Below are 43,571 nucleotides of genomic sequence, written 5' to 3'. Positions count from 1 at the left end.
CATCAAGGGCGACGGCCGGGATGCCGACAACATCAAGCCCGACTCCTCGTTCTCCAGGGACGGGCATGCCGGCGAGACCTTTGACTACATGATCTGTAATCCGCCGTACGGGAAGTCATGGAAAAAAGAGGAAGACTTCATCAAGGCGGAAGCGGCCAGAGGAACAGCAGGGAGGTTTTACGCCGGTCTCCCGCGCATCAGCGACGGACAACTTCTCTTTCTGCAACATATGATCTCGAAGATGAATGCACCTGCTGATGGGGGGAGCAGGATCGCGATTGTCATGAACGGTTCTCCCCTCTTCACCGGGGACGCGGGATCTGGCGAGAGCGAGATCAGACGCTGGATCCTGGAGAACGACTGGCTGGAAGCGATCGTGGCTCTTCCCGATCAGCTCTTCTACAACACCGGGATCAACACCTATGTCTGGGTGCTGACCAACCGTAAGACAGAGGAGCGGTTGGGGAAGGTGCAGCTCATCGATGCCACCTCATGCTACCAGAAGATGCGAAAAAGCCTGGGGGACAAGCGCCATGAGATCACAGACGACCAGATCCTGGAGATCACGACGTGGTTCCAGGCCTTTGAGGAGAGGGAGCATGTGCGGATCTTTTCCACCACCGATTTCGGCTATCGGAAGATCACTGTTGAACGCCCTCTCCGCCTGAATTTCTGCATCTCGGCAGAGCGCATCGAACGTCTGCGGTCCGAAAACGCTTTTCAGAGTCTTGCGACCAGCAAAAAGAAGGGAGACGCCGGTGCTGCTGTGGTCGCTGAGGGGAAGCGTCTTCAGGATGGGATCCTCGGCACCCTCCACGAGATGGAGAGCGATCAGATCGTTTTGGACCGGCGGGTGTTCGAGAAGACGCTCATGGCCGGGTTCAAGCGTCATGGACTGAAGCTCAGCGCACCCCTGAAGAAGGCGGTTCTCTCGGCCCTCTCCGAGCGTGACGAAACGGCCGGGCCATGCCTTGATGCGAAGGGCCGGATCGAAGCCGACCCCGAACTCCGTGATACGGAAAATGTGCCGCTCGGCGAATCTGTCCGGGAGTACTTCGAGCGCGAGGTGAGGCCGCATGTGCCGGATGCCTGGATCAACGAGGAGGTCGTCGATGAAAAGGACGGTGGCGTCGGAAAAGTGGGTTATGAGATCAATTTCAACCGTTATTTCTATACCTACACGCCCCCGCGACCGCTGGAAGAGATAGAAAAGGATATCAAGGTACTGGAAGCGGATATCATTGATATGGTAAAGGAGATGATGGGATGAAGGTCCGGCCCTATATTCCCGACACTCTGCCCCTGGACTGCATCGAGTGGGAGGTCCATATTCCGCAGATCGCGTCGGCAAACCGCGCCCTTGCTCGCTATGATGGGACGCTCATCGCCATACCAGACCCCGAGATCCTGCTCTCCCCGCTCCTGACCCAGGAGGCCGTGCTCTCGTCCAAGATTGAGGGTACGCAGGCCTCACTCACCGATGTGCTCAGGTTCGAGGCGAACCCGAAGGAGCAGATCACCGATGCGATCCGCGCCGACATCCAGGAGATCATCAACTACCGGGAGGCCCTCAAGGTTGCGGTGGAGAGACTTGGGACACAGCCCCTGGATATCCAGATGATCTGCGACCTTCATCGGATCCTACTCACCAGCGTCCGCGGGAGGGACCGCGAGCCCGGATGCATCAGGACGATCCAGAACTTCATCGGCAGCGACTCATACATCGAGCACGCCGTCTTCGTTCCCCCTGCACCGGCTGACGTGCCCGGGGCGCTGGAGAACTGGGAGGGGTACCTGCACAGCGACGAGAAGGACATTCTGGTGCAGCTTGCCGTGCTCAAGGCGCAGTTCGAGTTGATCCACCCCTTCTGTGATGGGAACGGCCGTATCGGGCGCATGCTCGTCCCGCTGATCCTCTTTGGCAAGGGCCTGCTGTCAAGTCCGATGTTCTATATCAGCGCCTATCTGGAGCGGAACAGGCCGACCTATTATGACCATCTCCTCGGCATTTCCCGAGAAGGAGACTGGAATGGCTGGATCGCGTTCTTCCTTGGGGCAATTGAGGAGCAGGCAGAGGACAATGGCCACAAGGCGAAGGCGATCTTGAAACTCTATAATGAAATGAAGCAGACGGTGCCGGAGATCGCCAAGTCGCAGTATTCCGTCGCTGCCATCGATGCGATCTTCCGAACGCCGATCTTCACCTCCTCGGAGTTTTACCAGAACTCAACAATCCCCAGGAAGACTGCTGAGCGCATCCTCACGCAGTTAAGCGAGGCCGGAATTGTCGACGTGCTCGCCGAAAAAGAGGGGAGGAAACCCGCGATGTACATCTTCCCCCGCCTGATCGCCATCACCGAGGAGGGACGGTTGTGAGACATCCATGTCCCACAAAAAATTTTGTGCGACATGAAACGCGAAATATGTCGCACAAACGATCTTGTGCGACACCGATGAGGGACAACGAGGTGCGGGCATGAGCGAACCTGCCGTCACGATCGACTTCACGGTGGTGAAGGAGTGGAAGCGGTACCCGGCGTATAAGGATTCGGGAGTGGGGTGGCTAGGGGAGGTGCCGGAAGGGTGGGATGTAAAAAAATTATCGAATATATGCACTATCACCGTGAGCAATGCAGATAAAAAAACTGAAGATGGGGAGAATCCCATTTTGCTGTGTAATTACATCGATGTGTGGAAAAATGAGCGGGTTGATAATACTTTTGACTTCATGTGCGCTTCAGCGAAAACCTCTGAGATTTCAAAGTTCAAATTAAAGAAAGATGATGTTATCATTACAAAGGACTCCGAAACTCGTGAAGATATTGCAAGTCCAGCGATTGTTGTCGAAGATCTGACCAATGTAATCTGTGGCTATCATCTGGCAATATTAAGGCCTGATACGGTAACATTAGAGGGGCAATATTTATTTTGGGTTCTCTCATCCTCAAAGATACGTGATCAGTTTGTCTGTGCTGCGAATGGTGTGACACGCTTTGGGCTAACAATATCCGCCATAAAATCTGCTCTATCATATGTCCCTCCCATTCCTCAACAACGCGCCATTGCCGCCTTCCTCAACCGGGAGACCGCCCGCATCGATGCCCTCGTCGAGAAGAAGCGGCGCCTCATCGATCTCCTCAAAGAGAAGCGACAGGCGCTGATCACCCGTGCCGTCACGAAGGGCCTCGACCCCTCAGTGGAGATGAAAGATTCGGGGGTGGAGTGGCTCGGAGAGGTGCCTGTTGGTTGGAATGTCATAAAACATGGGCAACTGATAGATTCTATTGATCAGGGGTGGAGTCCACAGGCTGAAGACCGAATTGCAGAAATAGATGAATGGGCGGTTATAAAACTCAATGCTGTTTCGAAAGGGAAATTCCTTCCCTTAGAGCATAAGGTTCTCACGGGAGACTATAGCCCTGAGGACAGATGGACCATCAATATTGGTGATTTTTTAATTACTCGTTCGAATACTCCAGATCTCGTTGGGGATGTATGCCTTGTTGATCAGACAGGTAATAGGAAGTTGATTATTTCGGATCTCGTTTTTAAACTAAACTACAATCTAAGCACTGTGAATCCAGCGTATATTAAATACTGGATGTTAAGCCGAACCGGTCGCTACCAGATAAAAAGAGATGCCCGTGGATCGAGTAGATCGATGGTGAAGATATCACAAGGTATTGTGAAAGCATGGTATGTTGTACTGCCACCCCTTCTCGAACAACACGCTATCACCTCTTTCCTTGACCGTGAGACCAGCCGCATCGACACCATCATCGACACCATCAACCGACAGATCGAGAAACTTCAAGAATACCGCACCGCTCTCATCTCTGCCGCTGTCACCGGGAGGATCGACGTGCGTGAGGAGGTGGAAGTTACATGAAGCGGGATATGGATCTGATCCGTCAGATTCTCCTTAAGATTGAAGAGTATGATGGAGATTCAGAAATACACAACCTCCCGGTAGAGAACTGTTCCCATGAAGAGATAACATATCACGTCTATCTGCTCTTAGATGCAAAGCTGATTGAAGGCCACATATCGTATGGTATGGACACCGTGAAACCAGCGGGTTATGCGATCTACCGTATGACCTGGGCCGGTCACGACTTCCTCGACGCCTGCCGGGATGAGGGAAGATGGCAGAAAGCGAAGAAAATAATCGATAAAAATCTTAAAGGTGCCTCATTCAACATAATCAACATGCTTCTTGAGGAAATCATGAAATCTCAGGCTATTCCGGCATTAACGGCATTATTATAGGCACAAATCATCTTATTGTGTGAATGAGAACACTGTATCCTCTTTTTTTGTGGAAATATTTCTTTTTCAGCCCATCCCCTTTTCAGCCACGGCAAGGAGATACTCACGGAGGATCGCCGCGATGATCATACGGTCCTCCTCCCTGAACGTCGCCCCTCCATGCATCGCCTTGTTCCCCATGCTGCGGATCGTGTTCACATAGCCTAGCACACGGCGGTCGAGGAGATTGTGAGCCTTCATCATGCCGCACATCTCGTCGAAGGTCTCCCCATTGGTCGGGAGGTCGTGGGTGGTGCAGACCATCTTCGTCACTCCCTCAGCGATTGAACGGGCGACGGCGATTGCCGTGGCCGGCGTGGCGGTGGCGAGGTCACGGACCTGATCGAGTCCTGCATAGGAGGGATGGCGGCGCACCCGGTCTTCCAGATCGGCAAAGACCTGCGGCTCCGGCCTCCAGGGAAGCGCTTGTTTGAGTCTTGGCCTGACCTCCCGCGGCTCCGGGCGGGGGAGAGTATAGGCGATCTCAAGAGTGGCCCCATTCCCCTTTGGCGGAGCCTGCAGGATCTCGTCGCCCATCTCCATCAGCTGATACATCACCGAGCAGCAGACTGGCATCTGATGATGGCTCTTGCCTGGATATCCCCCCAGTGCTCTATGGAGGTCGCCCGATCGGATCGTCACCGACGACCCTCCGGCCTTGGTGCTTTTCTGGAAGATCTGCTCCATGGCATCCCTGAACCCATCGGCAGACAGCGGCATAGTTAAACCCTGGCACTCCATAAGCACAAATCGATCCGTTCTTCCGGTCTGGATGGTCAGAATCGGCATCCACCCTTCAGAAACAATAGATTCATCAGATCTCAAGAGATATCATCAACCATCGACACCCCAGCGTACCAATCAGAGGCGGAAATCCTATGACTGCAACCATATCTGAAGCTGACTTCGAGACCACCATCGTCACGACTCTCGCTGGCGCCCGGACCCGCACCCTCGACGAGGAGAACCCCTTCGTCGACCCGCGGGCGACCTACACCATCAGGACAAGCGCAGACTACGACCGCAACCTCTGCCTCATCCCCAAAGACCTCTGCGCCTTCATCTACGCAACGCAGGGAGAAGAGTGGGAGAAACTCAAAGCACAGCGTGGTGCCGACACACGGCATGCGTTTCTCAGACGGTTGAAGTCGGAGATCGAAAAACGCGGCACTATCGACGTCCTCAGAAAGGGAATAAAAGACCTCGGCTGCACCTTTCACCTCGCCTATTTCAAGCCGAACTCCGGCCTCAACGAGACACACAAACACCTTTACCGCTCAAACATCTTCTCGGTCGTCAGACAACTCCACTTTTCCACCAGAAGCGAGAAGTCTCTCGATCTCGCCATCTTCGTCAACGGCATCCCCATCTTCACCGCCGAACTCAAGGACCCCCTCACAGGCCAGACGGTGAACAATGCCATACAACAATACAGAAAAGACCGTGACCCAAAAGAGCCTCTCTTCAGGTACGGCCGCTGCCTCGCCCACTTTGCCGTCGATCCCCTCAGGGTCTCCATGACCACCCAGCTCGAAGGCGATGAAACAAGGTTTCTCCCCTTCAACCGCGGCGACCCCCTGGACCGGGATCACCCAGAGGAGAACCCGAAAAATCCCGACGGCTATGCCACAGCCTACCTCTGGGAAGAAGTCTGGAACCCAAAAAGCGTCCTCGACATCATCGAGCACTTCGTTCAGGAAGTGGATAAACACGACAAAGACGGCAAAAAAATCGGCAAGAAGATTATCTTCCCCCGCTACCACCAGCTCGACGCCGTCCGCCGCATCATCACCCATACACATGCCGCAGGAGCGGGGCAGGCCTACCTCGTCCAGCACAGCGCAGGCAGCGGCAAGAGCAACACCATCGCATGGCTCGCGTACTATCTCACTTCTCTTTATGACCACGAAGACCGCCGTCTCTTCGACTCGGTCATCGTCATCACCGACCGCAGAGTCCTCGACCAGCAGTTGCAGGAGAACATCAGACAGTTCGAGCAGGTGAAGGGCGTCGTCTCCACCATCTCAGGTCGTAAGGCAAAAAATCTCTCCGAAGCTTTCAGCGAAAACAAAGACATCATCGTTGTCACCGTCCAGACATTCCCCCATGCCGTCGAAGAGATCAGCAGACGCCCGGGCAACCGCTTCGCCGTCATAATCGACGAGGCTCACTCCTCCCAGAGCGGCCGGAGCGCCCGGAGTGTCAAGGAAGTCCTCTCGCCTGCCTCACTACAGGATGCCGAGACCGAAGACACAGAAGACGAGGACAGTGAAGACGCCATCAATACCACGGTTGAAGAATATATCAAAAAGACCCAGCGCCTTCCCAATGTCTCGTTCTTCGCCTTCACCGCCACACCAAAACAGAAGACCCTGGAACTCTTCGGGCGGAAAAACAGGTACGGAAACTTTGAGGCCTTTCATCTTTACACCATGCAACAGGCCATCGCCGAAGGCTTCATTCTCGACGTGCTGGAGAACTACACCACCTTCAAGGTCTATTTCGAACTCCTCAAACGGATCAAAGACGATCCGCAGTACCCCAAGCGGAAGGCCACCGCTCTTATCCGGTCCTATGTAGACCTCCACGAGCACGCCATCAACAAAAAGTGCGAGATCATCCTCGACCACTTCACGCATGAGACCATGCATCGGATCGGCGGTCAGGCCAAGGCAATGATCGTCACCAGATCCCGTCTTCATGCCGTACGGTACAAGCAGACCATCGACCGTTTTATCCGTGATCAGGGCCTCCCCTTCAAGGCACTCGTCGCATTCTCCGGTGAAGTCGTCGACCCCGACCTCAATGAAAAGTTTACCGAATCAGGTATGAACGGGTTCTCCGAGCGGCAGACCGCTGCCGAGTTTGAGAAGCAGGAAAATCGTATCCTGATCGTGGCGAACAAATACCAGACAGGCTTCGACCAACCTCTCCTTCATACCATGTACGTCGACAAAAAGCTCTCAGGTGTCGCAGCAGTCCAGACTCTCAGTCGGCTCGACCGCATTCACCCGCAGAAGACGGAGACGATGGTCCTCGACTTCGCAAACGGTGCAGATGAGATCGAGAAGGCGTTCGCCCCCTACTTCCAGAAGACCCTCCTGGACGAGCCGACAGACCCGAATAAACTCTACGATCTCCAGTATCGCCTCGATCATTACTCCATCTACACCCCCGAACAGGTGGAAGCCTTTGGAAACGAGTACTTCTCCAGAAAGGGTCGACAGGAAAAACTCCAGGCTATTATAAAAGAGGTCGTCGGGCAGTATATCTATCTGGAAAAAGAGGACCGTGACGATTTCAAAAAGACTCTCCGGCAGTTCGTCAACCTGTATGCCTTCCTCTCACAGATCATCACCTTCCAGGACGTCCCGCTGGAAAAATATTACCAGTTCGCGAGGTACCTCAAAAAAGCCCTTCCAAAGGACGACGACAGACTCCCGATCGATGTTATTGAAAACATCAACATGGAGTCCTATTCCATCCGTGAAACATCGAACGGGCAGATCATGATCAACGCCGACGGAACACTCCAGCAGCCTGACGACCGCCCCACACAGGCACTACCTGAAGAGTGCGCCCCCCTCTCCGAGATCATCGAATATATCAATGAAAACTTCGGGACTGATTTCACCGATGAGGACAAGATCGCATACTTCGCCGACGATATGGAAAAACGCCTGATCGGAAACACGGCGCTCCAACAGACATTCAATCCAGACATCAACTCCCGGGACAATATCAAAATCGCCTTCAACAACTTTTTCGATGATACCTTGGTTGAGATGCTCTCTACCAACAAGGAGATCTTCAAAAGGATCAACGACGACAATGCATTTGCCCTGCTCTTCAAGAACTACATGTTCAACCGGATCTATACCCAGTTGCTGAGCGGTACAGGTTGAAGATTCTGTTTGGACGGGGGTCCTGATCTGGGATTTCCCATCTCTCATTATGAGAAAAAAGAGAAGACCAGATCACATCATCTTCTTCCCTGCCCCGTCTCCCGGGGAGCAGGTGAAGACATCGGTGATCTTGAAGACGATCAGGGACTTCGCCGGATACTTCTCGGACTTCGCCTTCACCGTCGCCCGCATTTTCTCATAGTCAGGGCCCGAGGTGAGGATCTCGATGTCCCCCTTGATCTGAAGGCAGCCCTTCGTCTCCGGCCCCCAGAGGAATATCGCCGCCCTTGTGTTCTCCTGCAGGTTTGCCAGCGTCTTTTTCATGTAGTTGTCGGCGATCCAGACCGTCTCGTCGTCGACAAGCCAGACCGACTTCATCGGAACGACATTCGGTTCGCCGGCCTTCGAAGCGGTCGCAAGCGGATAGACCGGCGCCTTCAAAAAGGCCTCTTTCATCTCTGGTGTCAGTTGTACCATAGGGATCACACCCCTTTCGACCCCGGTGCAGATGAATCTGACGGATGTTCCGGAAAAAAGGAGGTTTTGAGATAGAGAAAAATTGCTTTACGCCGGTTCAGGGATTGACCAGGTGGATACGCTCCCCCGCGCCCGGTCCAGGAGTACAGGAGAAGACTTCGGTGATCTTCACGACGATCAGGCTCTTTGCAGGCGCCTGAGACATCTTGGACAGCACGATCTCCCGCATCTTCTGGAAGTCCTCGCCCTCGGTGAAGATCGTCACGTCGCCCTTCACCTGGAAGCAGCCCTTGATGTCGGGACCCCAGATATAGATGGCGACATGGGGGTTCTCCTTCAGGTTGGCCAGGGTTTTTTTCATGAAGTTGTCGGCGATCCAGATTGTCTCGTCGTCCATGAGCATGCAGAAACCGATCGGGACAACATTCGGGATGCCGTCTTTCGAGGCAGTCGCCACCGGGAAGACCCTGACCTTCGAGAAGGCCTCTTTCATTTCTTCTACCAGTTTGACCATAGTTGATCATATCCCTCTCTACATCAGCAGATATATACCTGCGTGTTACAAAAATATACTTCCGGATGCCAGATACAGAATTCTATAGCAAAGAAGATTCCGTAGGCACGGCGGACGATCCTGTGCGTGAGATCAGAGAAGAACTACGGGCGCTCAGGAAAGAGGTGCATGACCTCTCAGAAGGGCGCAACCGCCTCCAGAACGACGGCGTCCTTGCGGCGATGCAGCGAGAATTCGGGCGGGTCGCCATCGGCGCTCATCTGGAGAGCGCACGTGCAGGACTGGAAAAAAAACTGGAAAGGACCTGTCCTGAGCGAGAAAAGTGCATTGAAACCTTTTTTCACCAGATCATGGAGAGTGTCGGGACGATCACCGACGGAAGGGCCACGAGGGAGGAACTGGCCCGCTATCACCACCGTATCAGGGACCTCAAAAAGGCGGCCCCGCCGTCCTGTACTCCATGTTTCGAGGAGGCGACCAGAATACTCAATAAACAGGAGGAGATTGCAGGGTCGCTCGGGATCCTCAGGGAACAGGAGGATGAACCCTCCATCATATCGATCCCGGTGAAAGAGACGGTGAAAAAGGTGCTCGAACCCACGGCAAGCATCCCGCGCCTCGGCATCCTGATGGAACTCGCCGCGGACTCCCGTACCTTCTCGGGCCTCTCCGCGACCACCGGCCTGCGGGGAGGAAACCTTCTCTTCCACCTCGAAAAACTGGAAGGTGCAGGCCTGATCTCCCAGAGGTACGAACGGGGCGAGTACGAACTCACCGCCTCAGGATACCGTGTCCTGAGGGGCATCGCCCGGATCTCCGCATCCCTGCCGGGTTGCGGACAGAAAGGTGAACACACAGACAGAAAGATATAAACAATTCAGGAGGAGAGATAAGATCCATGTGCGCCCGTTTTCTGGACCGCTTTTTCAGACCAAAGCCGTATATCGTGGAAAGTATCCCGCCACCCTCGATCTCCCACGGCGCCGGGATGGTGGTCCCTGAATACAAGACCAGGCCGTACTTCATCGTCGCATCGGTCGAAATGGGGAACACAACGACGAAATGCATCCTCACCGGCACCGACCTCGACACCGGCATGACCTATGTCATCAACAAGACGGTGAAGATGAGCCGCGACGTCAGGCCGCCAAAACCCGGGGAGGATGTCTTCGGGGCAACCCTCGACGGCACAGAACTCACCCGCGAGTCTGTCACCGAACTGGTGCGTGACACCCTTATCGAGTGCCACAGGGAGGCGGGCCTCTCAATCAAGGACGACCTCGACTTTGTGGTGCGGAGCACCGGTGTCGTCGCCGCCATGGACTCTCCCGACCAGGTGGGCGAGTTCGTGATCGCTCTCGCCAATGGCTGCCTTGCCGCGGGAGTCCCCCCCAGGAAGATGACGCCCCCGATGTCGAAGGAGAACCTCTCGAAAAAACTGCAGCACTACAGTTTTGCCGACAAGGTTGTCTTTGTCGGGGCGGTCGCCGGCGTGATCCCCCCTGTCGGAAGCTCGGGGGTCGAGATGGTCGCCAACGAGATGGAGGGCGAACTCGCGATGGCCGGGATCAAGGAGGGCGCAAAGGGTACACCGATCGATTTCCGCAACCCCTGTCTCTCGATAGACTTCGGGACGACCCTCGATGGAAGGATCACCTCTGACGTCGACCCTGCGGCCGAGAACCCCTTTGCACATACCATCGGAAACTTCTGCGGCCTTGCAGGAGCGATCCCTGACGCTATCGTCAGGGGGACAGGCCAGGTCGAGGGGAGGACCGGCACGGCCCTCGACATGTTCGGTGACAAAAGTGTCATCGAGGGGCTGTCGCGGTTCGGGAGGAGCGCGGCAACCGTCGAGGACTATGTGGAACAGGCACACCGTCACATCGACATCAGGGTCGTCCCGCCCGACCGCAGCCGTTTCGGCCGGGTGCCGGTCAGCGCGAAGGTCGCCCATGACTCGGGAGTCGCCCTGATCGGGTGCGATGTCGGGGTGAACGGGAGCGAAACCGGAGCACTCAATACGATCGGTGCAGAGATCTATGAGAAGTACGGCAAAGGACTGCTCGTCGATGTGATCGACCACGTCTGCGCCAGAATGGCCCTCAGGCTCATCGATGTTGCGGTCGAACACACCATGGTCCCGGAAAACGCCTCCATCGGGTTCACCGGACGGGCGGCGATATCAGGGAGAAAACCGCAGTATATCCTTGACGGGATCACCGAGCGCGGTCTCTTTAAAGACCCGCAAAACCATGTGGTCTTTGTGGACGACGGGCTTGCACGCGGCGCCGCCCTGATGGGGCGGTGCATGAACTCCCTCGGCAAGCCGAAGAACCCCCTGGGCGGCGTGAGGGGCGGTCCGTGCATCATGGGCAGGCGTATCAAGATAGGAAAGTGAGGAATCCCATGGCAGAAGAAGAACTCTATGATCTGGTCATCCCGCCAGGTGTCCCGAGAAGCGTGATCCGGGATATCATCGGCAAGTACGACGTCGAACTGGTTGACAGCCCGCAAAGGCTCTCCTTTGCAAACATGGACGGCGACATGCGAAACCTCCTTGCCTTCCGCGGCAAGATGGACGTTCTCCAGAAAGCGGAAAAGGACATGGTAGCACAGGTCAAGGATTTCATCGGCTCCGACTAATTCTTTTTTTTTTGCAGGAAGAGCAGAAGGCGCCTGCTCGAAAACCTGCGTTTCAGGGGGGGTCAGAGGTCCGCTTGATCGGGAAAATCGGGACGGGGAGATATTCTCATGTTCAGATCAAAGTATCCTTCTGATTCATCGCCTTCCCCTGAACACAGGCCGGGGGACTACGCCGAAAATCAGAGATTTTCTTGTGCTCACTCCGTTCGTCCCCGCTCAGGATTGGGCTTCGAATGGGTAAGCCCTGCATTTTGAAGAGGAGGCTGCTCTCCACCCCTATCCTAATAGCGGGGGTCTGGGGGGCGGCAGCCCCCCAGTGGAGGATGCCGCTCAACCGCCTACCCTAAAAACAGTCGAGAAAATCTTTGACTTAAAAAAGATAAAACGCGGTCGCACCTGAGGTGCGACCCCGTTCACCGGATCAGTTTGACGAGAAGCGCCTTCTGGGCGTGGAGACGGTTCTCGGCCTGGTCCCAGACAATGCTCTGCGGCCCTTCCAGCACATCTTCGGCGATCTCCTCGCCGCGGTGGGCGGGCAGGCAGTGCATCACCACGGCGTCGGGTTCGGCACGCGCCACGACGCCGGAGGTGATCGTATAGCCCTGGAAGGCCCTGAGACGCTCTTCCCGTTCGGCCTCGTTGCCCATCGAGACCCATACGTCGGTGTAAAGGGCGTGTGCGTCCTCTGCCGCCTCTTCAGGCGTGGAGAAGAATGCAACCTTCGCACCCCGCACCCTGGCCTCCTCCAGGATCCCGGCGTCGGGGTTATATCCCGAAGGACATGCGATCCTCAGTTCCATACCCGTATAGGCCGCGGCAAGGAGCATCGAGTTGCAGACATTGTTCCCGTCCCCGATCCATGCAAGCCTCAGTCCGTCCAGGGAGGAGAAGCGCTCGCGCAAGGTCAGGAGGTCGGCAAGCACCTGGCAGGGGTGTGCGATATCGGAGAGGCCGTTGATGACCGGCACCGACGAATACTTCGCGAACTCTTCGAGGGTGCTGTGCTTGTAGGCCCGGATCATGATGGCCGAGACATACCTGGAGAGCACACGCGCCGTGTCCCTGAGCATTTCGCCCCGGCCGAGCTGGAGGTCGTGGGGGTTGAGGAAGAGGGCATGGCCCCCGAGGTCGTGCATCCCTGCCTCGAAAGAGACACGCGTCCGCGTCGAGGCCTTCTCGAAGATCATGGCAAGGCTCTTCCCGGCCAGAAGGGTATGAGGAGTTCCCTCTGCCCTGAGCGCCTTGAGCCTCTCGGCCTCGTCGAGGATCTCCTCTATCTCGGTGGCGTCCGCGTCAAGAAGCGTCAGAAAATCCTTCTTCATCGTATCCCCTTCATATGTGCAATCCTCCTGTCGAGGAGGGAGGTCTTGCCGATATCGTGTCTGTACCACACGCCGCCTTTCACCGCCGCCGCCGCCTTTTCGGCCTTTGCCTCGGCCTCTTCAAGGCTGTCGCCGAGCCCGACGAAGGCCATCGTCCGTGAAGTGAGGGTCGTCAGCTTCCCGTCCTTTTCGCCGACATTCGCATAGTACAGCAGGGCGTCGCCATAGTCCCCGACCTCGATCGGCGCTCCGGCGACCGGTGTGTCAGGATAACCCTGAGGCACGAGGTACTTGCAGACCGTCGCCTGCTTTGCGAAGTCCACATGAGCGGGCGAGAGCGTCCCGTCGATGATCCGGCAGAGGACCTCGGCAAAGTCGCTCCTGATGAGAGAGAGGACATTCATCGCCTCGGGGTCGCCGAAGCGCGAGTTGAACTCCACGACCTTCGGGCCGTCCCGCGTGTTCATGAACTGACCGTAGAGAATGCCGCGGTACGGCTGGCCCTCGGCGATCATCGCCGCAACGGCGTTCCGCATGATCTCAAGGGCGTCGCGGTAGTCTGACGGCGTCACAAAGGGCAGGAGATGATCCTCAAGGGAGTACGTCCCCATTCCCCCGGTATTCGGGCCGCTATCCCCTTCGTACGCCCTCTTGTGGTCCTGCACAAGGGGCATCGGCACCAGGTGGTTCCCGTCGACAAAGGCCTGGAGGGTGAACTCCTCGCCGATAAGCCGTTCCTCAAGGACGACGACGCCGTGGAGAGTGCGGGCATATTTCTTCGCACCCTCACGGTCCACCTGCTCGCCCATGACCTTGACCCCTTTTCCACCGGTCAGACCGATCGGTTTGACCACAAGGTCGCCGTCATAGGCGTCGATGTACTCGCAGGCCTCCCCGGGGTCCTGAAAGACGCGGTAGTGCGGACACCCGGCGATGCCGTGCTTCTCCATCATGTTACGGCAGAACGCCTTGTCCGTTTCAAGCCGTGCCGCCATCCGCGTCGGTCCGACGCAGGGGACACCCTGTTCCTGGAGGGTGTCGGCAATGCCGGCCTCGAGTGGTGCCTCGGGCCCGATGATGGCAAAGTCGACACCGCTCTTCTTTGCAAAATCCGCGACAGCCCCTACATTGGTCTCTTTTTCGAGGAGAACGCCCTCAGAGAGAGACGCAATGCCAGGGTTGTGCCGGGCCATTGCCGTATAGAGTTTTACACCACTGTTGCAGGATAGGGCCCGTGCAATCGCGTGCTCCCGGCCGCCACCGCCCACAACAAGAATCTTCATGTCCATCATTATATGCCTCTCCCCCATAAATGATTACAGGTTCATCATCTCTGAGGCCGTCGTCAACGGGACGAGGGGCACCCCCTCCCGTGCAAAAGTATCGGACGCCCCGCTCTCCCGGTCCACGACCGAGGCCACGGCAACGACCCGCGCCCCTGCATCCCTGAGCACCCTGACCCCGAAGAGCGCGGACCCCCCTGACGTGGTGACGTCCTCGACAAGGAGGACTGCCTTCCCCTTCACGTCGCCGATGACGAGGTCGCTCTTGCCGTGGTCCTTCTGCTCCTTCCTGATGATGGCGTACGGTTTTCCCGATACAAGCGAGGTGGCGACCGCAAGGGGCACCGCACCCACCGCAACGCCTGCGACGACATCGAACATGAACCCCTCTGCAAATGCCTCGCCTATCCGGCGGAGGAGAGCGGGGTCGGTGATCGCCGTCTTGATGTCGAGATAATACGAACTCCGCGCCCCGGACGCCAGGACAAAGTCCCCGATCTCAATGGCCCCGTGATCTTTGAGCAGTTCTGCAATTTCCTTTACCATGGTACTTTCTTCACTCCGATGAGATATCCGATGATGTTTGCAGCACGGTGGAGGAGGGGCGTGAGGATGAGAATCCAGACAAAGACCCCGAGAGTCACATTCTCCATGACCCAGCCGTACTGGAAGACAAGCAAGAGACCGAGAGATCCGGCAACGAGGTCATACTGATCGGCGATGAGCCATTGCTCTCCGCTCTCCTTTCCAAGCCGCCTTTTGATAAAACTCTTTACCATATCGCCAAGAAGCGCCCCGAAGGCAAGGAGGCACACCGTTATGAGCGTATGCTCGGGGAGAGAGGTGAGCCCGAAGGTGTCCCTCGCCGCAATCTGGACGATACCCACGGCGACACCGCATGCGACGCCGAGGATAAAACCCCGCCAGGTCTTGCCGTCGCCAAGGACCCTGCGGCCGTCGCTCCAGGTCTTCCCCATGTCCACGGGTGCACCGCCTCCGAGGGCGGCGGCGGCCGAGTTAGGCACATAGGCCGGCAGCATCACCCAGATCGCCACGATCAGACCGGATATAATCGAATCGATAATAATAATTATTCTCCCCACAATTTCTACTTAAGTTTAAATCTCAATTCGCTCTAAACATTGTGTCATCACTGTATAGCACAGGTAACCAATATATGAAACGCTATTGTAAAGATATGCCGGTGGATGAGATATGCTTCTGAAAAAAACCAAGAGTCTTTGCCCCGTTTGCAAAATGGTGCTTGACGCAGACATTTGCGAGGAGGACGGGAAGGTCTGGATCTCCCGTACCTGCCCGGAGCATGGAGAGGCGAAACACCTCTACTGGTCGGATGCAGAGATGTACAGGCGGTTCGATGCATTCGAGGAGATGGGAAACGGTGTCTCCAACCCCCAGAAAGAGACCGTACCCGACACCTGCCCGGCAAATTGCGGGATATGCTCAGGCCATAGGTCGACCACTCTTCTTGCCAATATCGACCTGACAAACCGGTGCAACCTCCACTGCGACTTCTGTTTCGCCAATGCTCAGGCATGCGGGTTTATCTATGAACCGTCCTTCGACGAGGTCGTCGAGATGATGAAGATGCTCAAGAGCGAAAAGCCGGTTCCCACGCCGGCCGTCCAGTTTTCTGGCGGCGAACCGACGATGCGCGACGACCTCTTCGATATCATCAGAAAGGCAAAGGAACTCGGGTTCTCACAGGTCCAGATCGCAACGAATGGGATCAAGATCGCAATGGATCCTGCATATGCACAGGGACTCAGGGACGCCGGCCTGAGCACAGTCTATCTGCACTTCGACGGCATCACCCTGGAAACGAACCCGATCCTTCAGGCAAGCCTGAATGCCGTGAAAAACTGCGCAAAGGTCGGCCTCGGCGTCGTGCTCGTCCCGACGATCATCAATGGGAGAAACGACCATGAGATCGGTGCAATCCTCAGGTTTGCCGCAGACCGCGTGCAGGTCGTGCGTGGCGTCAACTTCCAGCCGGTGGCCTTCACCGGTGCCGCAAGCGAGGACGACATCAAAAGAGAGCGGATCACCATCCCCGACCTTGCCGAGAAGATAGAGGAGCAGACCGGCGGCATCATCAAGAAGAGTTACCTCTACCCTGTCCCCTGCGTCGTCCCGATCTCTGACCTCGTCGAGACGTACACCGGAAAACCGCAGGTCAGGTTCACCACCCACCAGCACTGCGGCGCCGCGACCTATGTCTTCGTGACTGAGGAAGGACTTGTCCCGATCAACGAGATGGTCGACGTCGACGGGTTCTTCGAGGCCATCAGGACGATGACCGACAGGCTGAAGGACGGCGGGACCATCAACAAGTACCGGGCGCTCATCGAGGGCGTCAGGGACATGAGCGTCTCCGCATCGAACGGCGAACACGGCGGTGCGACACAGTTCTGGACGCTCCTCGGGAAAACGCTCGTTTCGCAGAATTTCGACGCCCTGCGGGACTTCCACTGGAACGCGCTTTTCATCGGCACGATGCACTTCATGGACAACTACAACTACGACATCAGCCGTGTCCAGCGCTGCTGCATCCACTATGCCACGCCAGACGGCAGACTGATCCCCTTCTGCACCTACAACTCGGGGCCGGTGTACAGGGAGGAGGTCTGGAAGAAGTTTGCCCGGCCCCTCCCGAAAGAGGAGTGAATCAGGGGAAGGGCAGGGCAATCCCGTCCCCCTTCTTCATCACCAGGGCCGCTATGGCAAGGTCCTGGACCGCAAGGCCGGTCGAGTCAAAGAGCGTAATCTCATCTCTTTTCTCCCTTTTTTTTCTCCCGCAGACAATGTCCCCGAGAGTGCCCGCAATCATCTCTGCGGTGAAGAGTCCGGAAGAGACCGGCACATTGATCTCGCCTGAATGAAAGGCCTGTGCAGGATCGTCCACGAAGACGCGTGAGCGGAGGAGGATAGCCGGGTCGAGTTCTTCCTTGCCGGGTGCGTCGGCACCGATGGCATTGATGTGCGTCCCCTCATGGACCCATTCAGACCTGATGATCGGCGTCCTGACCGGCGTCGTCGTGACGATGACGTCGGCGTCGCAGGCCTTTTCCAGGGAGACGGCGTCGCAGGCATGGCCCTCGCACCGGCGGCAGAAGGCCTCCGCATTCGCAGGGGTCCTGCTCCAGACCCTGACCTCCGTGATCTCCAGGACGTCGGCGATTGCGTTCACCTGGGCCGCGGCCTGTCTCCCGCTCCCGATGACGCCGAGAACGATCCGGCGTTTCGGGGAGAGGTAGCGTGCGGCAAGGGCACCGGCCGCACCTGTCCGCAGGTCGGTGAGGGCCGTGGCATTCAAGATTGCTTCAGGCATGCCTGTGGCGGGGTCGAGGATGACCGTGAGGGCCATCACTGTCGGCAACCCGATCTTCGGGTTTTCCGGGTGGACATTGACAATTTTGACGCCCGCCATACCGATGCCCGGCAGGTACGCGGGCATCGTCCTGAAATCCCCCTTTTCAAAGGTCACATAGATCTTCGGCGGCATCTGAACCCGCCCCTCCCCGTATTCCCTGAACGCCTCCTCGACGGCCAGGTTGACTTCGTGTGGTGAGGGGAGATCTGTTCCTGCAGGATAGTAGCGCATGGCCGGCACATCGATCCGCCGGGATAAAACCCTTGTGCGGCCCTCCACCTCCTGTGCCTGAATGGCGATGACAGACCGCAGGCGGAACGCTTATCACCTAAAGGGATATTTTAGGATCGGGGGATGTCCATATCATATATCCACTACGCCCGGGGCCTTGCCGGCGCCTATTCCACTTTCCTGGATCGCCTTGCCGAAGATCTGGAATCGAACGGCATCAGTGTGCTCTTCGAGAGGGAGAAGGCCCGTTCGCCAATGACCATCAGTTGTGGGGAGGAAAAGGGGCAGATCGCGGTGAGGCTCTCCGGCCCCGACCTCGAGGTTTCCTTCCAGGGCCAGGGGCTTACGACAGGAGAGGCGACACCGCTTGCCCTCCTCGTCGCCGAGAGGGTCACCGACATTGACGACGAGATGAGGGCGATGCTCGATGCCGGAGATGAAGGTCTGCCTGCCACGGCAGATATCGGCATGGAACTCCATGATATCTTCAGGGAACTCCTGGCTGTCAGGGAGGAGATCGACCTTCTCAAGATCAAGGGGGAAGATGTGGGGCGACCGGAAAGGCGGGTGGAAAGGGCTGAGAAGTTATACCAGGAAGCATCAGACGCCCTGAAAAAAGGAGAAACACTCACTGCCCGGACGAAGATCCAGGCCATGCAGCTGATAGTCGAGAAAGCCGAGGCAAGTCTGGGCGAGATCGGCGGAGAAAAAATATAGATATCTTCATCCCCTCCCCCGCAAGACTACTCTTACTGAGAGCGGCCGACATCGCCGCCCGACCGGGGATAGACCATGATTCGCATTGTACCCAAACCGACAGACACCCACGACGACAACTCGACTGCTGCGGTGCTCTCTGAACTCAAACGGGCGGGAACGGAATATGCCCTCCTTGACCTCGACGCCATCGATCCCCTCTCGGCGTCCATCGCCGGCGACCTCATCTGGGTATGCGGCATGAAGCAGGACATTCACCAGTTCGAGTGTCTGGATGTCCTCGCCCTTGAGAACCTCGTCGTCAACTCGCCCGACGCAATCGCGACCTGCGCAAGCAAGGTCAAGACGACGGCGCTCCTTCTCAAAAAAGGGATACCTTCTCCTGAAACGCTCTTTACCGCGTCCCGGGAACTTGCCGCCGACTTCCTTGCACGGCACGGGAAGGCGGTCTCCAAACCGGTCTACGGCTATGACGGCATCGACGTCCGTCTCGTCACCACGCCCGACGAGTTCGGCGAAGCCCCCTATTATCTCCAGGAATATGTGCAAAACGACCGGGACTTCAGGGTCTTCGTCATCGAAGGAAAGGCCGTCGGTGCCATCTGCCGGCAGTCGGCCCACCTCACCCACAATATTCACCAGGGAGGGACCGGGACGCCGATCGAGATCGATCACGAGATGCAGGAGGTCGCCGGCGGTGCGGCCGACGCCGTCGGTGCCGATTACTGCGGCGTCGATCTGCTCGTCGAGAATGGGAGTTACACGGTTCTTGAAGTGAACGGCACGCCGAACTGGCACTGTATGGCGGCCCCTATTCCAAAAATGCTTGCCCGTCACCTGATCGAAAAGGAACAGGCGCTGAGGTCATAGACCTACCCGGGGGGTTCGGGACATGCCCCCCTTTACTGCTCAATACTCTTTTCGAGTTCCCGCTCGGTCTTCTCGGAGAGTTCCTTCATTCTGGCGGAGATGCGGGACGAGGCATTATAGTCGATATCTTTCATTGCATTGGCGAGCTCCTGCCCGAGGACGAAGATCGCGTGTTTGTGTTCAAGTTTGCTCTTGTGGATCTGGGACGGATTGATCTTGAGCGCATAATACTGCGGGAACTTCAACTCGGCATTCATCATCTCGAAATAATCCTTGATCTCGACAAGGATCTGGTGCAGGGTAATCAGTTCTTCTTTATGCATGTCCAAACCCCGAAAGAGAAATAGGAAATTTTATTATAAATATATTTGCTCCCATCTATGCCTTCCGAATTTTCATGAGCCTGAGAGATAAAGGTCTCTTCACGATATCCCTGAACTCCGGAGCGGCAATGAACTCCAGTCCCTTCGCAAGGAAGACATCGATAAGTTTCTGATCGACCGGACGGTCGATGATCACGCCGGCCGTATCCGAATCGACCTCTTCAACGGCGCGTTCGACATCGCCGGCCTTCGCCTCGCTCACCAGTGTATAATCCGAGGTCAGGAAACGTGCCATGCCCCTCCCTTCGACCTCCAGGATCTGCTGTTCGAGGGTCATGACAGGCTGTGCCGTGGGTATGCTCTTAGCCGCCTCTTCGGGCTCTTTCACCTCGCTGACAATGACCGGCATCGTTTCCTGAAGAGGGATCGCCTCTGCAGGGGCCTCTTCCTTTGTATCGGTCAGCTGGTCCCTGATGTACTCTGTCGGGACCTTGTTTCTCAGGGACTTGATGACCTCTTTTCGTGTCAGTTCCTCGACGCTCTTGCCCCGCGGGCAGAAGGCGACATAGTCGACTTCGGCGACCTGGAGGAGTTCGCGCAGGATGAGGTCGCCGCCGCGGTCGCCGTCGAAGAAGGCCGTAGCCGTCTTGATCTCGCAGAGTTTCGTAATAACTGCCGGGACCTTCGTCCCCTCCACGGCAACGGCATTCTTGATCCCGTACCTGAGGAGGTTGATCACGTCGGCCCGACCCTCCACGACGATGATCGCGTCCGAGTCGAGCACATTCGGGCCTGCAGGCACCCGTTCCTCGCCGAGGACACTGATCTTCTCGATCCGCAGCGACTCCCTGACAGTGTCGAGCAGTTCGGTGGAGTCGATCGCCGACTCATCAAAGTGGGTGATCAGCAGTTCCTTTGCCCTTTCCACGATCTGCTTCCTCTTTGTCACGCGGATGTCCTCGATCCGCTCGACTGTGGCATGTGCGACGCAGGGGCCGACCCGGTCGATCGTCTCCAGGGACGCCGCAAGGATCGCCGTCTCCGCACGGTCGAGGGAGGAGGAGATGAGGATCTCTCCCCTGGTCTCGCCCTTCTTACTCATGATGTGGACATCAATCCTGCCGACCCGCCCGGTCCGCTGGAGATCGCGGAGGTCAAGGTCTTCGCCGAGCAACCCTTCAGTCTGGCCAAATATGGCACCGACTACGTCGGGTTTCTCGACCACCCCCTCTGCGTGGAGATTAATGTGAATGAGATACTTGGTCGTATCTGATGAATACATGATAAGCCTCCGGAATCTGTCATATGAGAAATACGATGACGGCCCATAGACAATGGTAGTAGATATATCCCGGAGTACTTATATATCCACCTTTGGGTATGCGCGCACCATTGTGGATGAATCCAGAGAATTATCCGGGAAGAAGAGAGGATAAACGCTGTATTGCCTGATCTCTTGATATGCCCCTCACCTCGACCCGCTTGATCGTTGAGGTGGCACCGGAAACAATACCGACTGCAGACTTCGGAACGCCGATCGTCTCCGCAACCAGAGCGACGATGGCACGGTTTGCCTTCCCTCCCACTGCCGGAGCGGCGACCTGACAGACAAGGGCATGCCTCCAGGGGTTGTAGCCTGCAGGAAAAGAGTCCTTCTTACTCCCGGCAGAGATGTCGAGAGTGAGCACGACACACTTGTCCGGGCCTGTTACTGCGTCGTCAAGAGAGGTCACGGGAATCACCGGTGTGGCCCGGTGCTAACGACCATGGATCATCAGTGGCATGTGCCGTTCTTCACCTGGTCTTAAACCCTCGCACCGGGCGCGCCTGTCGCACATCCGGGTTGTCCCGCAGCTCATATCCAGGCTCTGCCAATCGATCGCCCGGGGACCTATGGATGTGCATGTATCGGCCTCTATAGTTTGGCGGTCAGCGTATATAGCCCTTGCCCGGGATCCAGGACCCGGCGGTGCCGGTGGCGATCTCGCCCTCCCGCACGACACAGGCGCCTCCCATGACGACAATCTCCGGGAAGACTGCCTCCATGCCCTCGTACGGCGTCCAGGTACATTTCGTATGCAGGGCTGCGGGATCGATCTTCGTCGTCTTTGCAGGGTACAGGGCAAAATCAGCCCTCTCGCCCGGCACAAACCCGGCCGCAGGGATGCCGAGGATCTGTGCGGGGTTTATGGCGGTCTTCTCGATGACCGATGCAAGGGAGATCCGGCCCTCCCGCACCGCGGCCATGAGAAGGGGCACCATCGTCTCGACGCCCGGCATGCCGGAGGGGGCGGCGGCGAAGGACACGGCCTTTTCTCCGGCGGTGTGCGGGGCATGGTCGGATGCGACGACGTCGATCCTCTCCCACCTGCTCCAGAGACAGCGGCGCTCCTCTTCCGACCTGAGGGGCGGGTTCACCCGTGCATGGGTGTCTTCGGGTGCGAAGCGGTCAATGGAGAGGAAGAGGTGGTGCGGCGTCACCTCGACAGTGCCGACGGCGGCATCGACGGCGGCGGCCGTGCTCATATGGCAGAAGTGGATCCGCCCGCCGGGAGGGAGGAGGGAGGAGACCGTCCTGACGGCCCTGGCCTCGGTATCGGCGGGCCTGAGGCGGTCGTGGTCGGCAAGGGTCGCGGGAGTGCCCGGGAGGGGATCTTCGGCATGGACCGTGGCCAGGGCGCCAAGATCCCTGAGGGTGAGAAACGCATTTTTCAGGACATTTTCAGGGACGGCAGCGCCGTAACTGGACGGACCGGCAAAGATCTCGCCGAAGGCCATCGCCCCCTCCTGCCAGAGCCCTGCAAGGTCGGCGCCTGGGACGACACCGGCATTGATCGCGAAACGGCAGAGGGCATGATCGCGGGCCTCGCTGACACGGGCGCGGAAGGCCTCGCGTGTCGTGAGAGGGGGCACGGTGTTTGGCTGGTCGACGACGACCGTCACCCCGCCAGAGAGCGCGCTCGCGGTCCCGCTTGCCCAGTCTTCCTTCGCCCCCTGTGTGGCCCCGCCCCGCAGGTGGGTGTGCATATCCACCGCGGCCGGGACGCAGAGGAGGCCGGCCGCGTCGATCACGTCGTCGGCCCTCCCCACGGCGCCGACATGGACGACCCTTCCCTCGCCGAGGGTGAGGTCTGCCACCCTGCCGCCCGGCAGTGTGACGCCCTTCAGGACGACCGTCTCCTCCCCGATCATATCAGCAGACTCTCGGCACAGGATCGCCGACCGGCGGTTCGATGAAGCGCTCGCCGCCGATCGAGGTCTTCATGACAACGGAGGAACCCTCGGTGACGCGGCCGATGACCGCCGCATCTTTCCCATAGTGGTGCGACTTCAGGGCGGCAAGGACCGCGTCGACATCGCCGGGTGCGACGCCCATGACGACCTTCCCCTCGTTTGCGACTTCGAGGGGGTCGATCCCGAGCATGGCGGCGGCGCTCCTGACGCTCTTCCGGATCGGGAGGGCTTCTTCATCGATCTCGACGTGGACACCGCTCTTTCTCGCCATCTCGTTGATCGCATTGGCAAATCCGCCGCGGGTCGGGTCCTTCATCGCGTGGATATCGCCGGCGGCAAGGGCGCGCTCGACCATGCCCCAGAGGGGGGCGGCGTCGGAGAGGATCTGCTCGCCGAGGTCGAAACCCTCGCGGTGGGAGAGGATCGCAAGCCCGTGGTCGCCGATGGTGCCCGAGACGATGATCACGTCGCCCGGCCTGAGCCCATTGTCCCTGACGACGTGGTTTACGACGCCGATACCCGCGGTGTTGATGACGATACCGTCGAGGGCGCCCTTCTCCAGCACCTTGGTGTCGCCGGTCACGATCGATGCTCCGACCTCGCCGAGCGCTTCGTCCATGGAGGCGACGATCCGCTCCAGATCAGAAACCTCGAAGCCTTCCTCAATGACCATGCCGCAGGAAAGGGCGATCGGGCGACCGCCCATCATCGCAAGGTCGTTGATGGTGCCGGATACGGCAATCCTGCCGATATCCCCGCCAGGGAAAAATATCGGGTGGATGACATGGTTGTCGGTCGTAAACACGATCTGCTGGTCCCCGACCGGGAACACCGCCCCGTCGTCCAGGGACTCAAGGCCTATCCCGCCGGCATTGTTGTGGGTGAACTTCGTGAGCACCTTGAGAAGCTCGCCCATCACCTCGCCACCGGCGCCGTGCATCAGGTTGACTTTCATGAATCGTTCACTTCTATCTCTATTTTGGTGACTACAATCTCTTTTCCCTCGACAATGTGCGGGAGACCTCCGCACGTGGGGCAGACGAACTTCTCGTCGCCCTCATAGCCACAGTCACAGCGGGTGCGTACCTTCACGGTCCGGCACTCCATAGAGACGCCTGCAAAGACAGGGTCGTCCTCCGCTATGACCTCAAAGAGAAACTTCACCTGTTCGGGGTTGACCATCGCAAATTCGCCGACGTCGACCTTGACCGCCTTCACCTGCGTTGCATGGTTCTCGACGGCGGCGCGCTGGGCTGTGGCAAAGATGTCGTACGCAATGCTGTACTCGTGCATTACTCTTCCATCGCTGCGTAGACTTCTTTAAAGAGTTCTCTTGTCGACAGGCCCTCCTCGCGGCTGAGTTTCTGGATAGCAAAGCCGACATGGACGAGGACGAACTCGCCTACTTTGACATCGACGAGATCAAGCCTTACCTCCTGCCTGAGGTCGCCATAGTCGACGACACCGGTCTTGTCGTCCTTGATCTCGATTACTTCGGCAGGAACTGCAACACACATTCAGCATTCCCTCTGGTAAGGTGTAGGGTGCTGATCATAAAAACACCTTCTGAAGTGACATGGCCGGGATCAAAGGGAAAATTCCAGGTTGGACGGTGAAAAGAAGCCCCAGTAGGCAGAAATAGGGAGATGTCCCGGAATGAGGTTGATCAGTCCATGGCAGATCACAGATTTGCCTGAACCGGAAAATGCCCCGCACTTTCCACCGTCTTGACACGGTTGTCCCCGCTCAGGATAAGGGCAGGGAAAGATAGAGCAGAAAACCCTGAGGGGGAGATTGCCATCCACACCTATCCTGTACCGGGGGGCCGGGGGCGGTAGTCCCCCGGCACAGGACACCGATCAACCGCCTTCCCCCATACTGTTCGCCGGGGGACTACAGCGAAGGTCTTCGACCTTCTCGACTCCCTTCGGTCGTCACTCGAAAATCAAAGATTTTCTCGAACTCGCTATCGCTCGTTGCCCCCGGACCCCCGCTCAAGATTGGTCCGGGGAAGAGAGAACAGGAGGTTCTGTGGAGGAGATAGCCACTCCACCTATCCTAAGGGGGTTGCGAACGGCGTGAGCATGAGAAGACAGGTCTTCGCTGTGCGAGCGATAGCGAGTTATAGAAACCGGAGGTTTCGCTGAAGACCGAAGGATCTCGAGGTAGTCCCACGACCCGGACACTCCGAACAGAAATTTTCCAGGGTCCAAAAAAAATTATTTCCCGGAGAGGAAGCAGCGGTAGGCCTCGGGGATCTCTTCGGCAGACTCGGCAACCGCACGGTCGAGGTCGGCGAGGTTCTGGAGGATCTGGTCGAGGTGGGCCTTCTGCACCCGGAGAATGGTGGCCGCGTCCTCGGGTCTGACGTGTCCCGAGTCCAGCAGGGCGGCGACATTGCCTATTTCATGCGCGACGCCGCCGAGCGGCACCTTCATCCTCAGGGCGGCCTCGGCGACATAGGCGACAAGGGCACGTTCGGCCTTCCTCTGGGGGGTGAGGTCGTGGATAAGACAGGAGTAGCCGGACACAACACTGCGTTCATCACGGATGGGGGAGATGCCGACAGAGACCTCATGAGCCGTGCCATCCGGACGGAGAATCTCGGACTCAAAGCGCCGACCTGCCCTGCCGCCGCCGACGGCCTGTGCCGTCTCCTCCCATGTCTTGAAAAGAGGACCGGGGACAAAGTGCGAGACCGGCAGGCCGATGGCATCGTCGGGCGTGGTGCCGAGGAGGACGACGGCTGCACCGTTCAAGGAGGTGACCTGGCCCTCGGCAGAGGCGCCGATGATGGCGTCCTCGCTCGTCTCAAGGATCGATGCAAGCCTGGACCTCAACTCGTCGATCCTCTTGATGTCGGAGACGTCGGTGATGATATGGATGGCCCCTATGACGCCGTGCTCAGGGTGGAGGATCGGGTCGATCGAGACCCTGAACCACCGGCCAAACATCCAGAGGGTGTATCTCTCCCTCTTTCTCGAGGTCTTCGACCTGACAAAGGGACAGCCCGCGATGAATGTCGGGGTCTGGTGGATCACGGCATAACAGGGCTTCCCGACAACCTCTTCGGCATCGACGCCGAGAAGGTTGCCCGTGGCCCGGTTTGCCCGGAGAATGATACCCTCACGGTCCTGAATGAAGACAGGGTCTTCTATGGCGTCAAATATCCGTTGCCAGAGTATCCCTGGGTCAGAATAGCCAAGGGCCCCTGAAGCGGCGCCGACCCTCCCCTCATCAGTTTTCTCCATATGATCGTCTCTCCATAGATTATCTGGAAACCAGTATTAAACCTTTGGATTTCTGTTTGTTTTGATTTATTCTTAAAGAGATAATATATGCCATCATGCTGGAGATAACGAGAGAGATCCGGAATTGATCCGGAAAAACCCCGCGCCGGGCAGAGAGGACACCCGGGCCTACAGAAAAGCCGCACAATTGTGAGAGATGGAGGCAGAACCGGCACTCCGGTTCTGTCCCACATCGGGTCACTGAACGGGAATCTCAATGCCCCGTGCCTGAGGCTTTTTGTACGGAACGTCCACGATCAACAGGCCGTTGTGATAGGATGCCTTCGCTTTCTCATAATCGATCGGGCAGCAGGTGGCATAGGAGCCTGCATACCTGGTCCCCTCCTTCGATGCCTGGACAAAGAAACTGTCGTCGTGCATTCTGAGCGTGATGTCCTTCTTGTCGACGCCGGGCAATTCTATCTCGATATGGAGATTTTCGTGGTTTTCGTCCGGCATGGCATACACCGCCGGCGCGATCCTGATCTCGGTCATGATTCCTCCCTCTGCCGGAAAGGCAGCATGGAATATAAACCCTATCCTCTCCCGAAGAAGCGATGACGAGAGGATCTGTCCCTCCCTCTTGCCGGGGTTGCCGCGGGCATCAGCACCCGTTGCAGCAGCCGTGCCTCTGCAAAATCTGGTCCAGGGCCCAGGACGCCCACCACCTGACGCCGGCGTCATCGTCCTTCAGCACCTTTCCGAGTGCAACCTCGGCCTTGCAGTGCCCGATGGCGCCGAGAGTATAGGCCGCCCACATTCTGGTGGCGGCGTCCTCCGCAGAGAGCGCGGCGATGAGGCCGTCGATGGCCGGCGTCCCGATCGCGGAGAGCCCCCACGAAGCGGCCATCCGCAGGTTGCGGTCATCCTCGGCGAAGAGCCCGATGAAGGCCCCGACTGCCTCCTCCCCCATCAGCATGCCAATGGCAAGGGCGGCGTCCTCCCTGACCTTTTGTGATTGCCCCTGAAAGAGAAGGGTGGTGAGGCTGTCAAGGTCGTTGTCGACGGCACATTCGAGCACTTCAGGGGAGGGTGCAACATCGATCTCGACAGGAAGGGTGTCATCCGAGAACTCGGGTCCGGCGGAATTGTCCATGCATGTCTGTAGGCAGGGAGGGTATAAGAGAGGCGCGGGCCTGTCTTTCCGGCGGCGATGCACCACAGCGGGCATGCTGTTCACCTCGCTGGCCGGGGGTCTGCATCAGATGAGCACGATGACAGGGGTGCCCTGCCAGGCATCACCGGTCATGCCGTCCAGGTCCCCCATCAGGGGGGATTCCATGCGCGTATATCCGCGAGAGCCACGGCAGGGAGGAAAAATCCCCGTCCATGTGGAGAGAACAGCACAATATGTAAAGTGCCCTTAACACATAGATCGATCAGGCATCTATCATGAATATATTTCTCATCGTCTTCTGGCTCATCATGACAGCCTTCTGGGCCGTCCGTATCGAAGACAAAACACTGAAGTTCAACCACCCCGGCCTCATCGCTCTCGGCGCCATCTTTTCAGGGGTCGCCCTGTACATCCGGACGCCGGCACTGGTCCTGATGAATGTCCTCCTCTACCTCGCGGTCTCTCTTGCCGTGAGCGGGATCGCCGCCTCGTACATCCATGGCGCCGAAAAGATGCGCGTTGCCGGCGGGGCCATCCTGACCCTCGCCATCCTCGGCATCCCGATGCTCACCGCGGGGGCGCAGGTCATCGGCGCACAGGACCTCGCCGCCATACCGCAGGTCAAGACCGTGGACAATGTCACCGACCTCATCGATACCGACCACATCAGGCTGACCTCGGCCAAGACCGCCCTCTGGCGGGCAGACAAGGTCATCGGGAACCTGGGATACAAGGTGGGCGTCTTCACGCCTGACGTCCAGTTCCTCAGGGGCGAACTGGTCTGGCTGGTCCCCCTGGACTACACCACTCTGGACAAGGCCCTTATCTATGCCGGCGAAGGCACGGACGGATACGTGATCGTCTCGTCAGAAAACCCGAAAGCAGAACCCAGACGGGTCACAGGACTTCAGATGCACTACACCCCGCATGCGATCCTGGAGTACGACCTGACCCGCCATATCTGGGAGGACTATCCCACCTATGTCATCCATAAACCCGTCTTCCAGCTCGACGAGGAGGGCAGCCCGCGGTGGGTCACCCTCCTCTCCCGGCCCGCCCTGTACGGCATCATAGGCGAGACGCCCGAGGGCGTCGTCGTCACCGACCCGGTCACCGGCACCAACGAGTTCTTCGACCTCGGCACACAGCCCGCCTGGATCCAGCGGGTCTATGACGAGGACCTCACCGAGACCTATCTTGGCTGGTGGGGCACGTACTCGGACGGCTGGATCAACTCCTGGTGGGGGCAGCGCAACCTGAAGTACCCGACAGGCGAGGTGTACGTCGAGCACGGCGAGGCCGGGGCGACCCTCTCCTCGGGCGACCCCGACGTCTACCTGGTCCAGGGCACAGACGGCAACCAGTACTGGTTCACCGCCATCACGACGCCGGGCAAGGACTCATCGATGGTCGGCTATGTCCTCTGCGATGTCCAGGACGGCACCTTCACCTTCTACAACGCCCCCGGCTACTACAACGACTTCGGCGCTGCGGCCAATGTCCAGCAGCACCAGAAGGTGGCCATGGCCACGGGCCTCGAGGTCGTGCAGCCGATCATGTACGTCCTCGACGGCCAGGAAGTCTGGATCATCCCGGTCATCTCCCAGACCGGCGAGATGATGGAGATTGGACTGGTCGTGGCCCACGGCGGCGAGACCTTTGTCGGCACCAGCCTGGACGACGTCCTCACCCAGTGGCGTGGGGTCTCCGGCAAGACGCCTGGCCAGGATGATGGCGAGGTCACGATCCAGGAGATCGAGGAGATCAGGAAACTCCTTGACAGACTTGAAGCGCGGCTGAAGGCGCAGAACCAGACATAATCCTTTTTTTGGCTCTGTAGAATCAGGCATGAACCCCTGGCTCACGCATACGTGATGAAAATTTCTCGTTGCAGTTCTCCTGAGTGCGGAGGGATACTTGATTCCTCTCCTTGCAACAGGGCACCTGAAGGATACTGTTCAATTGCCGCCCCTCGGTGCGAGACGGCGGTGAAGATTCTGCGGTCGGGGCGGCACGCCTGATCATCACCCCTTCCCACATCTTCACGCCGGGGGCGCTGCCCCCGGATCCCCGGGACGAAGATAGGGGCGGGAAGGCAGAGAGCCTGATCGTTCTGAGGACGGTTTTGTTCTCCGTATATCGGGTATGAGAGAAATCTGTGTGTTCAAATTCTCATCCATAACTCCAGAATTGAACGTCTGGATCATTTTCATGGTAAACTCCCAGACTCAGGTTGATGTCTCCTCTTTGATCTCGTGGTGTGCGTGCTGATCCACTGCCTTCCCCCTACAGTTCGCCGGGGGACTACGCCCCCGGACCCCCGCTCAGGATTGGTCCTGGGAAGACTGGGCCGGAAAATTGAGAGGGGGATTGCCATCCCGTCTCTATCCTGATGGCATGGGGTCCGGGGGGCGGCAGCCCCCCGGAACCAGCACACAAGAACAGGATGTCTCCAGTTATCACTCCAGGAAGTACTCTCACGCGAGGGTTTACCATGAAAATGATCCAGAAAATCAGTTCTCCGGGTTTTCATGAGGTTTTGACTCTCAACGAGCACCCCATGATGGAGATGGAGAGGGCAAAACCACCTTCAGAAAGGTCCGCCCTATCGCAATCCAGGGGGCCCGGGGGCAGCGCCCCCGGCGCGAGCGTGCGAGAAGGCACGTCGACCAGACGAATCTCCTCAGAACAATTTTCATGCGGTATGCCTGAGGCGTGCTCCCGACTCATGCCTGATTCTACAGAGCCCTTTTTTTGGTATTGTTGACGTCTTCAGGACCGATCTCTATGCAGGGATCACCCCGAAGAAAGGGTGAGGGTTTCACAACCCCATTTCTCCGTATCAGTCGTACGCGCCGCGCCTGTCCCGGATACGCCAGAGCCTGCCGGATTCTGCCGCACGCTCCCCTGCTCGCTGACGCACCCTTATATCCTATACGATGATACGCGATCTGATCCAGAACAGGATCAAAGGCCCCTTCCCCTCAGGAACGGCCTCCTCAGAGTGACCGGAAACTATGTTTGCAATCCGTTTTTACCGAATCTACGACATCGGGAAAGAGATAGACCTCGCCTCCCTCGAAAGGGCTCTCTCGGAGAGCATGACCATCAGCAGGGCGCGGTTCGTCCGGGTGAAGCCACGGGCGATCATCATCAAGCATGCCCCCCTCCTGCTCAGGATCGATCCCGTGACCCTCGAACAGGACGGAAAGACCTACACCTTTCGCATCGACGCACGGGTGTACGATATCGGTGCGATCAGCATCTGCCTCATCCACGAAGAGTTTGAGGGCACCCCGCGGGAGCTGGAGGAGACCGCCCTCCGCTTCGCAGGCCAGAGAGGCCTGGATACTATCTTCACCGCCACCATCGCACGTCTCCTTGCGACCCTCAGGCCGGCGATCGGCGAGAGGACGGTCGACGAGGAGTTCTATGAGGACTACGCCATCTACATAACCCACGCCCTCGACGATTCCCTCGACCCGACACGGATACTGCTCGGGGATACGACAGCGTTCTCCGCGGAGACGCGGCAGGAGACCCTCAAGAACGCCCTCAGTTACAGTGAGGACGACCGGGCAATCCTCACACGGGACAGCGCCATCCTCGTCAACACCGAACCGCCTTCAGACCTGATCGAACTGATCGAGTACGCAAACGTGCAACTCCTCGAACTGCGCTTCTATGACAGCGAACTGACGCGCCAGATGGAGAAGATGTACGATGACATCGAGATGGCCGACCGCCTCTATTTCTTCTACCGGATCAGGCAGTACCGCGCGATCATGATGGGACTGATGCAGACGCAGGCCGAGATCTCGGAGATCACAGAAAAAGTCAACAACCTGATCAAGGTGACCGAGGACGTCTACTATGGCCGCATCTATGCGATGAGCCTCAGGGTCATGAACTGCCAGCAGTGGAGCGACAGTGTCGGCAGGAAGATCGCCATCATCCGCCAGACATACGCGATGCTCTCCGATGGGGTAAACCTCCAGCACTCGAATTACCTCGAGTGGGTGGTGATCATCCTGATCGCCCTGGAGGTCCTGCTCTTCGTCGTGCCCATGGTCCCGCACTGAACCGTCAGGCAGGAATGGGATGCATAGCGATGCCGAGACTGGCGGGCAGTCTCCCGGTCCACACCCGGATTGCCTCCCAGTCCCGGGCGTCCTCGGTCTTTGCCTCGTCATATCGCATGAAAAGGCCGAGCACCGGGATATAAGAAGGGTTCATCCTCCCGGCAAACATCCCCATCTCCCCCCTGATGCGGATGCGAGCGGTGATGGGCTCCATCGCCGCCTTCACCTTCCTGCGATTCTCATCGGTCAGGTCTTTGCAGCTCATACCGACGACAAAGGCCGCGACCGGTTTTTCCTGAAGGGCGTCGGCGAAATGGTCGACAAACTGCTTTGCCTCCTTCAGGATCTTTCCCATGTAAAGGGGCGAACCCATGACGATGGCGTCGTATCCGGCGACTGACGTCACCTTCCCGGCAGGCACGGCCTCGACGTCGAGGCCCTCATCCCTGAGGGTTGCAGCGATGGCGTCGGCGATCTCCCGCGTGGTCTCGTGCTTTGTCGCATAGGCGACGAGGATGCGTGGCGGCATGGGGGGATGAGTGGGCGGCCTGCCATATAAGGTTTGGCCGGGCGCGGCCTGCGACTTTTCAGGCCTCTTTGTCCTGGTGCCTGATGGCGGAGAGAAAGTCAGGGCCATATTTTTCCAGCCGCTTCGTGCCGACGCCGGCGATGTTTCCCAGGCTATCACGGTCGCAGGGGCGGCAACGGGCCATCTCCCCCAGGATTTTGTCCGGGAAGACGACAGAGGGGGGCACACTGTCACGGCCTGCAATCGACGTGCGCAGGGCCTTCAACGCAACGAACAGTTCCCGGTCATCGGCACTCAGGGCGTCGACGCCAGCGACCGGACTCTTCTTCACGCCGCCGTCTGGCGCCGGGAGCATGACCCGTACCTCCCCCCTCATGACCGCGGCGCTCTTCCCGGTCAGGCAGATGACCGGAGATCTGTCGCCAGTCCGCCCCAGATACCCCTGCCTGACAAGATCCTGGACCCATATCCTGTACTGCTTTTTGCTCTTCTCCGCACCTGTCGCATAGGCAGGGAGGAGGTTGAAGCGGTTCTCCCTGACTTTTGCGTTCTTCGAACCCCTCAGCACGTCGGCAATGAGGTCGACCCCGAAGTGCGCCGGCAACTGCCCCACGCACCCGAGGATCTTTCTCGCGTATTCGGTGCCGTCTATCGTCTGCCCGGGATGGTCGCAGGTGTCGCACATGCCGCAGTTTTCCCGGGCATACTCCTCCCCGAAGTAGTTCAACAGGTATTTCCGACGGCATCCGGTCATCTCACAATAGTCGACCATGTCCTGCAATTTGCGGACCGCAATGCGGATGTTGCGTTCGTCCTGTCTGTCGTGTTCGAGCATGGACCTGACCCTGCCAGACTCCTCCGGGCTGTAGAAGAGGACGCACTCGCTCTCCCGGCCGTCCCGCCCTGCCCGGCCTGTCTCCTGGTAGTAGGACTCGACAGTCTTTGGCAGGTCGTAATGGACGACATAGCGGACGTCGGGCTTGTCTATGCCCATGCCAAAGGCAACGGTGGCGCAGACGATCTGCACGCGGCCGGAGAGAAAATCGTCCTGGACCTTCTCCCTGGCACTGTTCGGGAGGCCGGCATGGTAGGCGAGCGCCCTGTACCCATATCTCCCGAGGTCTCGGGCGATCTCTTCTGTCTCTTTCTTGCTGAAGCAGTAGACGATCCCTGACTCTTTCCTGTGTCGGTTGATGCAGGCGAGAAGCAGGGCCATCGGTTTCTCCTTCGGGACGACGCTATACCGGAGGTTTGTGCGGTTGAAACTCCCGACGAATTCGCGGGGATCCGAGAGGCCAAGCTGCCGGGCGATATCTTTCCTGACCTCGGGGATTGCAGTGGCCGTCAACGCGACGATGGGAACATTGGGGAAGTGTTTCTTCAGCCGGGACAGTTGCCTGTACTCGGGCCTGAAGTTGTGGCCCCATTCGGAGATGCAGTGCACCTCGTCGATGGCGATGAGGCAGACCGGGAAACGGCCGAGGGATTTCAGGAAACCTGACTGCATGCACTTCTCCGGCGAGAGGAAGAGCAGCCTGAGGGTGTTGTCCGTCAACTGCCTCTCGACCTCCGCCCTCTCCCTGTACGTGAGAGAGCCGGTGTAGGCGGCCGCGGGGATCCCCCGCAGGTTCAGGTCGTCCACCTGGTCCTTCATAAGCGAGATGAGAGGGGAAACGACAAGGGTCAGGCCGCCGAGGTACAGGGCGGGCACCTGATAGCAGAGGGACTTTCCGCCCCCTGTCGCCATGATCGCCACCGTGTCCCGCCCCTCCAGGACCGACGCGATGATCTCCCGCTGGTGCGGGAGAAAAGAGGTATACCCCCAGTATTTTTTCAGGAGTTCGTCGACGGCGGCCATGGTATTTCTCTTCATAGTGGGGGAGAGGGGGTGTTGAAGGTTCGGTTCGGGTGGTGAAGGTGTGCCGTCTCCTCTGTTTCATCGCGTTATTTCTTCCCCTCATTCCAGATGCCGCACCCTTCGTTGAAGATGAAGATGAATTCCCTTCTATGCAGCAATCTGTCGCACATTCAGCATCAGGCTATGATTCCGCCTAACCCCCTCTCCCGATACCTTTTTCCAACCACGAACTATATTGCCACTCCATGACCCGCTGGCTTGCCACCTCCACCCGTGAGAATGCAGACGTCGTGACACGAAAGAAGATCTGGGGCGTCCCGAAGAGGGATATCAGCCAGATCAACAGGATCCGGCCAGGCGACACCCTGCTCGTCTATGTCGGGCATGAAGAGATCGATAAGGACATCACCCTCCCGCCCGCGATCACCGGGTGCTTCGAGATCGTCTCCGGCGTCTATGAGGACACAGATCCGATCTTCACCGCCCCCAGAAAACTCGGGAACGAGGTCTTTCCGCTCCGGTTCAGACTAAAGACGATCGCGGTCTTCGACCCGCCCGTGGAGTTCACGCCCCTGATCCCTCGCCTGAAATTCATCACCGAAAAAAAGCAGTGGTCAGAGCACATCAAGGGGCAGGCGATGAGAGCGATCACCGAGGAAGACCATGCACTCATCATGAAGGCGGCCATGAAAGCGGCAGAGGCGCCGCGGGGCTGAAAATCCCCTCGTCTCTCGTCTTCAGATCCTCATACTGAGGCATCTCCGGAGCCCAGATCGGGACAATTTCCAACCCCACTCCCTCCCCCTCCCCGGCACCAGGGGGGGCCAGGAGAAGGAGACATTACCTGCACTCATAACGGCGGCCTGGGGGCGTTGAGTCCTGCCGGATTTCATTCTGTTTTGCCCCCGGCCCCCGGTATGCCCGGATCGCCGGATCTCCCCGGTACGGCCCGGAATAGGTGGTGTGATCCCCCGATTGGAGGTAGATACGGGTGTATTTGACCCGGGCCGTGTCCAGCGGGCCACATCCTCACGCCCTGACATGCGGCACCACAGGATAGGATCTGGGAGATTTACCATGAAAACCACTGAAGGGATTTTCAAAGAACCGCCTGAAACTTCGTTTCATGAGCGATTCTCCAGGGTCACCATAACACAGAGAACCACACAGGGACAGATGTGACCGAAAAAGAAACCGATGAGAACAAAGAGCGCCGGGGGGGAGATTTGAACTCCCGAGGTGCGAGCACCAGCGGCTTTCAAGGCCGCCGCCTTCCCGGACTAGACTACCCCGGCACGCCATTACCTATTGTACTGCCAGGTAAAAAAAGATGCTGTGGTTAAGGGGTTCAGATCTTCCTGAAAAGGAGGAAGACTGCACCAAGGGCAAGAAGCACAAGGCCGAGGGGCATCGGGCTCTGGGCCGTCGTCGGGACAGGGTCGCCGAACTTGCCCGCCACCGTGGCATCGACCGAGATCTTCTTGATATTCTCGGCCGCGACCGTCACCGTGCCGGTCTCGGTGTAGAGCTGGGGGGTGACCTTCACATAGACAGTGCCGCCGGTCGTCTGGAGTGTGACGCTCTCCGGCGCCGTGGTACCCTGGCTGTTCACCATCGACCGCTCGCCCTTCTCGTCGATGTACTCGAGCACCCAGTCGATCCCGGTGGAGGTGCTGATCGTCACCGGGCCGCCGAGGGTATCAATGGCAAAATATGCCGGGTTCCCGCGGGAGGCCGGGGCCGAAGCCGAGTAGGTGGGGCCAGGCGTCTGCGTCCCCGTCGGCGTGACCGGCACCTCGCCGCCCTTCACGGTGAACTGAGTTGTCCAGACATAACTGGTGTTGTCCGCAATCTCGGCCCAATAGGTGCCGCCTGAGGTGATGGGGACAGAGGCAGAGAAAACGCCTGCATCGGTCTCGATCCACTTCGGGCCATAGACAGTCTCTTTCTCCGCATCGGTCACGGTGAGCCTGAGACCGGCATCACCGTACTTTGCAAGCGTGCCTGCCACCTCAAGGATCCCGTCATAGTCCTGCGTCTTCGGGGAGGTGAGGGTAAGTTCATCGTTCCTGTTCACTATCTTGAAGATTTTAACTTTCTTCGAACTGCTGCCAAAGATGTTCTCGCCGCGTGACTGGACCTCAACCGAATAGGTGCCAGACCTGAGATTTTCGGTCTCGAAGATCACCGTAAAAGTCCCGTCGCCCTGGATCACGACGGCCTGACGGTCGACCTCGCTCTTTGAAGATGTCGTGTCATAGAGGACGATGTCGACGACATAACCGGACTTCACTGCAATGGTCCCCCCGGTCGCCTCAAGGGGCTGGCCCGCATTGATGGAATCGGGGGTTGTGATCTCGATGAATGCCGCCGCTGCCGGAGCTGCAAGGCAACAGAGGAGGCAGAGCAGGGGGAGTGCAATCCTCATCATAGATATTTTCATAACAATATAGATCAACGAAATAAGTGTTAATGTTATCTATACAATCTATCAAGCCATTGGCAGCGTGGAAAGGAAAAGACCGTTATGAGAATGATATCCTTGATTCCCTGACCGTAATCTTTAAAAGTGGGGGATGCTCATACCGGCGCTGCTTGATGTGCGGTTACCGTTTTGAAGGCTATTTCGGGGCTCAAACTGAGGAGGTCCTTGCCGCTCTCAGGGGACAACTCGCCTGGGTGCAGGAGAACTTCGACCTCTCGCAGGTCGGGATGGTGAAGATCTTCACGTCGGGCAGTTTCCTGGACCCTGTCGAGGTGCCGCCGGCTTTCAGGGAAGAGATCGCGCGGGCCTTTGCCGGGAAGGTTGTCGTCGTCGAGACGCGGCCCGAGTATGTGGAAACCGATGCACTCGCGGAGATGGCTGAGGCTCTCGGTTCCCCCATCCACGTGGCGATGGGGCTTGAGACGACAGACGACGTCATCAGGGAGAAGTCGATCAGAAAGGGGTTCAGCTTTGCCGACTTCATCGAGGCATCGAAGAGAGCGAAGGCGGCGGGCGCGGGAGTGAAGGCTTACCTCCTCTTAAAGCCGCTCTTCCTCACCGAGAAGGAGGCCATCGAGGACATGAAGACCTCCATCATGGACGTGGCGCCGTACTGCGGCATGATCTCGATGAACGCCTGCACCGTCCAGAAAAGGACAGAACTCGAACATCTCTGGAAGGAGCAGGCCTACCGCCCGCCGTACCTCTGGAGCATCCTTGAAGTGCTTGGAAATGTCGATCCCGACGTCCCGGTCTTCTGCGACCCGGTCGGCGGCGGCCATATCAGGGGCCCGCACAACTGCGGGAAGTGCGACCGCGATATCATCGACGGTATCAACGAGTACGCCCTCACCGGCGACGTGGAACTGATCCGCGCCCTCGCGGAGATCGAATGCGCGTGCAAAAAAGAGTGGGAATATGTCCTCGGGCACGAGAAGCCCTGGTCCATGCCCCTCACCCGTTGATTTTTTCCGAGAGTTCGTCCAGTTTTTTCGCAAGCATCGGGAAGAAAGTGCCCGCATCGGAGACGATGCCAATCGCCTGCGAGGTGCCGCGGTCCATCAGCTTGGTCAGGGAGGCCGGGTTGATGTCGACGCAGAGTGTCTTCACGCTCGAGGGGAGACAGTTCCCGACGGCCACCGAGTGGAGGAGGGTCGCCACCATCAGCACCATCTTCGCGCCTTTGAGATGCTTTCTCATTGCGTCCTGCGCCTCCATGACATCGGTGATCACGTCAGGGAGGGGGCCGTCGTCGCGGATCGAACCGGCGAGAACGAAGGGGACATTGTGCCTGACGCACTCGTACATCACGCCGCCGGTGACGATGCCCTGCTCGACCGCATTCTTGATCGACCCCGCGCGCATCACCTCGGAGATCGCATAGATGTGGTGCTTGTGCCCGCCGGTGACGAGTTTCGCGGTCTTGATGTCCATGCCGAGGGAGGTGCCGAAGAGGTTCGACTCGATGTCATGGGTCGCGAGGGCGTTCCCGGCAAAGAGGGCGTCGATGTAGCCGTCATGAACGAGTTTCGCAAGGGCAGGGCCGCCTCCGGTGTGTATGATCGCCGGGCCGCCGACAAGGACGATCTTCCCGCCAGACCGCTTCACCTCGACGATCTCCGTCGCGATCTTCTCGATCAGGGTCTCAGACGGGCGTTCGGGTGAGACGGTTCCCTGCATGAACTCGAACCGGCTCTTCTCACGCGGGCGTTCGGGATAGTCCACCTTGACGCCGTCCTCGCCGACGACGACAAGACTGCCCTTCGTCAGTTTGGAGAGAGGAGTGCAGCAGGCGCGCTGCGCGACCGGGTCCACGACAATGAGACAGTCCATCTCGATGTCCTCGACAGAGAGCCATTCGCCCTCATATTTCACATAGGTCCGGTGGTTGGTCGTCGAGTAAAAATCCTTGGGGACGATGCGGTCGCCTTCGGCAGGGACCAGCCGCGCGTCGGCCACCACCGGGAGATGAGCGCCAAGACGGTAGAGTTCGCTGAGGATCGCCTCAAGCTGCGTTTCGTCAGCAGCACTCACCTTCAGGCGGGCATAACTCGCGTCGGTCTTTTTCTTCCCCACGTCGAAGGTAAGAATCTCGAAGTTCCCGCCCATATCCATGATCCGGTCGAAGACAAGGGTCATGATACCTGAATCGATAATATGCCCTTCCAGTTCTATCTCCCGGGAGATCTGCATGCTAAGAATATCGGCTGCGGCGGTTAATATGGTTTCCTTTCTGGCATTTGCGGGGAATCCGGGTGAATTCAGGCAGAATGCCGCTTTTTTCCGGCACAGATAAAACGCACCGCACGGGCAAGGTCGTCCTGTGTATTGACATTGAAGCCGAGCGCGGGTTCGTCGAGGAGGAGGCGCGATTCTTCCTGTTCTTCCTCGATCCGCGCACCGAGGAGGATGTTTACCCCGGCAGGACAGGCAGGGACACCGTCGACCGTCTCCTGGTAGGCGGCGCGAAAAGAAGAGCCGCGACAGAGGGCCGACGGCACCCAGGTGGCGAGGGCGTCGGTGCCTGCAGAGATGTACGCATCCCGTATTCTCTCCACAATCTCTCCCCTGATACAGGGGATGTCAGAGACCGAGGTGAAGACCGGCCCCGCCTCGCCAAGTGCGGTCACCGCTTCGACGATATCTGCGACATATCCGCGCGCACCGGCGGCATAGAGATCGATCCCCTGCGCCCGGCACCAGTTTCTGGTGTACGGGGTCCGGGGCGAGGAGACGACCATGATCTCACAGCCCGCATCGGCAAAGGCGTCGATGACATAGGCGATCATCGGCCGCCCGCAGATTGTCACGAGAGGTTTTTCTCCCATATTGAGGCGGGAGCCCTGGCCCCCGGCAAGGATCAGGGCAAGCATGCCGCAAGTGCCTCCACAAGGCGCATGTTCTCGTCACGCCTCCGCACCGCAACCCGGATCATCCCGGGCAGGCCAAAAGAGGTGCAGTCACGGACAAGAATGTCGTGGGAGAGGAGGAGGCGTTCCGTAAGTGCCGACGCATGGCAGGGAAGGGGGACCAGGATGTAGTTTGCCGTGGACGGCAGGGGAGAGAGACCGAGGTCGCGGAGTCGCCCTGCAAGCCAGGCCCGCTCGATCTCGATAAGCCTCCGGGATTCGCCAAGGTCGGCATACCTGTCCAGTGCGGCCAGGGCAAAACTCTCGGCATAGGCATTCACCGTCCAGGGAAGGCGGCGCGCCTCGATCTCCGCGACAAGGTCGGCATCGCCGAAGCCGAAACCGAACCTGAGGCCGGGGACGGCAAAGGACTTGGTGATCGAGCGTGAGACGAAGAGCGCTGGGTCCCTGACGTTAGAGACGCTTGCGGCCGGGTCGGCAAGTTCAATGAAGGCCTCGTCGACAAAAAGGCGCTGGCCGGGTTTGAGGGTGTCGAGGATGGCGAGCACCGCCTCCCGCGCGGTGAGCGCACCGTCAGGGTTGTTCGGGTTGCAGAGGAACCTGACAGCCGCACCGGCCGCATCATCGGTCACCCTGCCTCCGCAGAGTCTGACCGCCATCTCATATTCCCCGAAGGTCGGAGGCCTGATCGCACCGCTCTCGCCGGGCCTGATAGCGGCGACACAGAACGCGCGGATCACCTCGACAGACCCGTTTCCCACCGTGATCTCCGCGGGGTCACGGTGAAACACCTGCCCGATCGCCTCTTTCAGGGTTTCATATCCGTCATCGGGGTAGGACGCAATCGCCTCTTCCGGGGTGGAGAAGGGGACATGCGGAGGGAAAGGGTTGATGCTTGCACTAAAATCAAGAATATTTTCTCCCGAATGCCGCCTGTGCCACCTGAGTCTGCCGCCGTGTTCGATCCGGCGGGGATACGTCCCTGACATATTGACGAATATCACGCAAATTTGGCATTCCATGGCATATAAGAATACGCTTTCAGAAAAAATCAATTGAGAATCTTTTTATAGGATGCTCGTATTAGTTCATTCATCTGGTGCAGGATCAGACGTAGAGCATCCCCCCGTCTGGCATGAGACAGACAAACGTCTGACAAGTGTCAGACCCCCCGAGGCGGAAGATGGAGCGGATCACGATCAGACTCCCCAAACAGCAGGTCGATATGCTGCAAAGGCTTGTTGACGGCGGCGAATTTCCCACCGTGTCAGAGGCGGTACGACACGCGGTACGGGAACTCGTCGAAAAGCGTGGAGACCGGGCAATGAGGGAGAGCGACCAGGTGTCATTCAAGGTTTAGGAGGCACATGATGCAAACAATCATCAACGAGGCAATGAAAAACGCTGAACGCGAGAAAACACTGAATAGTCAGGACGGTATCATCGGCGACGAAGACGATTTCCTCGGCCAGCCGCGCATCGTCATCGTCGGTTGCGGAGGCGCCGGCAACAACACGATCAACAGGCTTTACCACATGCAGGTCTGTGGAGCCGAGACGATCGCGATCAACACCGACAAGCAGCATCTCGACATGATCCAGGCCGACAAGCGCATCCTCATCGGCAAGTCGCTCACCAAGGGCCTTGGCGCAGGCGGGTTCCCCGACGTCGGCAAGAGGGCCGCGGAGATGGCGCGCCCCACTCTGGAAAAACTCCTTGAGACAGCCGATCTCTGTTTCATCACGGCCGGCATGGGCGGCGGCACCGGCACAGGCGTCGCCCCCGTTGTTGCACAGATTGCCAAGGAACAGGGCGCCATCGTCGTCGGCATGGTCAGCTACCCCTTCCAGGTCGAGAAGGCACGCCTGCTCCGCGCGGAGGACGGCCTCCAGCAACTCGCCAGCAACGCCGACTCGGTGATTGTCCTCGACAACAACCGGCTCATCAACTATGTCCCCAACCTGCCCCTTGGCCAGGCCTTCTCGGTGATGGACCAGCTCATCGCCGAGACGGTGAAGGGCATCTCCGAGACGATCACCCAGCCCTCCCTCATCAACATCGACTACGCAGACGTGCGGGCGATCATGAGCAAGGGCGGCGTCGCCTGCATGCTCGTCGGCGAGAGCAAACAGCAGAACAAGGCCGAGAGCGTCGTCCACGAATGCCTCTCCCACCCCCTGCTGGACATCGACTACCGCGGCGCCACGGGCAGCCTCATCCACATCACCGGCGGCAGCGACCTCACCCTCCAGGACGCCGAGGAGATCGCAAGCTCCCTCACCTACGAACTCGACCCCCACGCCGACGTCATCTGGGGCGCACGCGTGAACAACGACTACGAAGGGAAGGTCAGAGTCATGGCAATCATGACCGGCGTCAAGAGCGCCCAGATCCTTGGCGGCAGGCAGAGCAACTTCATCCCCGCGAGCAAGCCCGCACCCATGCCGGGCGGCAGGTCGGCAGCCCCCCAGCGGAGTTTCGCACGGGACCAGACGAGCGGCCACCTCATCGATTTCCTCTGATATCTTCTTTTTTTCACGTGCACCATGTCCGGGCCATTCATCACAGCCGGCCGGATCGGTTCATCTCTCAAAAGACACACCAAAAAAATACGCCTGAACCGGCGCAGGTCCGGCGAAATGCTTAATACCAAAGATGACGCAAACTATTAGAAATCCTGGTATATCCACCGCGGATCTCCACGGTGCGGCAGGTGCGTCGGCATAGCCGGATGCGCCAGAGGGTATAGGAGTTGAATATCATGAACAGCGCTACGAACACAGATATCAGAGAAGCAGTCTCTGTTCTGGACGGCACTTTTGTAGTATCATTTCCCTCTGTTTCCTCCCATTCTGCGGCATCTCCCGTGCATCATCAGACCCGGTGGCCTATACAGCGGTATCAGAACTCAAGGATTGGTAAAGCATGTTGGATGAACTGATCGAAAAGAGAAAAAAATCACTTTCCGAGTCTGAACAGCATAAAAATCGGCGCAACGAGCTTAACGCCCTTGCGAGCACCCGTGCTCGTGAGCGGAACCAGCTCAACACCCAGACCCGGGAGTTTGTCGAGGAGGCCCAGAAGAATAAGGAGCTCCGGGACCAGTCCAATAATGAGGTCCACCGGCTGAAGGACGAGCGGAACCAGCTCAACGCCAAGGCCAACGAGTACTTCGAAGAGATCGAATCCTTCAAGAAGGATCACTCCGCCTTCCAGAAGAATGCAAGCATCAAAGAAATCCAGCGCCAGATCGAGGCGATGGAGTTCCGCCAGCAGACCGAGGTCTTCTCTACCGACAAAGAGAGGGAGCTGATCGACAAGATCAAGCACATGAAGGCCACTATCAAGGAGCAGGAGGACGAACTTGAGCAGAACAAGGACCTCAAGACCAAACTCCAGAGCGCCCGTGACCTTCGTAAGGAAGCCTCAGACATCCACGACAGGGTGACCGAAGTTGCAGAACTCGCGCAGAAGCACCACGACATGATGGTCGAGTTCTACCGGAAGGCCGACCAGTCCCGTGAGGCCGCCGACACCGAGCACAAGGCCTTTGTCGAGGCGCAGGAAGCCGCTGACGAGGAACACAAGGCATTCATCACCTGCCAGAAGGAACTCCGCGACTATGACAAAGTCATCTCCGGTCTCCGCAACAAGAAGAAGAAGACAAAGGTCACCAAGGAGCAGCGCGAGGTCAGGCAGGAGGCCGAGCGCATCTTCCAGCTCTTCAAGGGCGGGGAGAAACTCACGACCGAGGACATCCTCCTTCTGCAGCGGTCCAAACTCCTTTAATACTTTTTTTTGTGTATGCGCAACCATTTATTAGTTTGAGTGTAATTTTCTAATCAGATGGCTGAGGGCACTACACTAATCCTGTGCATCGACCGGGACGACGACCTCGGGTACAAGGCAGGTCTCGCAAGTCCGGTAGTCGGACGGGAGGCGTGCCTGAACGCGGCCAGCGCACTTGCACTCGCCGACCCCGAAGATTCAGACGTCAACGCCATTTTTCAGGCGGTAAAAACCTATGACGAACTGAAAGAGCGGGGCGAAGAGGTCGAAGTTGCGATCCTCACCGGCAACCATATGCATATGCTCGAAGGGGACCGGAAGATCGGC

General features: G+C 58.2%; 43 protein-coding genes and 1 tRNA gene. 19 read left to right on the top strand and 25 right to left on the bottom strand.

Annotation, left to right across the window (positions count from 1 at the left end; all coding sequences use genetic code 11):
- From PHP59_RS01785 to PHP59_RS01770, 4 genes are all read left to right on the top strand, one after another.
- A partial coding sequence (locus PHP59_RS01785; protein ID WP_300162673.1) for an N-6 DNA methylase occupies nt 1–1,270 on the top strand: 1,270 nt, incomplete at its 5' end.
- On the top strand, nt 1,267–2,376 hold the full coding sequence (locus PHP59_RS01780; protein ID WP_300162670.1) for a Fic/DOC family N-terminal domain-containing protein: 1,110 nt from the start codon (nt 1,267–1,269) through the stop codon (nt 2,374–2,376). The genes PHP59_RS01785 and PHP59_RS01780, both read left to right, overlap by 4 nt.
- Before the next feature lie 100 nt (nt 2,377–2,476).
- Complete coding sequence (locus PHP59_RS01775; RefSeq protein WP_300162668.1) at nt 2,477–3,889, top strand: restriction endonuclease subunit S; 1,413 nt, start codon at nt 2,477–2,479, stop codon at nt 3,887–3,889.
- Complete coding sequence (locus tag PHP59_RS01770) at nt 3,886–4,269, top strand: DUF2513 domain-containing protein (RefSeq protein ID WP_300162665.1); 384 nt, start codon at nt 3,886–3,888, stop codon at nt 4,267–4,269. Before PHP59_RS01775 ends, PHP59_RS01770 begins: the two co-directional genes overlap by 4 nt.
- A 66-nt stretch (nt 4,270–4,335) precedes the next feature.
- Here PHP59_RS01770 and PHP59_RS01765 read toward each other — a convergent pair whose 3' ends face one another.
- Nucleotides 4,336–4,995, bottom strand: a complete 660-nt coding sequence (locus PHP59_RS01765) for a hypothetical protein (RefSeq protein ID WP_300162662.1) — start codon at nt 4,993–4,995, stop codon at nt 4,336–4,338.
- 191 nt (nt 4,996–5,186) lie between these two features.
- Between PHP59_RS01765 and PHP59_RS01760 the strand changes: the two genes are divergently transcribed.
- Entirely contained in the window at nt 5,187–8,213 is a 3,027-nt protein-coding gene (locus PHP59_RS01760; RefSeq protein ID WP_300162659.1) for a DEAD/DEAH box helicase family protein, read from the top strand.
- 72 nt (nt 8,214–8,285) lie between these two features.
- Here PHP59_RS01760 and PHP59_RS01755 read toward each other — a convergent pair whose 3' ends face one another.
- Nucleotides 8,286–8,690: a pyridoxamine 5'-phosphate oxidase family protein gene (locus PHP59_RS01755; protein WP_300162656.1), complete on the bottom strand. Its 405-nt coding sequence runs from the start codon at nt 8,688–8,690 to the stop codon at nt 8,286–8,288.
- Nucleotides 8,691–8,787: 97 nt separating this feature from the next.
- Complete coding sequence (locus PHP59_RS01750) at nt 8,788–9,204, bottom strand: pyridoxamine 5'-phosphate oxidase family protein (protein ID WP_300162653.1); 417 nt, start codon at nt 9,202–9,204, stop codon at nt 8,788–8,790.
- Nucleotides 9,205–9,326: 122 nt separating this feature from the next.
- Between PHP59_RS01750 and PHP59_RS01745 the strand changes: the two genes are divergently transcribed.
- Genes PHP59_RS01745 through PHP59_RS01735 form a run of 3 tightly spaced genes read left to right on the top strand, consistent with a single transcriptional unit; the run spans nt 9,327 to nt 11,850 of the window.
- Complete coding sequence (locus tag PHP59_RS01745) at nt 9,327–10,076, top strand: helix-turn-helix domain-containing protein (protein ID WP_300162650.1); 750 nt, start codon at nt 9,327–9,329, stop codon at nt 10,074–10,076.
- 26 nt (nt 10,077–10,102) lie between these two features.
- Complete coding sequence (locus PHP59_RS01740) at nt 10,103–11,605, top strand: methanogenesis marker 14 protein (protein ID WP_300162647.1); 1,503 nt, start codon at nt 10,103–10,105, stop codon at nt 11,603–11,605.
- An 8-nt stretch (nt 11,606–11,613) separates the two neighbouring features.
- A complete protein-coding gene (locus PHP59_RS01735) occupies nt 11,614–11,850 on the top strand; it encodes a hypothetical protein (protein ID WP_300162644.1) in 237 nt (78 codons plus the stop codon).
- Nucleotides 11,851–12,263: 413 nt separating this feature from the next.
- Here PHP59_RS01735 and argF read toward each other — a convergent pair whose 3' ends face one another.
- The 4 genes from argF to PHP59_RS01715 are packed head-to-tail and all read right to left on the bottom strand — an operon-like array spanning nt 12,264 to nt 15,495.
- Entirely contained in the window at nt 12,264–13,172 is a 909-nt protein-coding gene (gene argF, locus PHP59_RS01730) for an ornithine carbamoyltransferase (protein WP_300162641.1), read from the bottom strand.
- Nucleotides 13,169–14,461: a phosphoribosylamine--glycine ligase gene (gene purD / locus PHP59_RS01725; protein ID WP_300162682.1), complete on the bottom strand. Its 1,293-nt coding sequence runs from the start codon at nt 14,459–14,461 to the stop codon at nt 13,169–13,171. Before purD ends, argF begins: the two co-directional genes overlap by 4 nt.
- Nucleotides 14,462–14,488: 27 nt before the next feature.
- Nucleotides 14,489–15,001 carry an orotate phosphoribosyltransferase gene (gene pyrE / locus PHP59_RS01720; protein WP_300162638.1) on the bottom strand — a complete coding sequence of 171 codons (513 nt, stop codon included), beginning with the start codon at nt 14,999–15,001 and terminating at the stop codon, nt 14,489–14,491.
- Nucleotides 14,995–15,495 (bottom strand): CDP-2,3-bis-(O-geranylgeranyl)-sn-glycerol synthase, encoded by a 501-nt coding sequence (locus PHP59_RS01715; protein ID WP_300162679.1) that lies wholly within the window; start codon nt 15,493–15,495, stop codon nt 14,995–14,997. Before PHP59_RS01715 ends, pyrE begins: the two co-directional genes overlap by 7 nt.
- A gap of 175 nt (nt 15,496–15,670) precedes the next feature.
- Between PHP59_RS01715 and tes the strand changes: the two genes are divergently transcribed.
- The gene (gene tes / locus PHP59_RS01710) at nt 15,671–17,143 is read left to right on the top strand and encodes a tetraether lipid synthase Tes (RefSeq protein ID WP_300162635.1); all 1,473 of its coding nucleotides are present in this window, start codon (nt 15,671–15,673) and stop codon (nt 17,141–17,143) included.
- A 1-nt stretch (nt 17,144) separates the two neighbouring features.
- Here the strand turns inward: tes and PHP59_RS01705 are convergent, their stop codons facing one another.
- The gene (locus PHP59_RS01705) at nt 17,145–18,080 is read right to left on the bottom strand and encodes an ornithine cyclodeaminase family protein (protein WP_300162632.1); all 936 of its coding nucleotides are present in this window, start codon (nt 18,078–18,080) and stop codon (nt 17,145–17,147) included.
- Between the two features lie 123 nt (nt 18,081–18,203).
- Between PHP59_RS01705 and PHP59_RS01700 the strand changes: the two genes are divergently transcribed.
- Both PHP59_RS01700 and PHP59_RS01695 read left to right on the top strand, forming a co-directional pair.
- The gene (locus tag PHP59_RS01700; protein ID WP_300162629.1) at nt 18,204–18,797 is read left to right on the top strand and encodes a hypothetical protein; all 594 of its coding nucleotides are present in this window, start codon (nt 18,204–18,206) and stop codon (nt 18,795–18,797) included.
- 75 nt (nt 18,798–18,872) lie between these two features.
- Nucleotides 18,873–19,667, top strand: coding sequence for a RimK family alpha-L-glutamate ligase (locus PHP59_RS01695; RefSeq protein ID WP_300162626.1), 795 nt, complete (start codon nt 18,873–18,875; stop codon nt 19,665–19,667).
- Nucleotides 19,668–19,699: 32 nt separating this feature from the next.
- Here PHP59_RS01695 and PHP59_RS01690 read toward each other — a convergent pair whose 3' ends face one another.
- The 10 genes from PHP59_RS01690 to PHP59_RS01645 all read right to left on the bottom strand — a co-directional run bounded on the left by PHP59_RS01690 (nt 19,700) and on the right by PHP59_RS01645 (nt 27,610).
- On the bottom strand, nt 19,700–19,990 hold the full coding sequence (locus tag PHP59_RS01690; protein ID WP_300162623.1) for a UPF0058 family protein: 291 nt from the start codon (nt 19,988–19,990) through the stop codon (nt 19,700–19,702).
- A gap of 55 nt (nt 19,991–20,045) precedes the next feature.
- Nucleotides 20,046–21,272, bottom strand: a complete 1,227-nt coding sequence (gene dnaG / locus PHP59_RS01685; protein WP_300162620.1) for a DNA primase DnaG — start codon at nt 21,270–21,272, stop codon at nt 20,046–20,048.
- A 130-nt stretch (nt 21,273–21,402) separates the two neighbouring features.
- Nucleotides 21,403–21,723: a DUF167 domain-containing protein gene (locus tag PHP59_RS01680; protein ID WP_300162617.1), complete on the bottom strand. Its 321-nt coding sequence runs from the start codon at nt 21,721–21,723 to the stop codon at nt 21,403–21,405.
- 196 nt (nt 21,724–21,919) lie between these two features.
- The gene (pyrC, locus tag PHP59_RS01675) at nt 21,920–23,182 is read right to left on the bottom strand and encodes a dihydroorotase (RefSeq protein WP_300162614.1); all 1,263 of its coding nucleotides are present in this window, start codon (nt 23,180–23,182) and stop codon (nt 21,920–21,922) included.
- Nucleotide 23,183: 1 nt separating this feature from the next.
- Nucleotides 23,184–24,179, bottom strand: coding sequence for a hydrogenase expression/formation protein HypE (hypE, locus tag PHP59_RS01670; RefSeq protein ID WP_300162611.1), 996 nt, complete (start codon nt 24,177–24,179; stop codon nt 23,184–23,186).
- On the bottom strand, nt 24,176–24,517 hold the full coding sequence (locus PHP59_RS01665) for a hydrogenase maturation nickel metallochaperone HypA (protein WP_300162606.1): 342 nt from the start codon (nt 24,515–24,517) through the stop codon (nt 24,176–24,178). The genes hypE and PHP59_RS01665 overlap by 4 nt, the downstream gene beginning before the upstream one ends.
- Nucleotides 24,517–24,741 carry a HypC/HybG/HupF family hydrogenase formation chaperone gene (locus PHP59_RS01660; RefSeq protein ID WP_300162603.1) on the bottom strand — a complete coding sequence of 75 codons (225 nt, stop codon included), beginning with the start codon at nt 24,739–24,741 and terminating at the stop codon, nt 24,517–24,519. The genes PHP59_RS01665 and PHP59_RS01660 overlap by 1 nt, the downstream gene beginning before the upstream one ends.
- A 702-nt stretch (nt 24,742–25,443) precedes the next feature.
- A complete protein-coding gene (locus PHP59_RS01655) occupies nt 25,444–26,475 on the bottom strand; it encodes a PAS domain S-box protein (protein ID WP_300162600.1) in 1,032 nt (343 codons plus the stop codon).
- A gap of 237 nt (nt 26,476–26,712) precedes the next feature.
- Nucleotides 26,713–27,009 carry an Hsp20/alpha crystallin family protein gene (locus tag PHP59_RS01650; RefSeq protein WP_300162597.1) on the bottom strand — a complete coding sequence of 99 codons (297 nt, stop codon included), beginning with the start codon at nt 27,007–27,009 and terminating at the stop codon, nt 26,713–26,715.
- 109 nt (nt 27,010–27,118) lie between these two features.
- A complete protein-coding gene (locus tag PHP59_RS01645; RefSeq protein ID WP_300162594.1) occupies nt 27,119–27,610 on the bottom strand; it encodes a HEAT repeat domain-containing protein in 492 nt (163 codons plus the stop codon).
- Nucleotides 27,611–27,939: 329 nt separating this feature from the next.
- On the opposite strand from PHP59_RS01645, the gene PHP59_RS01640 reads away from it, so the two are divergent.
- Complete coding sequence (locus PHP59_RS01640) at nt 27,940–29,451, top strand: hypothetical protein (RefSeq protein ID WP_300162591.1); 1,512 nt, start codon at nt 27,940–27,942, stop codon at nt 29,449–29,451.
- 1,197 nt (nt 29,452–30,648) lie between these two features.
- Nucleotides 30,649–31,713, top strand: coding sequence for a hypothetical protein (locus PHP59_RS01635; protein ID WP_300162589.1), 1,065 nt, complete (start codon nt 30,649–30,651; stop codon nt 31,711–31,713).
- Between the two features lie 4 nt (nt 31,714–31,717).
- Here the strand turns inward: PHP59_RS01635 and PHP59_RS01630 are convergent, their stop codons facing one another.
- A complete protein-coding gene (locus PHP59_RS01630) occupies nt 31,718–32,242 on the bottom strand; it encodes a flavodoxin domain-containing protein (protein WP_300162587.1) in 525 nt (174 codons plus the stop codon).
- A gap of 58 nt (nt 32,243–32,300) precedes the next feature.
- On the bottom strand, nt 32,301–34,115 hold the full coding sequence (recQ, locus tag PHP59_RS01625; RefSeq protein WP_300162585.1) for a DNA helicase RecQ: 1,815 nt from the start codon (nt 34,113–34,115) through the stop codon (nt 32,301–32,303).
- A gap of 230 nt (nt 34,116–34,345) precedes the next feature.
- Between recQ and PHP59_RS01620 the strand changes: the two genes are divergently transcribed.
- Entirely contained in the window at nt 34,346–34,816 is a 471-nt protein-coding gene (locus PHP59_RS01620) for an EVE domain-containing protein (RefSeq protein ID WP_300162583.1), read from the top strand.
- A 495-nt stretch (nt 34,817–35,311) separates the two neighbouring features.
- On the opposite strand, the gene PHP59_RS01615 is transcribed toward PHP59_RS01620, so the two are convergent.
- Both PHP59_RS01615 and PHP59_RS01610 read right to left on the bottom strand, forming a co-directional pair.
- Nucleotides 35,312–35,395: transfer RNA gene (locus PHP59_RS01615), tRNA-Ser, on the bottom strand.
- A 53-nt stretch (nt 35,396–35,448) separates the two neighbouring features.
- Nucleotides 35,449–36,531, bottom strand: coding sequence for a hypothetical protein (locus tag PHP59_RS01610; RefSeq protein WP_300162580.1), 1,083 nt, complete (start codon nt 36,529–36,531; stop codon nt 35,449–35,451).
- 41 nt (nt 36,532–36,572) lie between these two features.
- Between PHP59_RS01610 and PHP59_RS01605 the strand changes: the two genes are divergently transcribed.
- Nucleotides 36,573–37,550 carry an archaeosine biosynthesis radical SAM protein RaSEA gene (locus PHP59_RS01605; protein ID WP_300162577.1) on the top strand — a complete coding sequence of 326 codons (978 nt, stop codon included), beginning with the start codon at nt 36,573–36,575 and terminating at the stop codon, nt 37,548–37,550.
- On the opposite strand, the gene PHP59_RS01600 is transcribed toward PHP59_RS01605, so the two are convergent.
- The 3 genes from PHP59_RS01600 to PHP59_RS01590 form a co-directional block, all read right to left on the bottom strand.
- Nucleotides 37,540–38,778: a TIGR00300 family protein gene (locus tag PHP59_RS01600; RefSeq protein WP_300162574.1), complete on the bottom strand. Its 1,239-nt coding sequence runs from the start codon at nt 38,776–38,778 to the stop codon at nt 37,540–37,542. The genes PHP59_RS01605 and PHP59_RS01600 overlap by 11 nt on opposite strands.
- Nucleotides 38,779–38,846: 68 nt before the next feature.
- Nucleotides 38,847–39,458 (bottom strand): NTP transferase domain-containing protein, encoded by a 612-nt coding sequence (locus PHP59_RS01595; RefSeq protein WP_300162571.1) that lies wholly within the window; start codon nt 39,456–39,458, stop codon nt 38,847–38,849.
- Entirely contained in the window at nt 39,446–40,459 is a 1,014-nt protein-coding gene (locus tag PHP59_RS01590; protein ID WP_366943699.1) for an aminotransferase class I/II-fold pyridoxal phosphate-dependent enzyme, read from the bottom strand. Before PHP59_RS01590 ends, PHP59_RS01595 begins: the two co-directional genes overlap by 13 nt.
- 179 nt (nt 40,460–40,638) lie before the next feature.
- On the opposite strand from PHP59_RS01590, the gene PHP59_RS01585 reads away from it, so the two are divergent.
- From PHP59_RS01585 to PHP59_RS01570, 4 genes are all read left to right on the top strand, one after another.
- Entirely contained in the window at nt 40,639–40,815 is a 177-nt protein-coding gene (locus tag PHP59_RS01585) for a ribbon-helix-helix domain-containing protein (protein ID WP_300162566.1), read from the top strand.
- A gap of 10 nt (nt 40,816–40,825) precedes the next feature.
- Nucleotides 40,826–41,977 carry a cell division protein FtsZ gene (ftsZ, locus tag PHP59_RS01580; RefSeq protein ID WP_300162563.1) on the top strand — a complete coding sequence of 384 codons (1,152 nt, stop codon included), beginning with the start codon at nt 40,826–40,828 and terminating at the stop codon, nt 41,975–41,977.
- 403 nt (nt 41,978–42,380) lie between these two features.
- Nucleotides 42,381–43,244, top strand: coding sequence for a phosphoserine phosphatase (locus PHP59_RS01575; protein ID WP_300162559.1), 864 nt, complete (start codon nt 42,381–42,383; stop codon nt 43,242–43,244).
- Nucleotides 43,245–43,301: 57 nt separating this feature from the next.
- Nucleotides 43,302–43,571 (top strand): DUF373 family protein (locus tag PHP59_RS01570; protein ID WP_300162556.1); only part of this gene is annotated, 270 nt, incomplete at its 3' end.

The organism is Methanofollis sp. (assembly GCF_028702905.1).
Classification (GTDB): Archaea; Halobacteriota; Methanomicrobia; order Methanomicrobiales; family Methanofollaceae; genus Methanofollis.
The sequence above is the reverse complement of the archived record's forward strand: the minus strand, read 5'-3'. Positions and strand labels throughout refer to the sequence as shown.

Excerpts from the sequence above, each read along its gene's own strand:
- PHP59_RS01780 (WP_300162670.1), top strand. The coding sequence starts at position 1,267 with ATGAAGGTCCGGCCCTATATTCCCGACACTCTGCCCCTGGACTGCATC.
- PHP59_RS01775 (WP_300162668.1), top strand. The coding sequence starts at position 2,477 with ATGAGCGAACCTGCCGTCACGATCGACTTCACGGTGGTGAAGGAGTGG.
- PHP59_RS01770 (WP_300162665.1), top strand. The coding sequence starts at position 3,886 with ATGAAGCGGGATATGGATCTGATCCGTCAGATTCTCCTTAAGATTGAA.
- PHP59_RS01765 (WP_300162662.1), bottom strand. The coding sequence starts at position 4,995 with ATGGAGCAGATCTTCCAGAAAAGCACCAAGGCCGGAGGGTCGTCGGTG.
- PHP59_RS01760 (WP_300162659.1), top strand. The coding sequence starts at position 5,187 with ATGACTGCAACCATATCTGAAGCTGACTTCGAGACCACCATCGTCACG.
- PHP59_RS01755 (WP_300162656.1), bottom strand. The coding sequence starts at position 8,690 with ATGGTACAACTGACACCAGAGATGAAAGAGGCCTTTTTGAAGGCGCCG.
- PHP59_RS01750 (WP_300162653.1), bottom strand. The coding sequence starts at position 9,204 with ATGGTCAAACTGGTAGAAGAAATGAAAGAGGCCTTCTCGAAGGTCAGG.
- PHP59_RS01740 (WP_300162647.1), top strand. The coding sequence starts at position 10,103 with ATGTGCGCCCGTTTTCTGGACCGCTTTTTCAGACCAAAGCCGTATATC.
- PHP59_RS01735 (WP_300162644.1), top strand. The coding sequence starts at position 11,614 with ATGGCAGAAGAAGAACTCTATGATCTGGTCATCCCGCCAGGTGTCCCG.
- argF (WP_300162641.1), bottom strand. The coding sequence starts at position 13,172 with ATGAAGAAGGATTTTCTGACGCTTCTTGACGCGGACGCCACCGAGATA.
- purD (WP_300162682.1), bottom strand. The coding sequence starts at position 14,461 with ATGGACATGAAGATTCTTGTTGTGGGCGGTGGCGGCCGGGAGCACGCG.
- pyrE (WP_300162638.1), bottom strand. The coding sequence starts at position 15,001 with ATGGTAAAGGAAATTGCAGAACTGCTCAAAGATCACGGGGCCATTGAG.
- PHP59_RS01715 (WP_300162679.1), bottom strand. The coding sequence starts at position 15,495 with ATGCTGCCGGCCTATGTGCCTAACTCGGCCGCCGCCGCCCTCGGAGGC.
- tes (WP_300162635.1), top strand. The coding sequence starts at position 15,671 with ATGCTTCTGAAAAAAACCAAGAGTCTTTGCCCCGTTTGCAAAATGGTG.
- PHP59_RS01705 (WP_300162632.1), bottom strand. The coding sequence starts at position 18,080 with ATGCGCTACTATCCTGCAGGAACAGATCTCCCCTCACCACACGAAGTC.
- PHP59_RS01700 (WP_300162629.1), top strand. The coding sequence starts at position 18,204 with ATGTCCATATCATATATCCACTACGCCCGGGGCCTTGCCGGCGCCTAT.
- PHP59_RS01695 (WP_300162626.1), top strand. The coding sequence starts at position 18,873 with ATGATTCGCATTGTACCCAAACCGACAGACACCCACGACGACAACTCG.
- PHP59_RS01690 (WP_300162623.1), bottom strand. The coding sequence starts at position 19,990 with ATGCATAAAGAAGAACTGATTACCCTGCACCAGATCCTTGTCGAGATC.
- dnaG (WP_300162620.1), bottom strand. The coding sequence starts at position 21,272 with ATGTATTCATCAGATACGACCAAGTATCTCATTCACATTAATCTCCAC.
- pyrC (WP_300162614.1), bottom strand. The coding sequence starts at position 23,182 with ATGATCGGGGAGGAGACGGTCGTCCTGAAGGGCGTCACACTGCCGGGC.
- hypE (WP_300162611.1), bottom strand. The coding sequence starts at position 24,179 with ATGAAAGTCAACCTGATGCACGGCGCCGGTGGCGAGGTGATGGGCGAG.
- PHP59_RS01665 (WP_300162606.1), bottom strand. The coding sequence starts at position 24,517 with ATGCACGAGTACAGCATTGCGTACGACATCTTTGCCACAGCCCAGCGC.
- PHP59_RS01660 (WP_300162603.1), bottom strand. The coding sequence starts at position 24,741 with ATGTGTGTTGCAGTTCCTGCCGAAGTAATCGAGATCAAGGACGACAAG.
- PHP59_RS01655 (WP_300162600.1), bottom strand. The coding sequence starts at position 26,475 with ATGGAGAAAACTGATGAGGGGAGGGTCGGCGCCGCTTCAGGGGCCCTT.
- PHP59_RS01650 (WP_300162597.1), bottom strand. The coding sequence starts at position 27,009 with ATGACCGAGATCAGGATCGCGCCGGCGGTGTATGCCATGCCGGACGAA.
- PHP59_RS01645 (WP_300162594.1), bottom strand. The coding sequence starts at position 27,610 with ATGGACAATTCCGCCGGACCCGAGTTCTCGGATGACACCCTTCCTGTC.
- PHP59_RS01640 (WP_300162591.1), top strand. The coding sequence starts at position 27,940 with ATGACAGCCTTCTGGGCCGTCCGTATCGAAGACAAAACACTGAAGTTC.
- PHP59_RS01635 (WP_300162589.1), top strand. The coding sequence starts at position 30,649 with ATGTTTGCAATCCGTTTTTACCGAATCTACGACATCGGGAAAGAGATA.
- PHP59_RS01630 (WP_300162587.1), bottom strand. The coding sequence starts at position 32,242 with ATGCCGCCACGCATCCTCGTCGCCTATGCGACAAAGCACGAGACCACG.
- recQ (WP_300162585.1), bottom strand. The coding sequence starts at position 34,115 with ATGAAGAGAAATACCATGGCCGCCGTCGACGAACTCCTGAAAAAATAC.
- PHP59_RS01620 (WP_300162583.1), top strand. The coding sequence starts at position 34,346 with ATGACCCGCTGGCTTGCCACCTCCACCCGTGAGAATGCAGACGTCGTG.
- PHP59_RS01610 (WP_300162580.1), bottom strand. The coding sequence starts at position 36,531 with ATGATGAGGATTGCACTCCCCCTGCTCTGCCTCCTCTGTTGCCTTGCA.
- PHP59_RS01605 (WP_300162577.1), top strand. The coding sequence starts at position 36,573 with ATGTTATCTATACAATCTATCAAGCCATTGGCAGCGTGGAAAGGAAAA.
- PHP59_RS01600 (WP_300162574.1), bottom strand. The coding sequence starts at position 38,778 with ATGCAGATCTCCCGGGAGATAGAACTGGAAGGGCATATTATCGATTCA.
- PHP59_RS01595 (WP_300162571.1), bottom strand. The coding sequence starts at position 39,458 with ATGCTTGCCCTGATCCTTGCCGGGGGCCAGGGCTCCCGCCTCAATATG.
- PHP59_RS01585 (WP_300162566.1), top strand. The coding sequence starts at position 40,639 with ATGGAGCGGATCACGATCAGACTCCCCAAACAGCAGGTCGATATGCTG.
- ftsZ (WP_300162563.1), top strand. The coding sequence starts at position 40,826 with ATGCAAACAATCATCAACGAGGCAATGAAAAACGCTGAACGCGAGAAA.
- PHP59_RS01575 (WP_300162559.1), top strand. The coding sequence starts at position 42,381 with ATGTTGGATGAACTGATCGAAAAGAGAAAAAAATCACTTTCCGAGTCT.